This is a genomic window from Collinsella aerofaciens, from assembly GCF_018785245.1.
GTDB classification, from domain to species: Bacteria; Actinomycetota; Coriobacteriia; order Coriobacteriales; family Coriobacteriaceae; genus Collinsella; species Collinsella aerofaciens_AD.
Genome location: NZ_WQPL01000019.1, coordinates 113,902 through 171,572, shown reverse-complemented (window position 1 = coordinate 171,572; position 57,671 = coordinate 113,902). Strand labels below are relative to the sequence as shown.

The following is a 57,671-nucleotide window of genomic DNA, read 5'->3' as shown; positions in this document are numbered from 1 at the left end:
GGCACCGCAGGTGATGCGCGACCACGGCATGACCAAGCCTATCTGCGCCAACATCGACCTGTACACAGGCTTTATCTACAAGATGCTCGGCGTACCCGAGACGCTTTTTACGCCGCTATTCGCCGTCGCCCGCATGGCCGGCTGGTCGGCACACCGCATGGAAGAGCTCTTCTGCGCGCACCGCATTATTCGCCCCGCGTATCGCCCGGTTATCGAGCCGCTGGAGTACAAGCCGCTCGCCGATCGCTAGGACGCGGACCGTTATAGAACCCGAGCGTGGCCAGGGCATCACCGCCCTCGGCCACGCTTTTTATGCCAGTAGAAAGGGCTGCATCAAATGATTGTGTTTTCCGATATGGATGGAACACTGCTGACGAGTGATAAGCAGATGAGCGATGCCACTTGGGCAATGCTCGACGAGCTCGCACGTCGTGGCATCGAGTTTGTTCCCTGCACGGGGCGTCCGCTGTCGGGCATCTTTGAGCCCATTCTCGCCCATCCCGCCGTGCACTACGCGGTCTGTGCCAACGGCGCCAGCGTCTGGCAGCTCGACGAGGATACGCCCACCGACGCCTCGCGCGCCACGTGCATCTTGAGCCGTCCGCTCGACCGCGCCATCGCCCACCGCGTCCATAGCATTGCAGCCGGCCACGATGTGACCTTCGATATCTTCGCGGACGGGCAGTGCTTCCTCCCCCGCTCGCTCTACACGCGCCTGGACGAATTCTGCGGCGGCGACCCCCACATCGCGGCTTCGCTCAAGCGCACACGAACACCGATCGACATGGATATCGACAGCAAGATCGACGAGGTCGAGACACTTGAACGCATCGCCATGTACTGGCACGACCCGGCCGATCGCGACGCCATCGCGGCGGCGCTCGACACGCTCGGAGGCATTGAGGTCACGCGTTCTTACGCCATGAATATCGAGGTCATGGGTGAGGGCACCACCAAGGGGACGGCTCTCACGTGGCTATGCGACCACCTGGGCGAGCGTCTCGCCGACGCCTGGGCGTTCGGCGACAACATCAACGACATCCCCATGCTGCAGGCAGCGGGCCACGGCATGGCAATGATCAACGCCGAGTCCGAAGACCGCGAGGCCGCCGATGCCATCACCGAATACGACAACGACCACGACGGCGTCGCCCGCACCATCATGGCCGCCCTCGCTTAGTCATTGGTCAGTCACTGGGGACGTTCTTAAACGACTAGTCACTGGGGACACTCTTCGCAAAAAGCTGCAAGGACTGTCCCCCACTGCCGGCAGAAAAAGAACGTCCCCATCTGCCGGATTAGGAGAAACTCTCCAGCACGCGACGGAGTTCACGTTGGACGGCGTGGTCACGGTTACAACCCACCACGCGATCGGCCACCGCCTTGAGCGCGGGGCGCGCATTTTCCATCGCGCAGCCCGTGCCGACAAAGCGAATGATCTCGTAGTCGTTCATCGAGTCGCCAAACGCCATGACCTCGTCGCGACCAATGCCGTAATGCTCCGCGAGCTGTGCGATGCCCGAGGCCTTCGACACGCCGGGCTGCATGGCGTCGATCCACGCATTGCCCGAAGGCGCAAAAGTAAAGAGCTGCCCAAGTTCGCGCTGTAGTACGTAAGCGCTGTCCATAACGGCACCGTCATCGCAAAAGATACTCGCCTTGATGATATTTACGCTGGGATCGGGCAGCTCCCAAATGCGCTCGGCATTGGGAAGGTCCTTATCGACCTCACGCACGAACTTGCACTCGTCATCGAGCAAGAAGGACTTGGTTCGGTCAAAAAGTGCAAGATGCAGATTGGGAAACGTCGCGACGGCCTGGGCGAGCCTTCGAATCGCCAGGTGCGAATACACCTCGCGGTCTACCATCTTACCGTCGGCGTAGACCTGGGCGCCGTTAGCGGCGACAAAGTCCATCTTGTCGCGAACAGGTGCAAAGAACTCGCACAGGCGGTCGTAACGACGGCCTGACGATGCGGCGAAATGCACGCCATGCTCGTGTAGCGCCAGAATCAGTTCGTAGGTCTCGGGAGGCACCTGGCCGTTTTCGTCAAGCAACGTGCCGTCCATATCGGATGCAATCAGTTTAAACATAGAAAAGCTCCCTTCGGGCTTGATGGAATCGGACGTATATCCAATTCCAACGTACCCAAAGGGAGCTCAAATAAGACTCTGCGGGCGTAAACGTTACAAGGACCTAGCAAATAGCTCACACATGCCAGAGGTCTCACGGTCGCGGCGTCAGGCGACACGCCACCCCGACGACTAGTCGTTTAAGAACGTCCCCGATGACTAGTCGGCGTAGGTGAAGGTCGTGACGTCGAACATGCCCTCGGGGCGGATGCGGAGCGTCGGGATCACCGGCAGGGGCAGGAAAATGATGCCCATGATGGGGTCGAGCGGCGGCTCGATGCCCATGGCACGCGCCTTGACCATAAAGTCGTCGTGCTGCGCGGCGACATCCTCGGCCGTGCCCTCGCTCATCAGGCCACCGAGCGCCAGCGGAATGCGCGCCACGACCTCGCCGTTGCGCACCAGCACGTGACCGCCCTGGCCCACGGCATCAACGGCGGCCATCATATCGGCGGCGTTGTCGCCCACGACGCACACGTTGTGCGAGTCGTGTCCGATCGTCGAGGCGATGGCACCACCCGTGATGGTAAAGCCGCGCACCCAGCCGCGGCCGATATGCTTGCCAACGAGTCCCAGGCCAGCGGGGCCGTCACCGTCGGCGCCCTCGGCCTGCAGCGACACGCCGCGGCCGTGGCGCTCGATCAGCATAATACGGCGCAGGCCCTCGGCGCTCTCGGGACGAACCATGCCCGTGATGGCCTTGCCCGGCACCACGTCAATCACGGCCTCGCCCGGCTTAAAGGCATAGTCGAATACGTCGAGCGAAAGCTTCGGCAGCTTAACGGAGGCGCGCAGCTCATCGGCAAGGGCCGCAACCTCGGCCATCTCGGGTGCGATCTCGCCCACAAAGGTGCCGTCCTGCGCCACCAGGGCACCGGCGGCATATACACGATGCGGAGCCGTGGCAAACGTCAGGTCATTGAGCACCAGCAGGTCGGCACGCTTGCCCGGGGCAATCGCACCGCGGAGCTCGTGCGGGTCGCGGCAGCCGTGATCCAGGCCAAACGCCTCGGCCGTGGAGAGGGACGCCATAGAGATAGCGACCACGGGGTCGATACCGGCCTCAATCGCCACGCGGCAGGCATTGTCGATCATGCCGGTTGCAAGCGCATCGGAAGGAGCGCGGTCGTCAGTCGCAAAGCAGCAGCGGCGGGCGCGCGCGGGATTCTCCAGCAGCATCGGCGACAGGTTGGCCAGATCATGGCTGCACGTACCCTCGCGCAGCATCACGTACATGCCGCGAGACAGCTTGTCGAGCGCCTCCTCGGGAATCGTCGACTCGTGGTCGGCAATAATACCCGCCGCGGCATAGGCATTGAGGTCCTTGCCGGCAACGAGCGGCGCATGGCCGTCGACCTGCTTGGACGGCGTCTGGTTGGCAGCATCGATGCGAGCGCAGGTCTCGGGATCGGCCATAAAGACGCCCGGCAGGTTCATCATCTCGCCCAGGCCAAAAACGTCGCCCGGATGCTCGGAAAAAAACGCCTGCATGTCAGCAGCGGTAATCACAGCGCCCGCTTGCTCATCGGGCAGCGCGGGCACGCATGAGGGCATCATGTACTTGATGGAAATGGGCGCGCGGCGACCGTCCTCGATCATAAAGCGCAGGCCGTCGAGCCCCGCCACGTTGGCGATCTCGTGGCTGTCGGCAATGGCGGTGGTGGTACCGCGCGTCGCCGCCATGCGCGCATACTCGGCGGGACGGATGTTCGAGGACTCAATGTGCAGATGTCCGTCGATAAAGCCGGGGGCGAGATAGCGGCCCTGGCAGTCAATGACCTCGGCAGCCTCGTAGGTGCCGGCGGCATCGTCGCGACCATCGTAGAGCACGCCGACGATCACACCGTCCTTGACGGCAACGCTGCCGGGCGCCACACGCTGGCCATACACGTCGACAATCTGCGCATTGATAAACAGCGTGTCGACGGGCACGCGGCCCTCGGCGGCCTCGATCACAGACCTCATGACCTCAACGGACATACATACTCCTTTAACCGTAGAAAAAAGCTGCGGAGCGGACAGACCTTCACCGCAGCAGACCAATAGCCATTGTATGCCCAAACGATGGGTCAACAATACGCCTCTCCGCTTAACGGCACACGCCACTTGGTGCAATGAGGAGAGGTTGCTTTGCACCAATGACAAGGAGTGTCCCAAAGTGCCGGCACAAAAGGAACGTCCCCAAGTGCCAAAAAAGGCCGCAGTCGGGATTCCCGGCTGCGGCCTTATTGCACTTGTGAGGTCAACTCGCTCGTTAGACCAACTTAAAGCCCTTGCGCTTGCCTACGGAGAGGGTGTCGCCCAGCTTGAGGGCGCTCGGGTCGATGTTGTAGCTCTTGGGAGCCACGGCCTTGCCGTTGATCTTGACGCCGCCGCCGTCGATGTCGCGACGGGCCTGGCCGGCGCTGGCCGAAAGGCCCAGGTCCTTGAGCAGGCCTGCGAGGTAGATCTGGCCCTCGTCGTTGACGGTCAGCTCGACATGCTTCTCGGGGAAGTCGGCAAGCTGGCCCTCCTTGAACACGCGGTCGAACTCGGCCTGAGCCTCGTCGCCGGCACCGGCGCCGTGGTAGGTGTCGCACAGGTCGCGGCCCAGAGCGCGCTTGAGCTCATAGGGATCGGCGGAACCGTCGGCCAGGGCAGCGTCGATCATGTCGACCTCGGCCGGGGTGAGCGAGCTGGCAAGACGATAGTACTTGCCGATCATCTCGTCGGGGATGGACATGGTCTTGCCGAACATATCCTTGGGAGCATCGGTCAGGCCGATGTAGTTGCCATAGGACTTGGACATCTTGCGTACGCCATCGGTGCCCTCGAGCAGCGGCATGGTAAGCGCGATCTGCGGCTCCATGCCCATCTTCTCCATGAGTTCGCGACCAGCGAGCAGGTTGAAGAGCTGGTCGGTGCCGCCCATCTCCACGTCGGCCTTGATCTGCACGGAGTCGAAAGCCTGCATCACGGGATACAGGAACTCATGCAGGGCGATCGGCGTCTGAGACTGGTAGCGCTTGGTAAAGTCGTCGCGCTCGAGAATACGGGCGACGGTGAACTTGGAGCACACCTGCAGCAGACCGGCGAGATCCATCGAAAGAATCCAATCGCCGTTGTGCACGATGGTGGTCTTCTCGGGATCCAGGATTTTCATGGCCTGGCTCACGTAGGTCTCAGCATTGGCCTCGATCTGCTCCTGCGAAAGCTGCGGACGGGTGGAGTTCTTGCCCGAGGGATCGCCAATCAGCGCGGTACCGTTGCCGATGATGAGGGTGACGTTGTGGCCCAGGTCCTGGAACTGACGCATCTTGCGCAGCGGCACGGCATGGCCCAGGTGCAGGTCGGGGCTGGTGGGATCGACGCCGAGCTTGATGTTGAGGGGCTCGCCCTTCTCAAGCTTCTTGCGAAGGTCGGCCTCGGGGACGATCTGCGCGGCGCCCGAGGTGATAATACGCATTTGCTCGTCAACAGACAGCATTGGGTATCCTCCTTTTGCTATAGCACCCTCGCCGAAAACGGCGGTGCTGGAAGTCCATAAACTCTCATATGATAACAAACTGACGCGACGCGGCACCTACGACAGGAAAATCCTCGTCCTGCCGCATGCGTCGATGGCAACTGGCAGACGTGTACCGTCACGCTCGACCAGATAGCGTACCTGCCGACGACGCAAGCAGTCGCGGCAACGGACCTGTCCCGTCGCATCGGTGGCGCAGACGCCCTCGGCGGTCAGCAGGCAGTGCTCGCACACCATAAGCTCGGGACGGTCGGCGTCGACCGGACCCAAGACGCCGGGTTCAGCAGCCAGTTCGGCAATACGCTCCGCATCATTGCCGAGCAACTCGGCCGGCAAGTACACCCGCCCCGCACCGAGTCCGCGCAGCCAGGTAAGCGTGGCCCGATTCGCGCAGAACACCGGCGCCGCCACGTCAAACGTCACGCCCAGCTCGCGAGCGATCACCACCTGTCCCAGGTTGCGGCAGACGGCGCGCCCGGCACGCTGCATCAGTGAGCGGGTCCAGTCAGCGTCACTCGCGCGGCACACCTCGTCAAGCACCACAACGACGTCGGACAAATCGAGTTCTCCGCGCGGGTCGGCATCCATCAGCTGCCAAGCAAAAACCATGCGAGTGGGAACCGCGCACTCCACCAACTCCGTCGATGCACCGCCATCCACCGCAACGCCCTCAAAGGGCAGCACTTCAACGGCACGCTCAACGGGCGCAATCGCATCCGCCTCGGCCCGCATGCGCTCCAACACCGCCGCCGTCTGATCCAACACGCCGGCGCTGCGAATCAGGTACACCTCGCAGCCCGCGTCCACCTTACGCTTGCAATGCACGACGATGCGCTTCCCCGCTGCTGCATCCACCGGGCAGGGCACCTGCGGCCAGCGCTTGGGCACATCGGGACGCGCGTCGACACCCGGATAGAACCGAATCTCGAGCGTGTCACCCGCCGCCACGGCGGCGTCGAGCTCAACGGTCACTTCCTCGTGGCCAACGGCCACCAGGCGTCCCACGCGCACACCTTGGTTGATCGCACGCTCAAAGCTCATAAGCTCGGCGCCCGAACGCCCCCGCAGATACGCGTCGGTAAACCCACGGTTGAACGACCGGCCCAGCTCGCGTTCAAGCTCTTCCACGGCACCGGGGTCCCACGCGCCGTCGCACAGCATATCGAGCGCCCGGCGCCACACCCGCACCACGTTGAATACGTAATCGGGGTTCTTCATGCGCCCCTCGATCTTGAGCGACGCCACGCCGGCATCTACAAGCTCGGGCAGATGCGCAATACCCAGATAGTCGCGCGGGCACAGCAGGCGATCTCCCTCGACGGCGACAACACTCTGTCCCGCCTCGTCCACCAGGTCGTACGCCAGACGGCACGGCTGCGTGCAGTCGCCGCGCATCGCCGAGCGCCCACGCCGCAGGGCCGAGAACTCGCACGCCCCCGAATATCCGATGCAAATCGCACCGTGGCAGAATACCTCGATGGGCACGCCCGTGGCACATAGAGCCGCAATCTCGTCGACCGTCAGCTCGCGCGCCGTCGTCACGCGCTCGACCCCAAGCTCATCGGCGGCAAGCCGCACGGCGCTCTCGCTATGAGCGCCCGCCTGCGTGGACAGGTGAATCTCGACCCCGGGAATCGCCGCGCGCAGCGCACAGGCCAGCCCGGCATCGGCGACAATCAGAGCATCGGCGCCCAGCTCCAGTGCATGAGCTCCCAACGCCACCGCGTCGGACAACTCATCGTCAAACACGAACACGTTGAGCGTTACGTACACACGCACGCCATGGACATGCGCCACGGCGCAGCCGCGCGCAAACTCGTCATCGGTAAAACCGTGCGCGCTCACGCGGGCGTTAAAGCCGCCCAACCCCGCATAGATGGCATCGGCACCCGCGGCGATGGCCGCAAGCATCTGGTCGAGTCCGCCCGCCGGCGCCAGCAGCTCGGGCAGCGCCGCACCGGCAGCATCCAATCCAGCCTTGTGTTGTTCGCTCGGCCCCATCGTCCGAATCGCCATCGACAAACTCCTTACCAAGGTATGCATTCACTCTGAAAAATGCCGTCTTCCAGCATACACGAGGCCTCGCGCGCCCCGTTTGGTTTATCGTGTAATAACTTATGTCCATCCTGCCCCGACGGCACATCCACCGTCCGGCACGACATACCTGGAGGTCAATATATGGGTCCTCGCCAACGACAGGGACGCAGCCGTTCAAAGACGCATGCCCTGCCCATAATCCTGCTCTCGTTTTTGGGCTTTCTGCTGATTGCGGGCGTGGCATTTGGCATCGGCATGGTCGGCAACGTCAACCGCTGGCTGTCCGATCTGCCCGACTACACCGACGCCAACGCGTATCTGGTGAGCGAGCCCACCGAGATCGTCGACTGCAACGGCAACAAGATCGCGAGCTTCTACACGCAAAACCGCAAGTCCATCACCAAGGACGAGGTCTCCCCCTACGTGCTGCAGGGCACCGTTGACGTCGAGGACGAGCGCTTCTACGAGCACGGCGGTATCGACCTGTGGGGTATCGCGCGTGCTGCGGTGGCAACCCTCGGCGGCGGACACGAAGGCGCCTCGACTATCACCCAGCAGCTGGTGCGCAACACCATCCTGCAGGAGGAGCAGTTCGACTCGACCATCGAGCGTAAAGTGCGCGAGGCCTACATCGCCGTCAAGATGGAGGATATGTACTCCAAAGACGAGATCCTCATGATGTACCTCAACACCATCTATTACGGTCACGGCGCCTACGGTATTGAGGCCGCCGCCGAGACCTACCTGTCCAAGAGCGCCGCAGACCTCACCCTGAGCGAGGCCGCGCTGTTGATCGGCCTTCCCAACTCGCCCTCGCAGTACGACCCCACGGTCAACCCCGACCTGGCGCTGTCCCGTCGCAACAAGGTCCTCGACAACATGCTGCGCCTGGGCCACATTACGCAGGAGGAGCACGATGCCGCACAGGCCGAGCCCATCACCCTCAACGTGACCGAAATCTCGGGCAGCGGCGTCGACGTATACTCGCAGCCCTACTTTGTCGCCTATGTTAAGCAGCTGCTGGAGCAGGAGTTCTCGACCGACGTGCTCTTTAAGGGCGGCTTGACCGTCAAGACCACCATCGACCCCACGATGCAGCAGGTGGCAGAGAATGCCGTCCGCGAGCAGCTCGACACGCTCTCGCTCGACGGCCTGGACATGGGCATGGTCGTCGTCGACCCCAAGACCGGCTACATCAAGTGCATGGTGGGCGGCTATGACTACAACGCCGACGAGAACCACGTAAACCATGCCACGGCCAAGCGTCCCGTCGGCTCCACCTTTAAGGCCTTTACGCTGGCAACTGCCATCCAAAACGGCATGAACCCCAACGTCACCCTCAACTGCAACTCGCCGCTCAAGGCCAAGGGCACCACGACCGAGGTCCAAAACTACGCCAACCATAGCTATGGCAACATCACGCTTAAGCAGGCGACGGCATACTCCTCCAACACCGGCTACATCCAGGTGGCGGAAGCCGTCGGCAACAGCAAGATCATCTCGCTCGTCAAAAAGCTCGGCATCGATCCCGCCAAGGACAACATCGAGGACGTTCCCGTCATGACGCTCGGCACCGGCTCGATCTCGCCGCTCGAGATGGCCGCCGCCTACGCGACGTTTGCCAACGGCGGCTACTATCGCCAGCCGATCGCCATCACCGAGATTGACTCTCGTACCGGTTCGGTGCTGTACCAGCACACGGACAATCCCTCACAGGTGCTTACCGAGGGCGAGGCCGCCGCGGTCACCGATGTTCTGTCCGGCGTCATGCAGGGCAGCGGTACGGGTGCTGCCGGCGCCTTGAGCGTCAACCAGCCCTATGCCGGCAAAACGGGCACCACTGACAACACCACCAACCTGTGGTTCTGCGGCTATACCCCGCAGCTGGCGTGCGCCCTGTGGACCGGCTATTCCGCAGGTGAGATCCCCATCCAAAAATACGGCACGGACCTGCTGGGCGACAGCACCAACCTGCCTGTCTTTAAGCGGTTTATGAACACCGTTCTGACCGGTACCGAGCGCGAGGAGTTTGCGACCGGAACGGCGCCCACCTACAAGAACAACAGCGTCTGGAAGTTCTACGGCACCAACAACGCCAAGAAGACGGAGAACGACGACAAGGACGAGAACGAGGACGAAGAGGAAACTACCACAACGACTACCACGACGACCACGACCACCGAGACCACGGGTGGCGACACCACCGGCGGCACCGGTACGACCGGTGGCTCGACGGGCGGCTCAACTGGTGGTTCGACCGGCGGCGATGGCGGCACGCCTACGCCTACGCCTACGCCTACGCCTACGCCCACTCCCGACCCCTCGCCCACGCCTGACGATACGGTCGGCTAGAAATCATCCGGCCATAAGCAACAAGGCCCCCGAGCAGCTTATTAAACTGCTCGGGGGCCTTTTAGTTTAAAGCGACCTGGTGGGCGGTCTTTATACCGGCAAACAAAAAAGGGGGTACCGACCAACGTCGATACCCCTTACAAGCCACTATGTCACGCACACAGTGCCGAGCGCACGACCCGCACGCCTACTTGCGAGAATTGCTCAGCTTATTGATCAGCGCCTCAAGACGCTCGCCGTCCTCGGCCGTCTGGGCAATAACCAAAATCGTATCGTTGCCGGCAAGCGAGCCAAGCACATCGGGCAGCTCTGCCGCATCAACGGCGGCGGCGATGCCGGAAGCCGTGCCAGGCTGAGCCTTGATCATAACCAGATTATCGGTGCGCAGAACGCCCGTTACGAGCTCGGAAACCATACGCTGCAGGTGCAGGTCCTCTGCCAGAACATAGATGCCCTCAGGGAGCTTACGCAGCCCCATATCGGCAATATCGCGAGAGACAGTCGCCTGCGTGCAATCAAAGCCCATAGCGCGGAGCTCATCGACCAGCACGCGCTGCGTGCGGACGTCCTTATTGCGCACGATATCTCTAATGGCATCCTGGCGCCCATTGCGTTTTTTAGCCATACAAACCCTCTCTCCAAAAGATGGCGGAGACAATCAATCAGTGATTGAATAGTTTAACGCTATTTGAAGGCTTTTGTGTATAAGAACGCATCTCGAAACAATTCTATGCAAATTTGTTTCGAGATGAGCCGTTTAGGCGGTTTTTGCGCCCGTCCGGTTAAGAAAAGCTGCCAGATGCGTACACATCACGCAGCGCGCGGGCTTGGCGCTGGCGATCGGCCCAAACAACAGACCGAGCCCCCGATGGTTATCCTTGAGCGCGGCGACCATCTGACGGGTTCGAGGCGCCTCGAGCATATCACGCATACGGGCGGAACGCTCGATTGACGACACCCCATGCGGGCTCAGACACAAATTCTCGATGCAGGCGACCAGTCCGGCAAAGTAGAACTTTTGGGTTGCCAGCTTGAGCCGACCACCGCTATCTGCTTCCGAGAGTGAGTCCGTAAGCTCGTCGAGCGCCCGGGTGTCATCGGATACCTTGGCATACATGGTGGGATCAAAGGCATCTGTAAGCTTAGGTGCCGCCGCGTGGAAACAAGCGTCGCCGCATCCGGAGACGCGCTGCGCCCGCGAGAGCGAGCACGCCATAAACCCAACTGTGCGAAACGCCTTGTCGTACAAAAGGCATGCCTCAAACAGCGGACGGCTATACATCACGCCAGAGGTCTGAACGACTAGGCCGCCTAAAATCAACTGGGACAGCCCGGTCACCATCGAAGATTTGCTATCAATGGAAATATGAGCAGCATCCAAGACGCGCGAATGGCGCTCTCGATGTGCATCATAGCGGTCGAGCGACACCGTGGGGAGCACTATGTCTGCCGCAGTATCGCACGCGATATCGACCATCTTGGAAAGAGACTGCGGAGCAAACCACTCATCGGCGTTCATGGCGATGATTTGAGAGCCGCGCGAGGCAGCAAAACCGGCACGAAGACAAGCGCCGCGCTTCGCGTCCTCGACGTCAATCAAATCAATATGGATGTCCCTGTCGGCGGCAACTTGAAGCGAATGGCGCACACCAGGCGCAGCATCGCGGCAGACAACGACAATCTGCAAATCGTAGAGGTCTTGGTTCTGGATACTCTCGAGCGCACGCATCGCATAGCTGGGCGAACCTTCTACCACAAGGATCACCGAAAGTCGCGGATGCGAGCCACGTCGAACCAAGTTATCCGTCCTCTCGACAGCAATAAATCAAACCGTGGTTCATGGTACACCCCGGCAATAAAAGCAATGAGACACCAGTTGTATTGCACGTCAAGAACAGATGTTGCACACGCGCAGCCCACAGATGACAGGTGTCGACGCACGACGCGTCGAGCCCTCCCCTAGTCGAGCACGACAAGCTCGGCGGGATCGTAATCCACGCCCATAAACGTAAGGCCGCAGGCAGGAGCCGTGGGGCCCGCAGCGGTACGGTCGCAAGCATCGATGACCTCGCGCATCCACTCGGGTTCACGGCGATGCATGCCAATCTCGACAAGCGTGCCCACGATCGTGCGGACCATCGAATGCAGAAACGCATTGCCCTCGATGGTAAACGTCAGGATGTCCTCGCCAAACGCAACCTCATGGCCAAACTCGGCACGCATCACGCAGCGATGCGTGGGCTTGCCAACGGCCGAGGCAACCTTGCAAAAGCTCTTAAAGTCCTGCTCACCCAAAAGCGCGGGACAGGCCGCAGACATGGCCTCGACGTCCAAGGGATAGCGATGCCACCACACGGCACCCCGTGAGAGCACAGGACGCGCGTCGCGATCGGCAATACGGTACGTATATGTACGTGAACGCGCATCAAAGCGTGCAGAAAAGCCTTTACGGGCCTTGTAGACCTCGTTTATGGCGATATCTTTGGGTAGCAGGGCATCCATAGCCCGCAGCCACCTACGGCGCGTACAAGCGAGCTCAGCGTCCGTTACGGGCACGCTGATGTGCTGAGCCACGGCATGTACGCCGGCATCGGTACGCCCCGCGCACGTCAGGACAATCGGACGGCGCAGGAGCGTCTCGATAGCGCGGCGCAGCTCGCCCGCAACCGTCGTCTGACCGGGCTGCTCGGCAAAGCCGCTGTAGGACGAGCCATCGTAGGCCACGCGGAAAACGAGCGTGGCATCGAGCTCGGGAATCGAATTGAAATCAGACGGCGCGGTCATGGACGCTCCCAACAAACAGGCAATGGCATTTCGACAAAAAAAGAGGGGTACGCGAACGTACCCCTCGAATATAGCCTATGCAGACGGATTGTCTACTCAGCGGTCTCCTCAGCAGGAGCCTCCTCGGCAGCCTCGACCTTCTTGGGAGCAGCGGCCTTCTTGGGGGCCGGAGCAGCCTTCTTGGCCTTAGGCGTGCAAGGCTCGGTGACGAGCTCCATGATAACGATGGGAGCGTTGTCGCCCTTGCGGTTACCGAGCTTCATGATGCGGGTGTAACCGCCGTTGCGGTCCTGCCACATGCCCTGAGCAGCCTTGTCGAAGATCTCGGCAACGAGCTGCTTATCGCCGAGCTTGGCGATAGCCAGACGACGAGAGTGCAGGTCGCCCTTCTTGGCCCAGGTGATGATCGGATCGACGACCGAACGCAGCGCCTTAGCGCGGGTCTCGGTGGTCTTGATGCGGTCGTTCTCGAAGAGGGCCTTAGCAAGGCTCTTCTTCATGGCCTTGGTGTGGCTCGCATCGGTGCCGAGCTTCAGGCCCTTCTTAACGTTATGACGCATGGTCTAGTTTCTCCTCAAATATGCGAAGCATTAAGCCTTCAGGCTCAGGCCCATGGACTCAAGCTTGTCCTTCACTTCCTCGATCGACTTAACACCGAAGTTACGGATGTTGAGCAGATCGTTCTCCGAGAACTCAACGAGCTGACGGACCGAGTGAATGCTGGCGCGCTTAAGGCAGTTGTAGGAACGGACGGAAAGGTCCAGATCCTCGATCTGCTTGTCCAGCTCGGCGTTGTCGTTGGTGACCTCGGGAGCGAAGATCGAAGCCTCCTCCTCGACCTCGGGGGTCTCGGCAAGGTTCATAAAGGCGGCCATATGCTGGTTGATGATATTGGCAGCCTGGACCACGGCGTCGCGCGGGGCGATGGAGCCGTTGGTCTCGATCTCGAGGACAAGGCGGTCGTAGTCGGTGTGCTGACCGACACGGCAAGCCTCAACGAGCTTGGCGCAACGGGAAACCGGCGAGTACAGCGAGTCGACGTGGATCACACCGATGGGATCGTTGTCGCGCTTGTTGGCCTCGCCAGAAACATAGCCGCGGCCATAGCCGATGCGCATGCTCATGGTGAGATGGCCACCCTCGGTGAGCGTAGCGATGTGCTGCTCGGGGTTGACCAGCTCAAACTCGGACGGAATAAAGAAGTCCGCACCGGTGACCTCGCAGGGGCCGTCAACCGAAATGGTGGCGGTCGCCTCGTCGGTCGTGCCGAGAGCCCTGAAGACAAGACCCTTGACATTCAGGACGATGTCGGTGACATCCTCGACCATGTTAGGGATGGTCATGAACTCGTGCTGCGCACCATCGATCTGAATAGCCTCGACGGCGGCACCCTCGAGCGAGGACAGAAGAACGCGACGAAGGGAGTTACCCAGAGTATCGCCGTAGCCACGCTCGAGCGGCTCGACGGAGACACGAGCAGACGTCTCGTTGATCTCTTCGACCTGAACCTGAGGCCTAATGAATTCTGACATGTATTACCTCCAGCCTCAGCAGCCCGGATGGACTACTTAGAGTAGAGCTCGACGATGAGCTGCTCGTTGATATCACCGCTGATCTGCTCACGCGTCGGCAGAGCGAGCACGTTACCAGACAGCTTCTCGATATCGACCTCGAGCCAGCCAGGGACCTCAAAGCGCTCGGAGGAAATCAGGGCCTCCTTGATGGGGAGGAGGTCACGGAACTTCTCGCCGACAGCGACGACGTCGCCGGCCTTGACGCGGTAGGACGGGATGTCCACGCGCTTGCCGTTCACGGTGAAGTGACCGTGACGGACGGACTGACGAGCCTCTTTGCGGGTGCGGGCGAAGCCAAGACGGAAGACGACGTTGTCGAGGCGAGACTCAAGGATGATCATGAGGTTCTCACCGGTGACGCCGTTCATCTTGCGGGCCTTGTTGAAGTAGCCGTGGAACTGCTTCTCCAGAACGCCATAGATGAACTTGACCTTCTGCTTCTCGCGCAGCTGCATGCCGTACTCAGATTCCTTGCGACGGCGCTTGGGCTGACGGATAGATTCCTTCTTGCTGCTGTAACCGAGCTCAGCGGGATCGATCCCGAGCTGACGGCAGCGCTTAAGAACAGGAGTCCTGTCGATTGCCATATTGATACGATCCTTTCAGTTACACGCGGCGACGCTTCTTGGGGCGGCAGCCGTTGTGCGGAATGGGGGTCTTGTCCTGGATGCTCGAGACCTCGAGGCCAGCAGCCTGGAGGGAGCGGATGGCGGTCTCACGACCGGAGCCGGGGCCCTTGACGAAGACGGAAACCTTCTTCATACCGTGCTCCATGGCCTGCTTGGCAGCAGCCTCGGCAGCCATCTGGGCAGCGAACGGCGTGGACTTACGGGAGCCCTTGAAGCCCACCTGGCCAGCCGACTTCCAGGAAATGACGTTGCCCTGGGGATCGGTGATCGAAACGATCGTGTTGTTGAACGTAGAACGAATGTGAGCCTGGCCCACGGAAATGTTCTTACGGTCCGCGCGCTTCAGACGGGCAGCGCGAACGTTCTTCTTAGCAGTAGCCATCTATCTAGCGCTCCTTATTTCTTCTTCTTAGCACCGATCTGACGCTTCGGGCCCTTGCGGGTACGAGCGTTAGTGTGGGTGCGCTGGCCGCGGACCGGGAGGCCCTTGCGGTGACGAAGGCCGCGGTTGCAGCCGATGTCCATAAGGCGCTTGACGTTCTGGTTGCGCTCACGGCGGAGGTCGCCCTCAACCATGATCTGGTTCTTATCGATATAATCGCGGATGGCGTTAACCTCATCCTCGGTGAGGTCCTTAACGCGCGTATCCACGTTAACGTTGCACTCGACGCAAATCTTCGTCGCAGTGGTGCGGCCGATGCCGTAAATGTAGGTCAGACCGATCTCAACGCGCTTCTCACGCGGGAGGTCGACACCATTAATACGGGCCAACGTAGTCTCCTCTCTTAACCCTGACGCTGCTTATGACGGGGGTTCTCGCAAATGACGAGGACCTTGCCATGGCGCCTAATGATTTTGCACTTATCGCACATCTTCTTGACCGAAGGACGTACCTTCATCGTTCTTCCTTTCGGTAGCGCTCAAACTACTTCCCTACTATCTACTCGCCCAGCCGCAGGCGTTTAAAACTATGGCTGGTCTTTACACGCAAACCGACCGTAGGTTGAGCTAAGCCTGCAGTCGGAAAAGAGCGTGTATGCGTGCCGCTATTTATAGCGATAGGTGATGCGGCCGCGGGTCAGGTCGTACGGGGAAAGCTCCACGACAACCCTGTCACCGGGGAGAATGCGGATGTAATTCATTCGGATCTTGCCAGAAATGTTGCACAGAACCGAATGACCGTTCTCGAGCTCGACCTTAAACATGGCGTTGGGCAGCGGCTCTTTTACCGTACCCTCGAGCTCAATTGCGTCTTCCTTCTTCACAAGCAATCATCTTTCTCTAGAAAACGACAGCGATTGAGTATTCTACAACACGTATGTACGCATCGTAATAACTTCGTAATGGCTCCACAACTAAGTGGAACTTGTTACATTTCTCCGCCTTGGAGCGAACACCAAGCACCTTGCGCATCCGTGGTGAGAATCACCGGGCCGTCATTGGTAATGGCGACGGTGTTCTCGTAGTGCGCGGCGGGCAGGTGGTCGTTGGTCGTGACGATCCAACCGTCGGAGCCCGTGCTCACATGGTTGGAACCCATCGTAACCATCGGCTCGATGGCAATGACCATGCCGGCCTGGAGGCGAACGCCCCTCCCCTTCTTTCCATAGTTAGGAACGTTGGGGTCCTCGTGCATCACGCGGCCAATGCCATGGCCCACATAATCGCGAAGCACGCCGTAACCGTGAGACTCGGCGAGGGACTGAACGGCATAACCGACGTCCCCGATATGGTTACCGGGAACAGCCTGCTCGATGGCAGCCTTAAGGCAATCGCGCGTGATCTCGCACAAAGCCTTGGCTTCGGGCGTGGGGGTGCCGACGAAAAACGTCCAAGCGTTATCGCCGACCCAACCGTCGACAACGGCTCCCGTATCGATGGAGATGATATCGCCATCGCGCAGGATCATGTCGGGGTTGGGAATACCGTGTACCACGGCATCGTTAATCGATGCGCAAATGGTTCCGGGAAACCCGCCGTAACCCTTAAAGGCTGGGATGCCACCATGCATGCGGATAATCTGCTCCGCGAGCTGATCGAGCTCAAAAGTCGAAACGCCGGGGCGCACCATGGCTCCAACGTGGCGGAGCGCCATCTTAGATAGCGCTCCTGCCTTCTTCATCTGCTCGATTTGCGTTGCAGACTTAATCTTGATCATAGACCGAGAGCCTCTTTGACATCCCCGTACACGGTCTCGCGAGCCTGGTCACCGTTGACCGACTTGAGCAGACCCTGGCCACGATAGTAGTCGACGAGCGGACTCGTGGACTTCTCGTAGACGTCGAGACGGTTCTTGATGGTCTCGGGCTTGTCGTCGTCGCGCTGATACATCTCGCCGCCACACTTGGGGCAGGTAGCATCGGCAGCGGTGCCGGTGTAACCGCAGGCGCGGCAGGTGCGACGCGAAGACAGACGATCGATAATGACCTCGGGGGCCACATCGACCAGAAGGGCGCAGTCGATCTCGCGACCCATGGCGGAGAGCTCGGAATCGAGCGTCACGGCCTGGGCGGTGTTGCGCGGGAAGCCGTCGAGGATGAAGCCCTGCTGGGCGTCATCGGCGGCAAGGCGCTCCTTGACAAGGTCGATCACGAGCTGATCGGGAACGAGCTCGCCAGCGTCCATGTACTTCTTAGCCTGAATACCAAGCTCGGTGCCACCCTTGACGGCAGCACGCAGCAGGTCGCCCGTGGAAATGTGAGCGACGCCAAACTCGGCGACGAGCTCCTGTGCGACGGTGCCCTTACCGGCACCCGGAGCTCCGAGCAATACGAGGTTCATGAGCAATCCTCCTCTAGCCTATTTAAAGAATCCATCGTAATCATACATCTTGATCTGGCCTTCGAGCTTATCGACCGTGTCGAGCACGACGCCGACCATGATGAGGATGGACGTGCCGCCAAATGCCTGGATCAGCTGGTTACCCGTAAAGGAGAAGATGATCGAAGGCACGATGGCGATGAGCGCCAAAAAGACAGCGCTGGGAAGCGTAATCTTGTTGAGCGCGTTCTTGATGTAGGCCGCGGTAGCCCTACCCGGACGCACGCCCGGAATAAAGCCGCCCTGCTTCTTAAGGTTGTCGGCCGTGTCATCGGGGTTGAACACCATGGAGGTGTAGAAGTACGCGAAAAACACGATGAGGACAACGTTAAGCACCCAGTTGAGCCAGCCGCGCGAAAGCGCAGAGGCAACTGCCTGGATCCAGCCGATGCCGGGGAAGAACACGGCAATCTGAGCCGGGAAGTACAGCAGCGCCGAAGCGAAGATGATTGGCACGACACCCGCGGTGTTGACCTTGATGGGCAGGTAGGTGGTCTGACCACCCATCATGCGACGGCCCACGACGCGCTTAGCGTAGGAGACCGGGATGCGGCGCTGGCCGCGCTCAAGGAAAACAATCAGCGGGATAACCAGCAGGATGATGGCGCAGATGATCACCATGGTGATGATGCCACCGGCATTGCCCTCGGTGCTGGAGAAGATAGCCTGCGGCAGACCGGCCATGATGTTCGCGAAGATGATCAGCGACATGCCATTGCCGATACCGCGCTGGGTGATGAGCTCACCAATCCACATGATCAGCATGGCGCCCGCGGTGAGCGTGCCGACGATCATGAGGTCGAAGATAATCTCGGGAGCACCGGCGCCATTAAAGCTGATGCCGAAGCTCTTAAAGAGGAAGAGGTAACCCACGGAGTTGAGGATTGCCAGAGCCAGGGTGAGGTAACGCGAATACTGCGTAATCTTGGTCTGACCGACCTCGCCCTCGCGGGCAAGCTCATGCAGGGAGGGCACAACGGCCTGGAGCATCTGGAGGATGATCGAGCTGGTGATGTAAGGCATGATGCCCAGCGAAAACACCGACACATAGCTCAACGCGCCGCCAGAGAAAAGATTCAGGAGGGCCATAGCACCTGCGGCGACCGAATTGTTATCGGTCGAGAAAAGGCCCAGCATCCCCTGGAAGGGAATGCCGGGCACAGGAACGTGCGCACCAATGCGGTACACGACGAGCATAGCTATGGTAAAAAGAATCTTTTCACGCAATTCTTTGATGCGGAAAGCATTCTTAAGACCATTTAGCACGGCAGCTCGACCTTTCCGCCGGCGGCCTCGATCTTGGCCTGCGCAGAAGCGCTTACCTTGTCGACCTTGACCGTGAACTTCTTGGTGAGCTCACCATTGCCGAGCACCTTGACGGGCTCGAACTCGCTCTTGGTGATGCGAGCGGCCTTAAGAGCGGCACCGTCGATCACAGCGCCATCCTCGAACTTACGCTCGAGACGCTCAACGTTAACAGCGGTGTACTCGATACGACGGGGGTTGCGGAAGCCCGGAAGCTTGGGCAGGCGCATAGCCAGCGGAGTCTGGCCACCCTCGAAGCCGGCACCCTTGGTGCCGCCAGAGCGGGAACCCTGGCCCTTCTGGCCGCGGCCAGAAGTGGTGCCGTGACCCGAAGAATTGCCACGGCCGACGCGCTTGCGGTTCTTGGTGGAACCGGGCGCGGGAGTAAGATCGTGAAGCTGCATTTGCTACTCCTCTACAATCTCGACAAGGTGCTTGACCTTGAAGATCATGCCGCGGACGGACTCGTTGTCAGCAATCTCGCGAACCTCGCGGATCCTGTGGAGACCGAGGGCACGGACAGTACGGACCTGGTCCTGCTTGCAACCGTTGGTGCTGCGGACCTGCTTGATCTTGATGGTGTCAGCCATGCTTAGTTCTCCTTACCGACGAACATCTCGGAGACCGTCAGGCCACGGCGAGCCGCGACGTCCTCAGGGCTGGAGAGCTCCTTGAGGCCCTCGACGGCAGCCTTGATGATGTTGAGGCCGTTGTCGGTACCGAGGGACTTGGACAGGACGTTCTTGATGCCAGCAAGCTCAAAGAGGGGACGCACAGCGCCGCCGGCGATAACGCCGGTACCCTCGACAGCGGGCTTGATGATGATGCGGCCGGCACCAAAGTGGCCGAGAACCTCGTGCGGGATGGTGCCCTGCTCGGTCACCGGCACGTGGAACATGTTCTTCTTGGCATCGAGAGACGCCTTGGAGATGGCCAGGGGCACCTCAGCGGACTTGCCCATGCCAACGCCGACGTTGCCCTTGCCGTCGCCAACGACGACGAGAGCGACGAGGCTCATGCGACGACCACCCTTGACGGTCTTCGACACGCGGTTGATGTAAACGACGCGCTCCTCGAACTCGGAGGCCTCGCGCTGCTGCTTCTGATTACGAGCCATGTGCTACATACCTCCTAGAACTCGAGACCGGCGGCACGAGCACCGTCGGCGAGGGCCTTGACGCGGCCATGGTAGATACGGCCACCGCGATCGAAGGCGACCTTGGTGATGCCGGCCTCGATGGCGCGCTTGCCAACGAGCTGACCGACCTTCTCCGCAGCCTCCTTGTTCGAGGTGTGGGTGCCCTTGAACTCGGCCTCGAGGGTCGAGGCAGAGACGAGCGTCAGGCTGGAGCCCTTGCTGTCGTCGATGATCTGGGCATAGATGTTGGCGTTAGTACGGGTCACGCGAAGACGCGGACGCTCGGAGGTACCCGAGACCTTGCCGCGAACACGACGCTGACGACGCTTGAGGCCTTCCAGCTTCGCCTTATGCTTGTTCATACGTAAACTCCTAAAAAGGTTGATCTTGCCAGCACCTGACGGGGTGCTGGTCTTATGCGAGTGAGTCGGTTACGACTACTTGGCGGCCTTACCCAGCTTGCGGCGGATGTGCTCGCCAACGTAGTGGATACCCTTGCCCTTGTAAGGCTCGGGAGGACGATGGCCGCGGATCTCAGCGGCGATCTGACCGACCTGCTGCTTGTTGATACCCTTGACGTTCACGTGGGTGTTGTCGGGAACCTCGAAGGTGATGCCCTCGGGAGCCTCGACGATCACGGGGTGCGAGAAGCCCAGGGAGAACTCGAGGTTCTTGCCCTTCTGCTGCACGCGGTAACCGACGCCGGCGAGCTCGAGCTTCTTCTCGAAGCCCTCGGAAACGCCAACAACCATGTTGTGGATGAGGGCGCGGGTGAGACCGTGGCGGGCACGGGTCTCACGCTCGTCGTCGGGACGGGAAACGGTGAGGACGTTGTCCTCGACGTTGATAGCGAGCTTCTCAAAGACATCGAGCTCGAGCTGGCCCTTGGGGCCCTTGACGACAACGTTGTTGCCGTTGACTGCCACTTCGACTCCGGCGGGAATCTGGACAGGCTTATTACCGATACGAGACACGGTGATCTCCTTTCCTTCTACCTACCGAGCGAATTACCAGACGTAAGCGATGATCTCGCCGCCGACGTTGTGCTTGCGAGCATCGCGGTCGGTCATGACGCCATGGCTGGTGGAAATAATGGCGGTACCAAGGCCACCGCGGACGCGGGGCATGTCGGCAACGCCGGTGTACTTACGCAGGCCCGGCTTGGAAATGCGGCGGATGCCGTTGATGACCTTAGCCTTCTTGGGACCATACTTAAGCGTGATGTGCAGAGTCTTCTGGGGAACGGTGTCCTCGACATCGTAGCCCTCGATGTAGCCCTCCTCGTGCAGAACACGAGCGATCTCGACGAGCTTCTTGCTGCTCGGCATGGAGACCGTGGCCTTGTTCACAGAGTTAGCGTTACGGATGCGCGTAAGCATATCTGCGATCGGGTCTGTAAGGTTCATACAGATTCTCCTTCGTTCTTGATGAACACGTGCTCTTGGTTCTTCGCCGCCCTTAACGGCAAAGCCTTTTTAGCGCGTTTTCCCTGTTCCAAACTGATGCTTGAAACGCTGGTAGTGACTTACCAGCTGGCCTTCTTAACGCCGGGAAGCTCGCCCTTGAGTGCAAGCTCGCGGAAGCAGACACGGCACAGGCCGAACTTGCGGTACACAGAGTGCGGACGGCCGCAGCGCTGGCAGCGCGTGTACTCACGAGTAGAGAACTTCTGCTTGCGATTGCACTTGACGATCATCGATGTCTTAGCCACTTATATCCTCCTCACATAGAGTATTGTTCGCCCCAAGCGCCGCCCCCTTGTGGGAACGGCGCTTATAGGGCAGGTGAACCTATTTCTTGAACGGGAAACCGAAGGCGTCCAGAAGGGCCTTGGCCTCCTCATCGGTATTGGCGGTGGTCACGAAAGTGATGTCCATACCGCGCTGGTGATCGACGGAGTCGAAGTCGATCTCGGGGAAGATGAGCTGCTCGGTGACGCCCATGGAGAAGTTACCACGGCCGTCGAAGCTCTTGGCGGAGATGCCGCGGAAGTCGCGGATACGGGGGATCGCGACGGAGGTCAGACGATCGAAGAACTCCCACATACGGTCGCCACGCAGGGTAACCTTGCAGCCGATCGGCATACCAGCGCGCAGGCGGAAGGTAGCGATGGACTTGCGGGCACGGGTGATCATCGGCTGCTGGCCGGTGATGGCGCGCAGGTCGCGCACGGCACCGTCGATGGCCTTGGAATCGGTAGCGGCCTCGCCGACACCCATGTTCACGACAATCTTCTCAAACTTGGGGATCATCATGACGTTCTCGTACTGGAACTTGTCCTGAAGCTGCTGCTTGACCTCGTTGTTGTACTTGGTCTTCAGACGCGGCACATACTTCTCTTCTGCCATTGTTCACTCCTTCTTGGGGTTTTAAGCACGGGGCGTGGCCACGATGGGTTGTCCTCGTGCCTCCTGGCTGCATCCGCGCCGCTCATGGCATTTCGCGGTTTGGACTCGACGCAGCAGGAGCCGACAAAACAATCGGTACTATACGCGCATCGGGAGCGTATTTCCAGAAAAACCTCGTCTGCCTGCACAACTCCACAACTCCCCCGCACAAATGGGTCCCAAAATGCAGTTGCGGTGAAATAGGGACTGTTGGGCGGCCTAACAGGCTTAAACAATCCGTATTTCACCGCAACTTAATTGGTGGGGATGCGATTAGCGCTTGCGGGGAACGAGTTGGGTGCGGCGCAGGTGGATCATCTCGGCGGCGATGGAGATGGCGATCTCCTCGGGGTCCTCGGCCTCGATGGCAACGCCGATCGGAAGGTGCAGCTCGTCGATCTGGTCCTGCGTAAAGCCCTCCTGCTCCAGACGGGCACGCACAAAGGCCGTCTTGCGGCGCGAACCCAGACAGCCCAGGTAGGCAGGCTTGGCGCGCATGGCCTGAATCACCACGTCGATATCGGACTTGTGGCCTGCTGTGGCCACGACCACCAGGTCGCGCGGACCGATGGGGCACAGCTCGCTCAGGTTCTTGTAATCGACCAGGCGACGATCGTAGACACCGGGCACCCATTCGGGCGTCAACGTGCCGGGGCGGTCATCGCAGGCCACGACGGCAAAGCCCACCGCCGTGAGCACGCGCGCCGTCGCGGCGCCCACGTGTCCGCAGCCAAAGATGTAGGTCAGGCCCTCGGGGCAGAGCGTCTCGATGTGCGCCGCGGGAATCTCAGAGGCCGCGTTGGTGTAGGTGACCTTACTCCCCTCCTCCACCAGCGAAAGCCCGGGGCAGCCTGCAATGGTGCGGCGCGATTCCTCGCCATGGTACTCGGCCACATCGCCCTCGAGCGCGCTCGCGATAAACGGCTCAAAGTCGATGACGAAGTCGCCGATGCGCCGATAGACCAAGACGTCGGCAATTTCCTGGAACAATGGTGCCTGGGTCGCGTCCAGGTGCAGATAGCACAGGCAGATGGCTCCGCCGCAAATCATGCCGGTATCGGAGTTCTCGCCGCCCATGGTGTAGCGGACCAGACGCGACTGCCCCGCGGCCAGCAGCTCGCGCGCCTCATCGAGCGCAAAGAGCTCGATCTTGCCGCCACCGATGGTGCCCGCTTGGCTGCCATCGGCAAAGGCAGTCATCCATGCGCCCACACCGCGCGGTGACGACCCCGCCGTACCGGTCACGACCACGAGCTCGCACGTCTCGCCAGCACGCAGGGCGGCAAGCGCCGCATTTACAACATCGAGCTTTTCCATTGCCGCCTTCTATCTTCTAAAGACATCGGTGAGCATAGCGAGTGCCTCAAGCACGCCGCCGCCGACCGACGTCGCCTTGTCCGAAATATAGTTGATATAGTTGGCATCACCGCGCGGATCGACATCGGCGCATTTAAAGCCCTCAGTCACTTGCACGCCGTTCGCCAAAAGCCCGCGCAGACAGCCATCGATCTGCGTGCACATGGGCGTATCGCCCGCGTAGCCAATCACGTCTCCGGCGCTCACGATGTCGCCGATTGCGCGGTCGGACCGAAACACCCCGGCGGCGGGGCTGTGGATAACGCGCTCCCTGCCATAGCCAGCGATAATGCCCGGCACGCCCGTGTTGGGCTGGGGCGAACCTTGGGTAATGACACGGCCCAGGAAATGCCCGCGCATGGTTTCGACCACGGCGTCGCAGTCAACCGGCGCGGTAAAGCCCGGTCCCACGGCGATAACGGCAGGTGCCATGTCGCGCGTGGTGCCCAAGTTATGCTTGGCCAGAATCGCGTCGACCACAGCAGCGGGTTTCAGCTCGCCGAGCATCTTGGCCTGGGGGTCCACCACAACGGCGACGTCTCCGGCCTCGGTAATCGCAAGTGCCTCTGCCGGCGTCTGTGCCAAGCGAGCGCGAATACCCTCGACCTCGACCTCGCCCAGACGAATGGCCTCGCAAAAACTGATTGTGCGACGGATGCACGTGGGAACCGCGATATCGGCCATGACGACCGACACGCCGGCGCGCACCAAACGGGCAGCGACACCCGTGGCGATATCGCCGGCGCCGCGAACATAAACGAGCATTCCCGGGGCACCTCCCTGTGCTACGGTTTGAGCAGAGCAAAAGCGGTTCGACCGCTACTCTGATGATTATTTATTATCACAGTATTATACGGCGGTGAACAGATGGAGACGGTTAGCGGCAATCTTGCCTCGGCGCTCAGGATCGAGCCGGACATTACCGCGATTATCGGCAGCGGTGGCAAGTCGACCTTGCTAAAGACACTCGGCCTTGAGCTTATGCGCGCTGGCGGCCGCGTGCTCCTCTGCACCACCACGCGCATGTTCCCCGTCGCCGGTGTGCCGTGGGACGGGTCGGGCCGTCGCCTGGACGCCGCGCCTTGGAAGCCGGGTGCCCCACACGCCCTAGGCTGCACCTGCGAGGCCTGCGCGGGGCTTGTGCGGGGAAGCATCTGCCAGGCAGGCGTCTTGGACCCCCAGACGGGCAAGCTCTCCTCCCCTGCCGAGCCGCTCGACCAGCTGGCGCAGCGCTTTGACTACGTCCTGGCCGAGGCGGATGGCAGCAAGCGGCTCCCGCTCAAGGCGCACGCCCCGTGGGAGCCGGTCGTTCCCGCCGGCACGGTCAACGTCATCTGGCTCGTCGGCGCCTCGGGGCTGGGCAAGCCCGTCGCCGAGGTTGTCCACCGCCCCAAGCTCTTCTGCGAGCGCTGCGGCTGCGAGCCCACCGACGCTGCCACCCCAGAGCGCGTCGCCATGGTGCTCAATGCCGAGCTGCGAATGCTGAACCTCAACAATGCCCGCATCATGCTCAACCAAGTCGACACGCTTGCCGACCCAACGATGGCAGATCGCTTCGAGGCAGTCCTCGACCGTTCCATCATCACCACCAGCCTCAAAGGGTAGCTAATTTGGGACGGGGCTCTTTTAGCTACCCCATGTTGAGAGAAAAATCATCAGGCAGGCAAGGGTAGCTAAAAGAGCCCCGTCACAAATTAGCTACCCTGGCGGCCTTCCTGCTAGCGGGGCACGTAGCGACCGGGCTGGACTCCGGTGGGCTCGCCATCGCGCGCCGCCAGCACACCGTTCACAAACACGGCCTTGGCGCGACCATGCGCCTCAAAGCCCTCGAGCGGCGTGTAGTCCACGGCCTGATGCTGTGTCGCCGCGCGAATGGTCCAGCGCGCCTGGGGATCCCACACGCACACGTCGGCATCGGCGCCCTCGGCAAGACAGCCCTTGCGCGGATACATGCCAAAGACGCGCGCCGGGTTCTCGCTCATCAAGCGGCACAGATCCTCGGGGCCCAGTTGCCCTTCAAAGCTCGTGGCAATCGCGACGGGACGATGCTCCACACCGGGCCCGCCGTTGGGAATCGCACGGAAATCGTCGCGCCCACGGTCCTTTTGCCCGTGCAGGTTAAAGCTGCAGTGGTCGGTCGCAATCGTATCGATCTCGCCGGCCACAAGCGCCTCGCGCAGGGCCGCACGATCGCCGGCATGGCGCAACGGCGGACTCATCACGTACTTGGCGCCCGCAAAGCCGTCCTCGCCCTGCTCCAAGTAGCAAGTATCGTCGAATATCAGATACTGAGGGCAGGTCTCGACATAGATATTCTTCTGCCCGCGCGCCTTGGCGGCACGGATGGCCTCGAGACCCAGCTTGGTCGAAAGGTGCACCACGTTGACCGGAGCGTCCCCGGCCAAGTGCGCCAGATACAGCAGACGACTCACGGCCTCACCCTCACACACGTCCGGACGGCTGAGCGCATGCCCCTCGGGCCCATGAATCCCCTGCTCGTACACGCGCCTCTGCAGTTCATTCACCAACGTGCCGTTCTCACAATGCACGCACAGGATACCGCCCAGGTGCTTGAGCTCCTCCAGCACCTCGAGCGTCTCGGCATCGTCCAAGCGCAGGTGGTCATAGGCAAAGTAGGTCTTAAACGACGACACGCCCGCCTCGCGCATAGCCGAAAGATCGGCGCGGTTGCGCTCATTCCACTCGGCGAGTGCCATATGAAACGCGTAGTTGGCCGTGCAGGTTCCGTCGGCGCGGCGATGCCACTCGGCCAAGGCATCGGGCATGGTCACGCCGCGATCGGCCGTCGCGTAGTCCACAATGGTCGTCGTGCCGCCGCAGGCAGCCGCGCGCGTGCCGGTCTCAAAGCTATCGGCTGTCCAATCCATGCCGGTCCAGCACTGCATGTGCGTGTGGCCGTCGATAAAGCCGGGGAACACCCAACAGCCCACGGCATCCTCAACGGTATCGCCCTCGGCCGGCTCAATCGCCGCGGCGATCCGCACGATCTTGTCGCCCTCCATGGCAAGATCGGCGCGACGAAGTCCCTGTAGCGTCACGAGCCCGCCGTTTTTGATGATGATCATAATTGCTCCTTATTGATTGATGCAGTTGGCCACGCGATCAAAATACGAGCAGGCGGCGATATGCTCCGTTATGCGTTGCTGTCCCTTGGCGGTATCGACGTCCCACAGCTCGTAGGCACGCGCCTCGACCAGCACCACGTCGGTACGGTCCTTGAGGATCGAACCGCCGCCGTCCTTGCCCTCAAGACACATGAGTGCATCGAACAGTTCCGCCGGAAAGAGCACCGGGCTCGAAGGCTCACCGTTGCACGCAAGACGCACCGGATGCTTGCGGCCACGCTCATCAAACGTGCGAACCATGGCCTCAAAAGAATCCGAACTCACGAGCGGCTGGTCGCCCGGCAAAAAGAGGCAACCTTTCCAGTTGCGTTCGACTCCCCACGAAAGGCCCGCACGGACGCTTTCGCTGCGCAGCTCGCCATCGTGCAGCACGCACGGGCAATGCTTGTCCTCGCAAATCTGGGCGACCTCGGGCCAACGCGTCGAAACCACAACGTCAAAACCCCGGGGAACCGAATCGATGGTCCGGGCAATCAGCGGCTCGCCATAGATATCGGCAAGCATCTTGTTAGAGCCAAACCGTTTGCCCTCGCCCGAAGCCATAATGACGCATCCAAGTTTCATGGTGATACCTCCCCTGAAACCATCGTACCCATAACTCGCGCCGCGGGCATCTACATCGAAAGCGCTTATCCCGCACGCCCGCGATGCAAAAAAGGGCACCCCGCCGGTTGGCAGAGTGCCCCCTTTACATGGCTTACCTCAACCCGGCTTTAGGCCTGGAGCCAACGGGCGGTGTTGCGCTCGTCGAGGGCCTTGAGGGTAGCGGCGGGATCGGCAACCTTCTGCAGGAACATCATGGCTGCGATGGCGTACGGCTTGTAGCTGGCCTCCTTGTACATGCCCACGCGGTGCATGTCGAAGACGTCGGCGTTGACCTCGCCGTGCTCGCAGGAGACACCGGAGATGTCGGCGGGCAGCGGGTGCATAAAGATGGTGTCCTGGCCGTTGGCAGTCTTCTCCATGAGCTCGGTCGTGGAGCACCAATCCTGATGGGTGGCGTTCTGGGCGAGCAGCTCCTTCTCGAGCGCAGCGATGCCGGCGTCGTCGCCCTCGGCGTACAGATTGGTACGCTTCTCCATGGCGGCAAACGGAGCCCAACTCTTGGGGATCACGATGTCGGCGCCCTCGAAGGCCTCGGCCATGGTGTTGACCTGCTTAAAGGTGGTGCCGGACTCGGCGGCATAGCCCTTGGCGCGCTCGACGACCTCGGGCATGAGGTCGTAGCCCTCGGGGTGGGCCAGGGTGACGTCCATGCCAAAGCGGGGCAGCAGGCTGATCAGCGACTGCGGGCAGGACAGCGGCTTGCCGTAAGAGGGCGAATAGGCCCAGGTGACGGCAACCTTCTTGCCCTTGAGGTTCTCGAGGCCGCCAAACTCGTTGATGAGGTAGAGCATGTCGGCAGAGGACTGCGTGGGGTGATCGGAATCGGACTGCAAGGAGATGAGCGTGGGACGGTGATCCAGAACGCCGTCCTCGTAGGCCTGCTGGACAGACTCGGAGACCTCGGCCATATAGGCGTCGCCCTTGCCGATGTACATGTCGTCGCGGATGCCGATGACGTCGGCCATAAAGGAGATCATGGTAGCGGTCTCGCGGACGGTCTCGCCGTGGGCGATCTGGGACTTCTTCTCGTCCAGGTCCTGCAGCTCAAGGCCGAGCAGGTTGGCGGCCTTAGAGAAGGAGAAGCGCGTACGGGTGGAGTTGTCGCGGAACAGGGAGACGGCAAGACCGGAGTCGAAAATCTTGGACGAAACGTTGTTCTCACGCAGCTCGCGCAGGGCGTCGGCGACGATGTAGAGAGCCTTGAGCTCATCGGTGGTCTTGTCCCAAGTGTGCAGGAAATCGCTGCCGTACATACCCTTAAAATCGAGGCCGTTCAGCTGCTCGACGAGCTCGGTAAACTTAGCGTCCATGGAAATGTCCTTTCTAAAGATGAAACGATCGCAATGAGTAGATGTGCTCCGGCATGCGCGTGTGGCAGAACATGCAGAGCACCATGACGAGGACCCGCCACCGTTGAGAAAGCATGGGAGATAACGACCGCGGGCCCCAAGTCAACAGGGGGTGCCGGGGACACGAACGGCCCCCGGCTCAACAGGATCGAAGAATGGGACTAATCGATCTTGTTGTTGGTCAGACCGGCGCGGAACACGGTGGCATCGCCATCGGCCTGACTCGGATCGTAGAGGTTCAGGGCAGCCACATACATGGCGGCAGCGGTGACCAGGTCGTCCTTGTAGGTGACCTCGTTGGGAGCGTGAGCCTGAGACTCGGCACCCGGGCCAAAGCCCACGCAGGGGATGCCGTAGCGGCCCTGGATGGAAACGCAGTTCGTGGAGAAGGTCCACTTGTCGCACAGCGGGCGACCGGTGCGCTTGTCCATGCTGGGCTCGCAGCCGATGCGCTCGTCACCGAACATGGCCTTGTGGGCGTCGACGAGGGCCTTGACGTGCGGAGCGGTCTCCTTGTTGATCCACGTGGGGAAGTAAGCCTCGGTCTCGTAGACCTCGCCGGTCCAGGACGGACGGTCGTACATGTACATGGAGACCTTCACGTCGTCGCCGTACTTCTTGGCTGCCGGCAGGTTGCGGATCTCGTCCAGGCAGGACTCCCAGGTCTCGCCGGCGGTCATGCGACGGTCGATGGAGATGGCGCAGGAGTCGGCCACAGCGCAGCGGCTGGGGCTGGTGTAGAAGATCTGGCTGACGGTGCAGGTGCCGCGGCCCAGGAAGCGGGCATCCTCGAAGTGCTCGGGATTGTACTTGGGGTCGAGCATCTTGACGAGACCCTTGATGTCGGTCGACTCGTCGCAGCCGTTGTTGTTGAGGGCGCGGACGTCGGCGATGATGTCGGCCATCTTGTAGATGGCGTTGTCGCCGCGGTCGGGAGCGGAGCCGTGGCAGGAGGTACCGTGAACGTCGACGCGGATCTCCATGCGGCCGCGGTGACCGCGATAGATGCCGCCGTCGGTGGGCTCGGTGGAAATGACGAACTCGGGCTTAATGCCATCCTTGTTGTAGATGTACTGCCAGCACATGCCGTCGCAGTCCTCTTCCTGGACGGTGCCGACGACCATGATCTTGTAGCCCTCGGGGATGAGGCCCATGTCCTTCATCATCTTGGCAGCGTAGGTAGCAGAAGCCATGCCACCCTCCTGGTCGGAGCCGCCGCGGCCGTAGATGATCTCGTCGGTCTCGTAGCCCTCATAGGGATCGGCATCCCAGTTATCGATGTTGCCGATGCCGACGGTGTCGATGTGGGAGTCGATGGCGATGATCTTGTCGCCCTCGCCCATAAAGCCCATAACGTTGCCCAGGCCGTCGACCTTGACCTCGTCATAGCCAAGGCTCTCCATCTCGGCCTTGATGCAGGCGACAACCTCGCCCTCCTCGCAAGACTCAGAGGGATGCGAGATCATAGCGCGCAGGAAGCGAGTCATATCAGCACGATGAGACTCAGCAGCAGCCTTGATAGCGTCGAAATCGAGTTCTTTAGCCATTGTTCATAACCTTTCAAACGAAGGAATCTACCTGTGAGGTGGCGGAGCGATACCTATTTACTCCGCCCCAACGATTAGCAAGTGGGGTATTCGCCTTCCCAGACGATGCGACGGTACTGATCCGGATCCGTGTCGCCCTCGGTGGAGAAGCAGAGCACGGAGCTCGTCTTGTCCAGGCCGATGAGCTCCTTGAGCTCGGCGTACTCGGGATCGAGCATGAGGGTCTCGACCAGGCCGGTGGTCACAGCGCCGGACTCGCCGGAGATGACGCGCGGGTCGCCCTTCTCGGGGGCGCCTAGGGTGCGCATGCCGCGAGCGGTGACCCAGTCGGGGCAGGACACGAAGGCGGTAGCGTGGTTGCGCAGGATATCCCAGCCCAGGATATTGGGCTCGCCACAGCACAGGCCGGCCATGATGGAGGGCATGTCGCCGTCCACGATGCGCGGGTCGCCGTCGCCGGCGGCAGCGCCCTTGTACAGGCAGGCGGCCGGAGCGCACTCGACCACGACGAAGGTGGGCGGGTTATCGGGATACAGGTTGGTGAAGTAGCCCACCACGGCGCCGGCGAGCGAACCCACGCCAGCCTGGACAAACACGTGCGTCGGGCGGTTGATGGCCATCTCGCGCAGCTGCTCGGCAGCCTCGGAAGCCATGGTGCCGTAACCCTCCATGATCCAGGACGGGATCTTCTCGTAGCCCTCCCAGGCGGTGTCCTGAACGATGACGCCGCGCTCGCAGGCGTCGGCCTCGGCGGCGGCCATGCGCACGCACTCGTCGTAGTTGACCTCTTCGATGGTCACCGTGGCGCCCTCGGCGGCGATGTTATCGAAGCGGGGCTTGGTGGAACCCTTGGGCATGTGCACGACGGCCTTCTGGCCGAGCTTGTTGGCAGCCCATGCCACGCCGCGGCCATGGTTGCCGTCGGTGGCGGTAAAGAAGGTGGCCTGGCCAAAGTCCTTGGCAAGCTGATCGGAGGTCAGGCAATCGAAGGTGCACTCGGCAACGTCCTTGCCGGTCTCGTCGGCAATGTAGTTGGCCATGGCAAACGAGCCGCCCAGGACCTTAAAGGCGTTGAGGCCAAAGCGATAGCTCTCGTCCTTAACGCACAGGTTGGACAGGCCCAGGCGCGCGGCCTGGCCGTCCAGGCGGGCAAGCGGAGTGACGGTGTACTGGGGGAACGACTGGTGGAAGGCACGGGCCTTCTTCACGTGGTCGAGGCTCATGATTCCCAAGTGCTTGTCATCGCTCTTGGGCATCGTGTTGCCCGCCCACTGGATCTTATCGGCCATACGGTGAACTCCTTAAGTCCTCTCTTGCCGGCCCCCGCATACGCGTTTCAGCCCATTCCCATTCATGCGACTGAACTTTTATGTGGATGCCAAACAAAAAGTTTGTTAGCACTGTTCTATCACACTTTTTGATTGGCAAACCTAACAAATTGTTTGTTGCCGTAATCGGTACCTTTTCGCCGACGAACGGTTACATAACGCAGCAACGCTTTCGTTATTTGCGAACAGGTGTGGTTTATGGCAAAGTATGCCCAAACTAATTTTTAGGAAGGCACCCATGACCCCGTCACAGATTGAGTTTTACAAGCGCCTCGCACACGGTCTGGCGCTCCAGTTTGGCCCCAACTGCGAAGTCGTCGTCCACGATCTGGAGACCGAGGACGTGGACCACTCCATCGTAGTGATCGAAAACGGCCACGTCAGCGGGCGCAAACTGGGTGACGGTCCCAGCCATATTGTGCTTGAGTCCATGCACGATGGCACCACCGACGTGCACGACCGCGAGCCATACCTCACCAAAACCGCCGATGGCAAGCTGCTCAAGTCCTCGACCATCTTTATCCGCAACGACGAAGGCAAGCCCGTCGGCATTTTGGGCATCAACTTTGACATTACGCTTATGAAGGCTTTTGAGCGCTCGCTCGACGCTTTAACCGGCACCGGCGGCACAGGCTATACCGAGCCCGAGCCCATCACCAAAAACATCGGCGACCTGCTCGAAGACCTACTGCGCGAGTGCGAACAGTTTGTGGGCAAGCCCGCGGCGCTCATGACCAAAGACGAGCGCATTCGTGCCATTGGCTACCTCGACCGTCGCGGTGCCTTCCTCATTTCCAAGTCGAGCGAGCGCGCCTGCGAGTTCTTTGGCATCTCCAAGTACAGCTTCTATAGCTACCTCAATGAGGCCAAGGCGGCGACCGGCGACAAGTAGGCACTCGCTTGGATTGCCCCTCCCCTTTTGGGCGCGAGTTCTGGAAAGCACGAATCCAAGACCGAGCCGCTTGGGAAGTTCCATATAATCGATGTCATTGGTATTTCGAAAGGATGGAATAGAATGGCGTTGAGCAAGGCATCATGCACCGATCGCGGATTGATTCCGGCAATTGGTGGACATGTGCACCGCATGTTCGATGAGGGTGAAGACGACCTGTTTTCGCTGAGCCTTGACGACGTGATGGATGATCGCCCGTGGACCGCCGACGAACTCATGAGCGGCGGGGCTCACCCGTCAAGTCCCAATCCCGCACTTGTGCCCAGGCCCGCATCTGCGCCGACTCCTGCGCAGCCGCCTGTTTCGACGCCCGCACCCACTTCGGCGCCCACGCTCGCTCCCCGCCCCGCAAGCGACCCGTCCGAGACGGCGGCATTTCTCGCTGCAGCGACGCAGGGCAAATCGGCCGACAGCACCGTTATGTACAGCGCCCAGCAGTTGCCTGTTCCTGCGGCACGCAAGCCTCCGGTCACAAGGCTCGATGAGCCCGTTGCCCATCAGGTTGTCCACGATTCCTGGGCCGCAGCCGATCTGGATGAGACCTCTACCGGCATGCCGGCGCTCGATGTTCCAGTTAACCCGCTTTTTGCCGCCAACACGAGCGCCGCGGACTATGAGGGCAGTGCGGCATATTCCGATTATTCCGATGGCCATGCTGGCACCGGTCGCATCGAGACCGAGGATTATGGCACCGCATCGAGCGATTATCTCAACGATCCGTACGCTGCCACGCCTGCACCGGAATATGACCCGGAGGCCGCGTCCGCGCCGGCGTATACCAAAAGCACGGGCGAAGAGCGCTTCGCCGATTATTACGCCGAGGAAAAGGCACTGCGTTTCTCGGAATTTCCGCAGGCAGTCAAGGTTGCCTTTATCGCCATTATCATTGCCCTGCTCGGTGTCATTGCGTTTGAAGGATTCCAGCTGTTCCGCGGCCCCACCCAAGCGGAGTCGGAAACCCAGCAAAAAGAGGACGATAACCAGTACCTGGACATCAACACCCTCAAGGGCGACCCCAACGACGGAGACGACGAGTAGCGAGGGCTGAAGGCAGCCGCAGGATCCCGCATCCAGCATCGGCTTCTAAGTGCTGTTTTGTCATCCAACTACACTTTTCCGAAGTTTTAAGGTGCCTATTTCGACACTTTTCCGGATTTTATACTCTGTCCCTCCAGATGCGCTTTACGGTGCAGGTGCTCGAGGAAGAGCTCTGCGACGCCGACGACCCGCACGTACTGCAGATCAAGCTGCTCGGAGACGATTCGCGTGAGCCGTCGAGTTGGATGCTGTTTGCCGACGGCGCGTGCATCGTGGACGGATCCGGTGCCTTTGCCCGTGAGTGCTTCTGCGAGGGAGCCGAGGTGTTTTTGGACCTGTGCCGAGATGCCGTCGGGGCTGCCGAGCTGCGCCAGTGGAGCCAGAGGGAGTACGAACTGCTGAGCGCCGCGCGTGGGGTTGCGGGGATGTAGGCAGACGCAGGCGGCGTGCAGCCGTTGCACGCCGCCGCTCAGGCCACGCGATGTCAAAAGACTGACACTTGTGTATGCCTTTTGCCAGTCCGAAAGCGCTAGCGAAGTTCATTGATGCCGCGGCTAGATGCGCAGCAGTAAAGAGATGCTGAATACAAATCGCACCCATCTCCAATGGATCCAACACGTCAAAATAAGCACAGATACCCGAGCGCTTATGCTACATGGAAGCACAGAGAGGCCCGCGTTCCGAACCACCACAGCTCGGAACGCGGGCCCCAGCAACTAATTCTTTTCGGATAATCCCAATCCAGTAATCTCCTGATAGCGCCGCTTCAACGTATACGCATCGGGAAGCCTAGAGATCCTCTGATGAATCAACTCATTAAAATCCGCCAGATTTCCGATTACGACATCGATGCCGCCAGCAGCGTTGAGCAAATCGACGTACGTCATAAAGCGAAACTCGAACGGAATGCCCTCGATTTCCTTTGTGCATCCATCATGAAAGTCAATCAGTCTCGAAACGTCATGGGCAACGTACGTGACTCTAACGGTCATGTCGTAGGGTTCGTTGCGCAACTTCGCCTCGTGCTCGTGGTAGCGCACAGTTTCATGCAGGGAGTTAATGTGCGCCTGAATGTACTCATCCCGCAGACCGCCACCGTGTGCCTCATAGGCCTCGATATGTGCACGATTTGAAAGGTCCAAGTATTCAACATCGCCATATTTGCGCCCCGAAGCGTTCGTCTCGTTCACGGAAGAGCCGAGACCCCTTGCGAACCAGCCCTCTTCCGGATGAATGCAGCGGGTAAGGAAATCTACCAGCCTCTGATCGAGAACGCCCTTGGTTAAACTGTTTGAGATCCCCACGCGTTTGACAAAAGCCTTGATGGAATCGACGCCGATCGGCTCCAAAGGCGTCTTCGTTTGACGAGAATCGGCAATGAGAATCAAATAACAACGAATAATGTGAGCAACGCGTCTTCTCGTCGTGTAGGGCAACTCTGCCAGAATGCTAAAGACATCGGCAAGCAGAATCGAGCCGTTCCCAGTCTGCCGGGAGAGTTTCGTTTCGGCCCATGCTTCGTCAAGTGAATAGACGGACTTGGCGTTGTTGAGGTATGGATTCTCCTGAGTGGGATGATACATGGAGTTCCAAAGCGCCTTTACATTGCTCGAACGGGGCGTGCATTCGTAAATCGCCCTGCCGGGGAATCTGTCAACCATCTCAAGCGTAAGCAACTCAAAGTAGAGCATAAACTGGTACGGCTCAAAAGGAATGAGGCCCAAGTCGATAACATCGTCGGCAAGCGTATCGCATCTCGAGAACGATCCGAGAAGGCCTCGGAAAGTTTCTCCAGCGACGTCAGGTTCGATATCACCAAACAGGGCGGCGACGTCTGAAACGTCAGTTTCATGTATTCCGGCTATCCTCTCAGAGCCGAAGGGCGGGTCAATACCGATAGAACTGATTACAGCATTGATGGCGTCGAAAGTGGCGGCAGGAACGTTAAGAATGCCTCTAATCCTATCGAGACCGAGGTGCTGCTCCACGACAAGGGTACGAATGAGCGGAGCACAGCCAATCAAAGCGATTGCATGACTCCTTGCCATGAACTGCTTCTCCTCGAGTTTTTCTTCGAGCTTGAAGTAGCCGTTCGCGAGCTCTTCCATTTCATGGTCGACGCCAACCGCGGCGCTAATGACGTCCTTCAATTCCTTTGAGGGACTATCGTAGTTCTCAAGCCAAAAGCTCCACATCTCGCTGAAGCGATCGGAGATCTCTTCAGCGGGAATCCTGGATTCCTCAGGGCCGTTCTCGTAATAGTCCGCAACCTGAATCGCGGCGCTTTCCATCGAGTTCGGATCTATAGGCAGGGACGCCGCCAGAAGCGCTTCGCATATTTCAGAAATGTTTGCACTGCTACTCATTTACACGCTCCCATAAAGGTTGAGGCTCATAAGCGATAAGGCCATCAAGATCGTCGCTTACCGCACTGAAGGTTAATCCGCAGGCACAAAGCACTTGAGAAAGCTCAGAGACAGTTATGCGCTTGGAGCCGCTTTCCAGTTTCGAAATCGACGCTTGCTGGCATCCCGTTGCCTCAGCGAGCGCCGCCTGTGACATCCCGGAGCGTCTCCGCCATTTAGCGATAAGTCTCCCGAGAGAAAGATTGAAGTCTTCCATAAACGCCCCCTTCCGGCAGCAACCCATGCTTGTATATGATATCATCTCATGAGCTCATTCCATATTGGAATGAGCTCTACTATTCAGGAGGATTGCTTTAATGAAGCGTTTCGTCAGCCTTTATTCGGGAGCGGGCGGTCTCGACCTCGGCTTCATCGCCGCCGGGTTCACCCCCGTATTTGCGAACGATATCAACCCGGACGCCATGAAAACCTACGCTGCCGCGATGGACGCGATCTCGAAGAAGACCGGCAAAACACTGAGCCACAGGATAGTCACGGGAGATATTAGGGAGGTTGAGGAACTGCCCGGAAGGGGTTCGGCGGAGCTAGTCATTGGAGGACCGCCCTGTCAGGGCTTCTCGGTCGCGGGGAAGATGGACCCGAACGACCCCCGCTCGCGTCACGTCTTCGACTTCCTCGGCATGGTCGAGAGGGTCCAGCCCCAAGCGTTCGTGATGGAGAACGTCAAGGCACTCGCCAAGAACAAACGCTGGGCTGGAACTATTGCCGACATCCGCAAGAAGGCGGAAGAGATTGGCTACAAAACCAACCTTGAGGTACTGAACAGTGCCAATTACGGCGTCCCGCAGACCAGAGAGCGCATGTTCCTTGTCGGGATCAAGGACCCCTGCATCGAGTACAACTACCCACAGCCGACAGTCAAGGAATGGGTGGGTGTGGCCGACGCCCTGCGCGGGCTGCCTCCTCTCGGCGAGCCGGGCAATGATCAGACTTGCAAGGCGAAGGTAACTACGGCAAAAAGCCCCGTGCTCCGCCCGTCGCCGTTTGCAGGCATGCTGTTCAACGGCCAAGGCCGCCCGATGGACATGGACAAGCCCGCGCCGACGCTTCCCGCCTCAATGGGCGGGAACAGAACGCCGATTGTCGATCAAGAGACGCTCGAAACCGGAGCGACCCAATGGGTCGAAAAATACCACGAAGAGCTTCAGAAAGGCGGGAAAGTAGCCGATAGCGTTCCTCCTCGCCTTCGCCGCATCTCGGTCCAGGAAGCCGCCACCATACAGACCTTCCCGAGGGATATGCCTTGGTATGGTTCGCAATGCTCCCGCTATCGGCAAATTGGAAACGCCGTTCCTCCCAAGATGGCCTTTGCGGTTGCGCAATCTGTCGCAGAAGCCCTTGGCATGGATATAGACGCAAACCCCTCTCTGCTTGACGAGCTAGGTTAGACAATAAGGGCCCGCAATGTGGCTACCGCCCCAAAACTTTGCCGAGGGTTTCATCCAAGCTCTCCCGCTCGAGGTCTGCAAGGTCCAGTCGATAACTCAAATCGCGAATGCGATCCGGAACGTCCTTGAGAAAGTTGTTAGTCCTGGCAGAATAGCATCGTATATCACGAACAAGATAAGCAGTTTTTAGCCCCTTTTCATCTGCCCTGAGAAGCTGCTACAGGTTTATGAAGCCGGTCGTTCAACAACATGTCCCGCAAAAGAGCATACGGCCTTTAATTTGCATCAGATTCTAAACGTCACGCATGAGAAATCAGCGAGGCCCCAAGTTAAAGCGAGAGCCGAACTCACTCACGGCACGCTACAGCCGTGAACCCTCCAAGCCCGCCAGCCGTTCAGATGTTCCAAATGATATACAGCTTGAAACCTGGCGACTTGAATCGAAGGTCATTCCTGGGACTATCGGTAGGCAGCCTATCTGCATGCGTTGATCTATCAAATTGGCCTTGATGCCAAGGTATATCCAACACTCGCCCACCGTTCTCAGCACATCTCCTTACCTCCCCTCCGCCTTCAGCTTCAGCAGCAGATCGCTCAGCTCGGGGCACCTGCTGGAGAGGCGCGTCTGGGCTCGCTCGCCCATCCCCCATCGCTGGCGGATCTCCTGGGCACGCGGGCTCACGCGGTAGTCCCCGTCCATCATCTGCTTGAGCAGCTTGGCGGTCACGCGCGCATCGGCCAGGGCACTATGGGCGTAGCCCGTCGACTCGTCGAACTCGATGCCAAACCACGTTGCCGCGTCACTCAAAGAGACGCACCCGTGGCTGCCCACGTCCATGATCGAGGTGTAAAACGCCTGCAGGTCGGGCCCAGTCCGTAGGAAATGCGGCAAGGTCGATATGCTTTGCCTGGCACTCGGCCATAAGCTGTTGATGATCCGCTCCGCTCCAGCAAACTATCTGGGCGGAGTAGCGGCCGATCCAATCGCTGAGCCTTTTGATCACCACGTAGAGCGGATCGGCCATCGCGATGTCCACAGCCGATATCCCCGTGAGCTCGCGGACGGGAAACGCAACGCCTTCGGTAAATTCCGTCTGCACAAACTGCGAGAACTCGCCCATAACGTTGCCGTGGTAATCGAGCTTGACGGCGCCGACCTCGATAATCTCATTGCTCAGTCCACGTCGTTGGCGCTGCTTTGGCACCGGCGCAAACTCAAAGTCCAACACGATCTGGCGCGCAAAGTTCGTCGTATCGATAGCCGAGATACACGGCGTCTTTTCAGCTGACACGGTTAGGGCCTTTCTCCGTTGCCTGCCGCTTGCCACATAGGCGGCTACATTGCCGTAAGGATAGGAACCCGTGCGGACATGAAATCGCACAGCACGGCTTTCCGGCATCCTTGCGTAAAGCCACACTTTAAGAGAATCACGTTGCTGTTATTATCGAACATATATTCGTATTTATGACCACGCTTTGATAGAATGGCAGTTGTTGACGGCAGTTCCATGTGCCGGGCAGCGCCCTCCATGCGACGGGAGGTGATGCCCATGACCGATCTGATTGATTTCGTGAAGCTCCTGACCGCTTTGGTCTCGCTCCTCACGGCGCTTATCGGACTTTCCGAGGCACTTAAGCAGCGTACGAAGCAAAAGAAGAGGGGTCGACGCCGTTAAGGCATTGACCCCTTGAACTAAGTAACGGCGCTGCCCAGCTATCACCCTTGGGCTGCCATCGACTTTATTCTACCTACGGTTGCCAGGTTTAACAAATGAATTTTCAGTAATGGAGCCCCGGAGCCCGCTCGCTCAACCACCTGGCCATCGGATTAGCCGGATTCTGGGACACGCCTTCCGTCCCAGGCCTCTACCGGAAAATGCGTCCCACCCTGAGGCTCGATTCCGGGACACGGTTTCCGTTTGAAGCCCCGATGGGAAAGCGTGTCCCATTCCGAGAGCTCATTCCGGGATGCAGTTTCCGCTAGAGATGCCACCGGGAAAGCGTATCCCGTTTTGGAGCCAAATTCCGGGTCGTAGTTTCCGCCTGAGGGCCGATCCGGAAACGGCATCCCATTCTGAAGCCGAAATCTGGAACGCACTTTCCGCCAAAGGTCGCAAAAGGAAAGCACATCCCATTCCCAGCATCAAATCAGGACGCGCTTCATTATCCCCGCTCACACATCTCGGCAAACGAAATCAGCTTGGCATCTCCCCTGCTCGCCGCAGCTTCCTGACATCCTTGCGTAAAGCCACGCTTCGAGAAGATCACGTAGCTTTTATGCTGCCGCCTAAAGAGCTCGCTTCGGTACACGAGTTTTTCCAGAACATCCTCGCCCACCGGCTCATTGCGCCATTTGCACTCCGCAAACAGCGCAGTGCCCTCGCCATCGTCAACAATCAAGTCGATTTCTTCCTGCGTATGCGTGCGATTGTCCGTCCCCCACCAGCGTCCGACGCTCGCCGGAACCACATCGAGCTGGCCCGCGCGCGCGAGTTCGTACACGTATTGTCTGCATATAAGCTCAAAGACCGTACCCATGTAATCCGATACGTGCGGCTCAATGCGCTTATACGCCATCTCGGCCATATCGTTTTGAATCAGCCCAATGTTCTGCGGCACAAACTTGTACCAGAACCTAAACATCTGGTCGCTCAGCAGATACACGGCTCGCTTATTGCTCGTCTCGTTTAGGGGCAGCTCGCGCTCGACAATCCCAAGCGACGCCAGCTTATCCACATAGCTCTTTACGTTGCTCGCAGGGATTCCCGTAGAGCTCGCAATCTCCGAGATCTTCGAGCGCCCCTGAGCAATTGCTTGCACGATCGCATCATATTGCTCGGGATTGCGGCACTCTTGCAATAGCAGGTTACTCGGCTCCTCAAAGAGATAGCCCGTAGGAGTAAGAAAAAGACGTTTGATGTTGTCCTTGAGCGGTGCGACAGGATCGACTTTCTCGATATATGCAGGAATGCCGCCCGTCATGCCATAGCAAACCGCAGCGTCTTCGCGACTCATGCCCTGCCACAGGCCGAGGGTCGTCGTAAAATCGAGCGGCATGATCTTAAACTGGGCCGTACGCCTACCGTATAGTGGGCTCTCGTAGCCCAGCACCCGCTCTTCCATGAACGAAAGCGACGACCCGCACAGGATAAGCATGAGCTTGGTCTCTTTGTACAAGTGATCGATCTTGTCTTGCAGCAACGAGCTGATCTCGGGATTCGATTGGGCGAGATAGGGATACTCGTCAATCACGACAATCAAACGCTCCGTGCGAGCCATGGTAGCCAATGCATCGAACGCCTCGTCAAGACTACGAAACGACACGCCTGCAGCACCAACCGAGCCTGCAAGTATCGCCTGGCTAAAGCCGTGCAGGTTTGCCTCCGCATTGGTACGACGAGCTTGAAAGTAAATAGCCTTCTTGCCTTGGATGAACTCTGTGATAAGGCGCGTTTTACCCACGCGACGGCGGCCGTAAATCACAGGCATCTCAAAGGAGCCCGTGCCATACAGTCGATTGAGCTCGGACATTTCCGCTGTTCTTCCGATAAACATAGGGCCATCCTTCCTTCACGTTATAGCTAGCCATATTATACCTTCCTATAATATAGCTAGCTATAACGTAATTCGACAAGCGGCGCACGAAAAGAGGCGGTACACCCCCGCACGTGGACCGTTCCGGAAAATGTATCCCGTTCTGGAGCCAAAAACTGGGCCGTAGTTTCCGCCAAACATGTCATCCGGAAAGCGCTTCCCGCTCTGAGCCTGAATTCTGGGATGCACTTTCCGCTGAAGCTTCTACCGGAAAATGCATCCCATTCCGAGCGCTCATTCCGGGTCACAGTTTCCGCAGATACAAGGCGACAGTCCGCTGCCCTTATCACATGCCTTCAAATATGCGATCCAGAAACACAAAACAGCAGATAGAATGCTCTTTTTCAAAAAGTACACGTCCCGAAACTTACCAAGACTTCATATCCAGCTACCGTTCACGGTCGCCGATTACCGCTCACCGATTCAAACAAGAAATATGTCGCCAAAAGCAGGTCATCTACCTTCATGGTTAGATTTTGGTCAGCTTTTGGTCAGCTGAGCGGCAAGTTCCAGCTGATACGTTTTTGCTACCCAAAAGGAGGCGGTAGCTCATGACCCATTGCAACGACCAGCTCATCGACCAACTGCTCACTCAAGCCGAACAAGAGGGGCGCTGTCTGATTCCCCCGAGCACGGCGATCCGAAAAGCGCTCCTTCGGCGCACCGGCGGCACGGTTGTCTCGCCCATGCCGGGGTTGTTTGCGCGAAAAACGCACTGGGATGAACTCAACCGAGCGCAACGCCATTGCGAGATCCTCCGCGCCCTTGCGATCATCCATCCCGATTGGACGTTCTGCTCGTTTTCGGCAGCTTGCCTGCTGGGGCTCGAGGTCTCGTGGCGACACCTGAACGTCGTGCATGTTTGCAGCTCGACAAAGCCGTCGGCTCGTCCGGGCGCACATATTCAGCGACACCAGATTGAGCCAGCCGGAGCAATACGCAGAGCCGGCATATCGGTAACGCCGCCCATCCAAACGGCCACAGATTGCCTGCTGCAAACTGGTTTTGCCGACGGCATGTCCATTGCCGATTCGGCGATCTCAAAGCTCGGCCTTGCGTCGGAACAGCTGATGGAGGCCGTTGAGCAACGAGCGACTGCCCGCAATGGTCGCGCGATTCGCACCGCCCTCACAACGCTTCGATATGCCGACGCCCGCGCCGAGAGCGGCGGGGAATCGGTCGCCCGAGCCATCATGATCGAGACGGGCTTTGCGCCCGACTGGCTTCAATACGAGCTGACGGACCCCTTCGATTCGGCCAAGCCCATACGAACGGACTTTGCCTGGGAGCGCCAGGCGCGGGAACTCACGCTGGGCGAGCTCGACGGGCTCATCAAATATACCGACCAGACCATGCTGGCCGGACGCACCACCGCCGAGGCGCTCGTTGCCGAACGACAGCGCGAGGCGCACCTATCGCTCTACGGTCACCCTCTGCTGCGCTTTACTATGAACGAGGTCCGCTCGGCAGGAGTGCTCGCCAAAAAGCTGCAGACGGCAGGCATCCGGCAGACCGCGCTGCCGACATGGCTCAACGAGGTGGACCTGTAGGAGCTGCTAGGCCACGCATCGCCGGATCGCCCCCCCCTATTTGGGCCGCGTTTTCCCAACGACCACGCCAACGGAAAGCGCGTCCTAGCCTGGACGCTCAAAACGGGATGCACTTTCCGGATGGCGGGCCTAGCGGAAAGCGTGTCCCGGAATCAGGTCTCGGAACGGGTCGTGCTTTCCGGTTGAGTCCTTCAGCGGAAACCGCATCCCGGAATAAACGCTCAAACTGGGATGCACTTTCCAAACGGCCGGCCAGCGGAAAACGAATCCCATTCTGAGCGTCGAATCCGGGATACAGCTTCCGTTTGAAGCCCCGTCTGGAAAGTACGTCCCATTCTGGAGCCGAAATCTGGGACGCAGCTTCCGTATGCGGAGGCGTTCCAAACAAAAGGCCCCGGCTCGCGATGGAGCCGGGACCAAAGGCGCAGCGTATGTAGTTGATGTTGAGCGCGAACAGCTCGTCAGCAATGGCTATCCGCGCCCTACCCTACCCGCGGTTGCGGACGCGGCTGTAGGGCGTATTCACCATGGGCAGATCGGGACGCAGCTTGCCGTCAAACGCGCGGTAAGCGTTCTGTACGGCGGGCGCCGTGGGGATCGTCGCGATCTCGCCGATGCCCTTGCCGCCATATGCCACGGGCAACAGCTCGTCCTTCTCCACGTAAATGGCGTGGATATCCGGAATCTCGGGCGCACGGAACAGCCCGAGCGTACCGTACCTTGCCTGGGGTACGCAGTCCTTGAGCGGCCAGTCCTCGGTAAGCGCATAGCCCATACCCATAAGCACACCGCCTTCGATCTGACCCTGGATGGAGATGGGGTTGACCACCTTGCCGGAATCGTGCGCGGCATAGACCTCGCTCACGCGACCGTCATCGTCCAGAATGACCACATGCGTGGCAAAGCCGTAGCAGATGTGGCTCTTGGGATTGGGAACGTCGGCGCCCAGCTTGTCGGTCGGCTCCAGGTACACGTAGCCAAACTCGCATCCCTCGAGCGCCTTGATGGCGGCCGCGGGATCCTGAGGATGCATACCCTGGCCGGCGACGAGTTCCTGCGTGTGCAGCTGATAGGCGCGGCCGTCGTCATACTCGATCTTGACGCCGTCGCCATGCGCACTCACGGGAGCGGCGGGCGCAGACTTGCCGGCCTCGATATCAAGCATGGCATCGCGCAGCAGGAAGGCGGCACCGCGCACGGCCTCGCCGGTCACGACCGTCTGACGCGAGCCAGACGTGGTGCCGGAGTCGGGAGCGTTCTCGGTGGAGCACTCGCCGTTGGCGATGCAGCGAAGCGGCAGGCCGCATGCCTCGGCAACGTCTTGCAAAAAGACGGTGTTACAGCCCTGGCCAATGTCGGACGTGGCGGCATAGACCACGGCCGCGCCGTTCTCGATGCGAATCTTGCAGCGGCCGGCATCGGGCAGGCCCACGCCCACGCCGGCGTTCTTCATGGCGCAGGCAATGCCGGCGTGTCCGGGATGCGCATAGTAGGCATCCTTGACCTCGAGCAGTGTCTCCTTCAGCGCCGTGGAGCAGTCGGCAATCTGACCGTTGGGCAAAACCTCGCCCGGCTCGATGGCGTTGCGGTAGCGAATCTCCCACGGATCCAGGCCGACCTTCTCGGCCAGCAGGTCGATTAGGCTCTCGAGCGCAAACTCGGACTGGCAGACGCCAAAGCCACGGTACGCGCCGGCGGGCGGGTTGTTGGTGTAGTAGCCATAACCGCGAATGTCGGTGTTCTGGTACTTGTAGGGGCCGACAGCATGCGTGCAAGCGCGCTCGAGCACCGGGCCGCACAGCGACGCGTAGGCGCCGGTGTCAAAGTTAATCTCGCAGTCCAGGCCGGTAAAGTTGCCCTCGGCGTCGCAGCCCAGCGTAAAGGTGCCGTCCATGGCATGGCGCTTGGGATGGAACGCAAGCGACTCGGCACGTGTGAGTTTGCACTTCACAGGACGCTGGAACTTATATGCGGCGAGCGCGGCCAGGTGCTGGATGGACACGTCCTCCTTGCCGCCAAAGCCGCCACCCACGAGCATGGTCTCGACGACCACGCGCTCGGGTTCGCTATCCCAGCCAAACATGTGGGCACACTCTTTGCGCGTGTCGTAGGCACCCTGGTCGGTCGACTGCACCTTGACGCCGTTCTTGTACGGGAAGGCAACGGCGCACTCGGGCTCCAAGAAGGCATGCTCGGTAAAGGGCGTGGTAAAGCGCTGCGTCACGGTAAACGCGCTCTCTGCCAGCGCCTTGGCGGCGTCGCCGCGCGTCACGTGACGGCTCTGGCACACGTTGTCCTTGAGCTCCACCGTGTTGCCGAAGGCAAAGAAACTGTCATGCAGGCGCGGCGCGTCGGCGGCCTTGGCCTCGGCGATGTTGCGCACGGGCTCCAGAGGCTCGTAATCGATCTTTACGAGCTTCTTGGCCTTCTCGAGCGTCGCCTCGTCCTCGGCAACCACCAGCACGATGGCGTCACCCACGCAGCGGGTGATATCGCCCTGGGCGATCATGACGTCCCAGTCCTGGATAAGGTGGCCGACCTGGTTGACCGGCACGTCCTCGGCGCGCAGGATGCCCACCACGCCGGGCAGGGCCTCGGCCTTGGAGGTGTCGATGGAGAGCACACGGGCGCGCGGGTACTTGGAGCGCACGGCGCTGGCATAGGTCAGACCCGGCTGATCGAGCTCGTCGATGTCGTCGGGATACTTGCCCTCGCCGAGCACCTTCTTGCGCACGTCGATGCGGAAGGCGCGCTTGCCCACGCCGTAGTCGTCGCCGCGCTCCAAATCCTCGTCGATCTGCTTTTCGCCACGGAGCACCGCAGCTGCCAGCGAAATGCCCTCGATAATCTTTTTGTAGCCGGTGCAGCGGCAGACATTGCCACGGATGGCGTACTTGATCTGCTCCTCGGTGGGCTCGGGGTCCTCGGCGATCAGCGCTGCACCCGCCATGACCATGCCGGGGATGCAAAAACCGCACTGCACGGCGCCCACGGCGCCAAAGGCGTACACAAAGGCCTCGCGCACGTCCTCGGGCAGGCCCTCGACGGTCACGATGTTGCGGCCGGCGGCAAGAGCAGTGGTCAGTACGCACGCCTTGACGGCCGCACCGTCCACATGGATGGTGCAGGTGCCGCAGGCGCCCTCGGAGCAGCCGTCCTTGGCGGAGTGAATGTGCAGGTCGTCGCGCAGATAGCGCAGCAGTGGTTTATTCTCCGTCGTCGTGTGCTCGACACCGTTAACGGTAAAAGTGAATTCCTGTGCCATGGTGATTCCCTTCTACACGCCGGCGGCGATGCCGGTGCGGTCGTGGATGGCGCCATGAGGGCAGACGACGGCGCACATGCCGCACGACAGGCAGTCCACGCCGTCGATATGGGCGCAGTTGTCCTCGATGCGGATAGCGCCGGCAGGGCACTTTTTGGCGCACATACCGCAACCGATGCAGCTCGTGTCGCAGATCTTGCGCGCAATGGCGCCCTTATCGGTGTTGTTGCAGCGCACCAGAATGTTCTGGTAGCCGGGAACGAAGGCAATCACGCGCTGCGGGCACGCCATGCCGCACAGGCCACAGCCCGTGCACTTGGAGCGATCCACGCGGGCGATGCCATCGACCAGCGCAATGGCGCCGTGGGGGCAGGCCGCGACGCAAGCGCCACAGCCAATGCAGCCTTCGCTGCAGCGGGCGTCGCCGCCTGCGGAGGCGCAACCGCTTCCGCAGGCAACGTAGGCCACGTTATGTTGAATGGATTTGGCCATAAGAGACTCGCCTATTTCTTAAGAAGGTACGAATAGTTGTCGCGCACAGCCCTGATGGTCAGGCGGACGGCCTCGGGAAGACCGGTGTTGACGGCATCGACCGAGACGGTGCGGACCGTGCCGGCCACGCGGACCTTAAAGTGGTCCTCGTCCACCGCCAGGAAGCCCTCGTTCTCGGAGTTCTCCATGTCCTGCTCGCTCCAGAACAGGGTGAGCTTGTCCTTGTAGGGACGACCCTCCTGGTAGGGACAGAACACGGCGCAGTTGCCGCACTCGTTGCACATGCCGTCGACATGGACGACCTGATGCTTGGCCAGGCCCGGCACCTTAATGGCAACGTTGGCGCGGTTGGGGCACACGTCGCAGCAGACCTCGCACACCGAGCCGCAGCCCAGGCAGCGGGTCTTGGTGCAGTTGCGCTTGTCGCGGCACAGCGACCCCTTGCGCTCGTAGCAGGTGTCCTCGCGGCCGGCCTGCTCGTTACAGTCGGCGTACTTGTTAAAGTCCACGCCGGCGATGGCACGAGCGACCTCGGCGGCATCGGCGATGGCCTCGACCACGGTGGCAGGACCGCGGCGGCAGTCGCCCGCAGCCCAGACGCCCTCGACGCCGGTGGAGGTGGCGGCAAGGCGGCCGCGACGGTCGTGCTCGACGCCCGCGGCATCGTACAGGCTGGCATCGATGCCCTCGCCCACGGCGCAGATCACCGTGGTGGCGGGAAGCTCGATGGTCTCGCCCGTGGCGGCGGGGCTGCGACGGCCGCTTGCATCCGGCTCGCCAAGCTCCATAACGTCGCAGGTCAGCACGGCGCCGTTGAGCGCCTTAGGTGCCAGCAGCTCGCAGAACTCAACGCCGTCGGCAAGAGCAAGATCGAGCTCTTCCTCGTCGGCGGGCATCTGCTTCTTGGTGCGGCGATACACCAGGCGCACGTTCTTCACGCCGGCCAGGCGCTTGGCCACGCGGGCCGCGTCCATGGCGGTGTTGCCGGCGCCAATGACCACGACGTCCTCGCCCAGCTCGAGCTTCTCGCCCTTCTTGGCGGCCTCGAGGAACTCCAGCACATCGAGCTCGGCGCCCTCGCCCAAGCCCGCAGAGCCGGGCATCCAGGCACCGGTGGCCACGACCACGTCGGTAAAGCCTTGAGCCTTGAGTTCGTCGATGGAATCCACGCGAGCGTTGAGCTGCACCTTGGCGCCAAAGGCTAGGCAGAGCTCGGCATCGTGGGAGATATCGTCGCTCGCGATGCGGAACTCGGGAATCACGTGACGGACCACGCCACCGAGCGAATCGCGGGCCTCAAAGATGGTGACGGGCACGCCGGCACGCGTCAGGAAGAACGCCGTCGCCAGGCCGGCCGGGCCGCCGCCGATAACGGCAACGTTGCGCTCGCCGTCGTTTGCGATGGCCTGGGCACGCAGCTTGGGCAGCACGGCGGTCATGGCCTCGCGGGCGGCCTTGAGCTTACTGGCGCGAATCTGGGCGCCCTCGGGCTCGTAGAACGCACGCTCGCAGGCACAGCCGCAGGGATGCGGGCAGATGGTGCCGGTAATGAACGGCAGAGCGTTGCGCTCGATGATGATGTTGAGCGCGTCCTCGTAGCGGCCCTCGTCAACAGCCGCCAGATAGGCGGGAATATCCTGCTGGATGGGGCAGCTCGTGCGGCACGGCGTGGTAAAGCAATCGGAAAGCGGGCTCTTGCCGGCGACCTTGCGGTCGGGCAGCGGGCGCAGCGGCTTCTTGTAGAGCGGATTGGCGAGCGAGTCGGTCTGGATCGCAGTCACGGCCTCGAGAGAGACGCCCGCGAACGGCTTGCCGTCCAGGTCGGTAAACTCGCCGGCCATCTGGCTAAAGCGCTCGTAGCCACCAGGCTTGAGCACGTCGGTCGCCAGGGTGACGGGCCAAATGCCGGCATCGTACAGGGCGCGGATGTTGTAGACCGTGGCACCGCCGGAGTAGCTGATGCGCAGTTTGCCATCAAACTGCTCGGTAATGCGGCGGGCAGCCTCGATGGTCAGCGAGAACAGCGAACGGCCGGACATGTACATCTCGGTGGAGGGTAGCTCGTTCCTCGTCACGTCGACGGGGAACGTGTTGGTCAGCTTGACGCCAAACTCCAGGCCGCGCTCGGCGCACAGGGCAATCAGGCGCTCGAACATAGGCACGGCATCGGCCCACTGCAGGTCCTCGCGGAAGTGCGTGTCATCGAAGACGATGTAGTCAAAGCCCAGCTCGTTGAGGCGCTGGCGAGCAAACTCATAGCCCAGCAGCGTGGGGTTGCACTTGATGTAGGTGTTGAGACCCTTCTCGGTAATCAGATAGGTCGCGATGCGCTCGATCTCCGCCGGCGGGCAGCCATGCAGGGTAGACTCGGTAATGGAGTTGGAGACGCGCGCCGGGATGGACTCGACAAACGCGGCATCGACATGCTCAAACTTGTCCAGGTTAGCGAGCGCCCACGTGCGGCACTCGTTCCAAACCTCGGAGCCGCTGGCGTCCTTCATGCCCTCAATGTACGCATCGACCTTGGGGCTCTTGATGCCCTCGAGGTCATAACCCACGGACATGTTGAAGACAAAGCCGTCCGGACTGCCCAGGCCGTACTCGCGAGCGATCAGGTGGCAGGCAAACCATGCCTTCACGTACTCGGCAAAGGCCTGCGGAACCTCGAGCTCGGTCGACCACTCGCAGTTGTAGCACTCGTCCTGCGCCACGATGCAGGGCTTGTTCACACACTTGGAGAGCTCCTCGCCGTCCATAACCTGAACGGTCTTAAGCTCAAAGAAGCGGGAACCGGCCACATAAGAGGCCACGATGTTCTGGGCAAGCTGCGTGTTGGGACCGGCGGCCGGGCCAAACGGAGTCTCGATGCGCTCGTCAAAAATGGGAAGCGCGCCCTCCTGGTTGGTCGTGACCATCTTGCGCACGCCAAAGACGGCGCCCTGAGTCTTGTGCTCCTCGATGATCCAGTTCATCAGCTGCGAAAACGGGATCGGCCTCATGATGTCGCTCATAGTGAGCTCCTCTCTGTAACGCCCGGCGAGACCGCGCGGCGGGCGCAAATACGGTGTAGCGCTAGCACAGCGCCGGCGACCCCGCGGAGGCCGCCTATGCGCGCGCCGGATGTGGCGAAACATCCGACGCGCGCGAATCTACTTGTGAATTAGTAGGTGCGATCGTTGAGCGTGCTCCAGAGCTTCTTGGACTCGGCCGTGGTCCACGCGTTGATCTTGTCCTCATCAATGCCAACGAACTCGCGATCCTTGTACAGGACGCGGCCGTTGATGATGGTGGTGCGGCAGTTTTTGCCCATCATGCCAAAGAGCATGTGGCCGTCGATATTCTCCTCGCTCAGCGGCGTAAAGGGCTTGTAGTCCATAACGATAACGTCGGCGGCAGCGCCGGCCTCTAGCACACCGAGCTTGCGATCGAAGTACTTGCTCGCCATCTTGGCGTTGTTCTCGAACAGCATCGTCATGGCCTCGCACCAGCCCACGTTGGGCATGGCGGCGTTGTGGCGCTGAATAATCAGGAAGACCTTAAGGCTCTCGAGCATATCGTGGGTGTAGGCGTCGGTGCCCATGCACACGGGGATGCCGCGGCGGAAGAACTCGAGCACGGGGGCGCAGCCCACGGCGTTGCCCATATTGGATTCGGGGTTGTTGACCAGCCAAGTGCCGGACTCCTTGACGATGTCCATCTCGGCAGGCGTCACGTGGATGCAGTGGCCCAGCATGGTGTCGGGACCCAGCAGGTTGTGCTGCAGCAGGCGCTCGACGGGGCTGATGCCACCGCGGTTGAGGCGGGAGTCCCACACGTCGTTCATGCCCTCGCACACATGGATGTGGAAGCCGGTCAGGCCGTTGTTGGCCTCGGCCATCTTATCCATGGTCTCGTCCGAAAGCGTAAAGGTAGCATGTCCGCCAAACATGGCGGCGATCATGTGGTTGTCGTTATCGCGACGCTCCTTGGCGGCCCACTGGGCAAATTCGGCGTTCTCGGCAATGGCCTGGTCGCACTTTTCCTGGCCGCGGCGATCGGAGACCTCGTAGCACAGGCACGAACGCATGCCCAGCTCCTGAGCTGCATCCTTAATGGTAAAGAGGCTTCCCGGAATCTCGCAGAAGCTCGCATGGTGATCGAAGATCGTGGTGACGCCATCGCGGATGGAGTCCAAAATCGTAGCATAGGCGCTGGCCTTGGTGCCGTCGAGCGTCAGGTTGTCGTCGATCTTCCACCACTGCTGCTCGAGATTCTCCAAGAAGTTGGTGGGGTTGCAGCCCTTAATGGCAAGGCCGCGGGCCAGACCCGAGTAGATGTGGGTGTGGCAGTTGATGAGTCCGGGCATGATGAGGTTGCCCTGGGCATCGACGTACTCGGCATCCGGGTACTTGGCCTTGAGCTCGCGCTCGGGGCCCACTTCGACGATCGTATCTCCGTCAATGGCGACCGCACCGTTTGGAATAAACGGGGTCTGAGCGTTGCGGGTAAAGACGGAACCGTTAGCGACCAGAAGCATGGATGCTCCCTTCAACATCAGAGGCGGGGTTTGACACCTCTGACATGGCGGAGTGCGAAGCGCCGGCCTACACCGGAAACGGGCCCTCTCCCGTCAACGCTTCACCAAAGGGACAAACCCTTTGAAGTGCGGCTTGGTGCCGCATGGCGTCGGCGGACGAGGCGATGCGTCCGCCGACGAATAGCACCGAATTGGTTACTTCTTGCTCTCGGGCAAGACCAGATCCACGGCAGCGTCCTTGGCAGCATCGATGTGCTGAGCCACGACCGGCGTCTGCGGAAGGATCAGGTTAAGGACAATGGCCATGATGGCGGTGGGGGTTACGGCATTGGAGCCGATGACGGTGGACACCCAGGCGGGCATACCCTCGCCGGCAAGGCAACCGCTGGCCATCCAGATACCCAGGCCAAAGACGACGGAGGTGCCGACGATGGTGGTAGTGCGCTGCGTGAGGCCCTCGCGGGTGAACATGCGCACGCCGTTCATGGTGATGGTGCCAAAGACGCCGACGGTCGCGCCGCCGATGACGGGCTGCGGGATAGCGGAAAGGACGGCAGAGAGCTGCGGGAACAGACCGGCGATGGCAAAGACGGCCGCAATGATCACAAAGACCCACTTGTTGACGACCTTGTTGGAGCAGATGATGCCCACGTTCTGGCCAAGGGCGCTGGTGGGAAGACCGCCCAGCAGACCGCCGACCATAGAGGTGAGGCCCTGGGACACGATAGCGCCGGAGAGCTCGCGCTCGGTGGGCATACGGTCGATGGAGCCCAGGCAGGCGGCGGAGACGTCACCGATAACCTGGATGGCAACCATGGGGAACACGACGGCGAGGGTAATGCAGACCTCGGGATCAAACTCGAGCGCGTAGGGCATGAGCTTGGGAAGAGCGAAGACCTGAGCGGTGGCGACGCTGGAGAAGTCGATCATGCCAAAGGGGATGGAGACGATCATGCCAACGATCATGCCAAAGAACACGGATCCCAGCTTGAGCGTGCCCTTGCCAAAGTTGGCGAGCGCAAAGACCACGGCGAAGGTGATAAGAGCGACGCACCAGGCCTGCGGGGTGCCCCACAGCGGCGTACCCATACCGCCGGCCATATACTTGACGGCCGTGGGATACAGCGAAACGCCGATGGAGAAGATGACCGTACCGGTCACGACGGGCGGGAACAGCCACTTGATCTTGCTGTAGGCCAGACCAAAGAGGACCGCGACGGCGCCGCCGACGATCTCGCCACCCAGCAGCGCACCAAAGCTAAAGCCCGAGGCACCCATGGCCTGCAGGGCCGGCAGGAACGCGAACGAAACGCCCATGACGATGGGCAGGCCGCCGCCGATGCGACGGAAGGGAGCGAAGGCCTGAAGGGCCGTGTCGATCGCCGAAAGAATGAGCGCGACCTGGATGATGTCGGTACTCTGCTGGCTATTAAAGCCGTAGACGCCGGCCATGATGACCGCCGGGGTAATGATGCCGGCAAACGATGCCAGTACGTGCTGAAGGGCACACGGGATCATTTCCTTAACGGGAGGCATGCCTTCGCGAGTGAACAGGGCTTCAGTGCCGTTCGTAACCGTCTCCTGGGTCATTTGACCACCAATCCTCGAAGTAGTTGTTTTCGCATCTGACGCTCTATTGTGACGCAGTGCGGGGTTGAGGTTGTGCCTTCATTGCATATCGTATTAAAGATGATTCTCATTCTCAATAATAATTTTTTGTTATCAGACTATTCTTCAGCTGAAATTACGCATTTCCGCAGGTCAGGAAAGTGTCTGGTCAAAATAACATCTAACATTTCTTTTGGTCAACCGTTTACCGCTAAATTCCTACCGTTCGTCTGCATTACGCAATGTACCTGCGGATATACGAGATGATGGGCAGCGTGTTACCATGAGAAAAAATTGTTATGAACATTTCCGATTTCACCCAAAGGAGTTGCCCGTGAACGAGACCGTACGTCGCTTTTTGCCGATGGTCGATTTTCTGGAGCAGATACTCGGCAAAAACAGCGAAATCGTGCTGCACGATTTCTCGGATCCCGACCACGCCATCGTCGATATTCGCAACGGCATCGTGAGCGGCCGCAAGGTCGGCGGTCCCGCCACCGATCTGGCACTCAAGATCATGCACGACGCCAAGTATCGCGACCTGCCGTTTATTACGGGCTACGAGGGGCGCGGTGCCGGCGGCAAGACGTTGGAGTCAGCGACGTACTTTATCCGCGAGAATGATGAGATCGTCGGTATGCTCTGCGTCAACACCGACCTCTCGACCGTGCGCTCCATCAACGCCATGGCGCAGCAGCTCATGGCGTGCTTCGACGCGGCGCCGACGCGCACGGAGCCCGCCCCTATCGAGGTCGAAAGCCTTTCGGAGTCTACACAGGAGCTCATCGACCGCAGCATTGCCGAGTTGCTGAGCGCGCGCGGGCTGGATGTAGCGTCGCTTGGTCAGAGCGACCGCGTGGACGTCATTCGCCACCTCAACGGTAACGGGGTGTTCATGCTCAAGGGCGCCGTGGCCTGCGCCGCCGCCGCGCTGGGCATCTCTGAGCCCAGCGTCTACCGCTACCTGCAAAAAGTCCGCAAGGAAGGCTAACGAGCAAAATGGAGTGCGGCTCCACAAGCGATCCGTCACTTGATAAAAGACCCTGCAGCTCGCACGCGCTGCAGGGTCTTTTTGCATGTCATGTTTAGTTGTGGCCAACGCCTTAGAGAGCGGCAACGACCTCGATCTCGACCAGACCGCCAGCCGGAAGGGCGGCAACCTGGAAGGCGCTGCGCGCGGGGAACGGGGCCTCAAACTTGGAGGCGTAGATCTCGTTCACGGCGGCGAAGTCGGCGATGTCGGCCAGGTAGACCGTGGTCTTGACGACATCGGCAAAGGTAGCGCCGGCAGCGGTCAGCAGGGCCTCGACGTTGGCGAGGGACTGCTTGGCCTGGGCCTCGACGCCCTCGGGCATCTTGCCGGTCGCGAGATCGATGCCCAGCTGGCCGGACAGGAACACCATGTTGCCGGCCTGGATACCGGGGGAATACGGGCCGATGGCTGCGGGTGCGTTATCGGAAGACACGACGGTCTTGCTCATGTTTTTCTCCTTACGATCAATTGAGAGAGCGTGAGCGCGGTGTTCACACCGGGAGGCACAGTTCGGTCTGAACACCGCGCTTGATTGGGATAGTACTCAAGGTTTCTGTTTGATGCAAGAATATTATCAGCTTGCGAGAATATTTTATCGCCCAACGGTTTCCCCGAACCGCTGAACGGTTCTCATGTGGAGCAGCCAGTCCAAGCTGCTGAAGACTTTGTCCTGCTTAGGCTGCGGGCGTCGCCCACCGCAGCGACGCCACTATACTTTTGAATATCTGAGCATTTTGAAAGGCAGGATATGACCGCAACCGCCAGCCGAACCACTAACCGCAGGCCCGAGCTTTTGGCCCCCGCCGGAGGCCCGGAGCCCTTTGCCGCCGCGCTCGCCGCCGGGGCAGACGCCATCTACTGCGGCATGGGCAGCTTCAACGCCCGCCGCAAGGCAACCAACTTTACCGACGAGGCCTTTGAGCAAGCCTGCCGCGCCGCGCATCTAGCCGGGTCGCGCGTCTACGTCACGGTCAACATCGTCATCAAGCAGTCCGAGATGGGCGATGCACTGCAGCTCATTCATCGCTGCTCCACGCTGGGCGCCGATGCCTTCATTATCCAGGACTGGGGTCTGTTCTTTGAGGCCAAGCGCACCATGCCCGGCATCGAGACACATATCTCGACCCAGGCGAACATCCACGACGACCGCGGAACCCTTTGGTGCCGTGAGCAGGGCGCCGACCGCGTGACTCTCTCGCGCGAGCTCTCCATCGACGAGATCGCCGCCATTCACAACGCCGCGCCCGATGTGGACCTTGAGGTCTTTAGCCACGGTGCCATCTGCTTTTGCTACTCGGGTCTGTGCCTGCTGTCGAGCTTTGCCATGGCTGGCCGCTCGGCCAACCGCGGCATGTGCGCCCAGCCCTGCCGCCTACCCTACGAGCTAATTGACGAGAACGGCCGCTCGCTCTCCCCTGCCGGTCGCGAGCGCGCGCTGTGCCCGCGCGACACCAACACTTCGCAGCTTGTTCGCCGTCTGTATGACGCCGGCGCCGCATCGCTCAAGCTCGAGGGCCGCATGAAGGCCCCCGATTACGTGTATTCCATCGTCGACGTGTATCGTCATCAGATTGATGACATGCTGGCCGATGTTTCGACCTCTAAGGATGAGGATGCGGCCCGCCAGCGACAGCTCAAGCGCTGCTTTAACCGCGACTTTACGCACGCCTATCAGGACGGCACCTCGGGCGATGAGATGATGAGCTATGAGCGTTCCAACAACCGCGGCCAGATCGTGGGCACGGTGCTGGGCAGCCGCCCGGCCAACCGCGATGTGCGCGGCCTTAAGCCCGACGACCGCCGTCGCCGCGCCGCCATCGCCCGCATTGAGCTGTTTGAGCCCGTGGGCAAGGGCGACCTGCTGGAGCTTCGCCACGACGATGAGTTCGACCAATTCCTGACCACCATCGCCGCCGATGATGCCGCCGCGGGCGACATCATCGAATGTCGCGTTCCCCGCAGCATGCCTGAGGGCTGCCGCGTCCGCGTGATTCGCAGTCAGCGTGCCATTGACGCCGCCGGCGCCGCGCTCAAGCGCGATGTGCTGCGCCGTCGCGCCGTGGATGTAACCGTCGTGGCACGTTTGGGTGAACCGTTTGCCGTCACGCTTACTTGCTGCGATGACCCATCGCTTACGGCCACGGGCACAGGCTTCACCGTCGAGGCCGCCAAGACCCGTGCCGTCGAGGCGGCAGACCTGGTTGAGCATGTGGGCCGCATGGGCTCCTCGCCCTTCGAGGCAGCGAGCTTTGATGTGGCGCTCGATAAGGGCTGCGGCATGGGCTTCTCCGCTGTGCACAAGGTGCGCGCCGCCGCCTGCAAGGCGCTGGAGGAGGCCATTCTGGCACCGTATGACGAGCGTGCCCGCACGCTCGAGCTGCCGGTGCTCGACAAATGTACGCGGCCCATGCCCGAGCACTACCGCGACGAGCCGCAGATCTGCGCCACCGTCACCTCGCTCGAGGCCGCCGAGGCCGCTCGCGCCGAGGGTGTAACGCGCATCTACATGACCACCGACGCACTCGATGCGGCCGAGCTCTCCCCCGCCGATGCATTTGAGCAGGGCATCGTACCCGTACTCGACGAGGTCTGCCGCGCCGTCGACCACGAGCGCGTCGATCCCTGGATCAATGCCGGAGCTACCGTCGCCGTCGGTAATATCTCCGAGCTCGCCGTAGCCGCGCGGGCCGGCGCCACGGCCGAAATTCGCTCTTGCCTGCCGGTGCACAACACGCCCTGCATGGAGGCGCTTGCCGAGCGCGGAGCCGGTGCGTTTTGGCTCTCGCCCGAAATCACGCTCGACGAGATTGTCTCGCTCGGTGCCGCCGCGCCCGCGGCTTTGGGCATCACCGTCTTTGGCCGCCCGCGCGTCATGACAAGCGAGCATTGCATTCTGCAGGTTGCCAACGGCTGCATCCACGATTGTGTCAACTGCCGTCTGCGTGCCCGCAAGCTCTCGCTCAAGAATATCGACGGAAAGGTCATGCCCGTCCGCACCGACATCCACGGCCGCTCTCGCCTGTACGATGCCTACCCCATCGACCTCACGCCGCAGGTTCCTCAGCTGCTCGATGCCGGCGTGCGTCGTCTCATGGTGGACGGAACGCTGCTCGAGGCAGATGAGGTGGGCCGTGCCGTCGCCCGCGTCCGTCGTGCCGTCGAAGCCGCGCAGGCCGGCCGCAAGCCCGCCGCCCGCCTACGCGGGGCGACCTCGGGCTGCATGTTTGTGGGAATCAGCTAACCGAAAGGCTTACACGTGAACGAAGAACCTCAAGTCCTCTACTGCGACGCCTGGCTCATGGCCATCGACAAGCCCGCCGGCATGATCGTCCACGGCGACGGCACCGGCGAGCGCACACTCACCGACTACGCCAGCGACCTGCTGCTGGCGATGGGCGACGGCTTTGCCGCGACCGATATGCAGCCGCTCAACCGCCTAGACCGCGACACCACCGGCGTGGTGCTGTTCTCGCTCGACAAGCAGACGCAGCCCACCTTTGACCAGATGGTCATCGACCACGCTTTCGAAAAGCACTACCTGGCGCTCGCCGAGGGCAAGATCGACTGGAACGAAAAGCTCATCGACAAGCCCATCGCCCGCGACCGTCACGACAGCCGCAAGATGCGCGTCGGCGCCAGCGGCAAGCCGTCTCAGACGCGCGTGAAGGTGCTCAAGCGTCTTAAGAGCCGTCGTGGCCTGCCCACGCGCTCGTATATCGATGTCGAGCTGCTCACCGGCCGCAAGCACCAAATCCGTGTGCATCTGGCGAGCGAGCGTCATCCCCTGGTAGGCGACGACCTGTACGGAACGCCG

General features: G+C 60.6%; 56 protein-coding genes (2 of these 56 only partly in view). 13 read left to right on the top strand and 43 right to left on the bottom strand.

The window, feature by feature from the left end:
• Both GPK39_RS04855 and GPK39_RS04850 read left to right on the top strand, forming a co-directional pair.
• Positions 1-250 carry the 3' portion of a citrate synthase gene (locus tag GPK39_RS04855; RefSeq protein WP_215674092.1) on the top strand. 1,169 nt of this gene lie to the left of the window's left edge, so the window shows 250 of its 1,419 coding nt (coding positions 1,170-1,419); its start codon lies off the left edge, out of view; it ends in the stop codon at positions 248-250.
• A gap of 87 nt (positions 251-337) precedes the next feature.
• On the top strand, positions 338-1,180 hold the full coding sequence (locus GPK39_RS04850; RefSeq protein ID WP_215674090.1) for a Cof-type HAD-IIB family hydrolase: 843 nt from the start codon (positions 338-340) through the stop codon (positions 1,178-1,180).
• A 118-nt stretch (positions 1,181-1,298) separates the two neighbouring features.
• Here the strand turns inward: GPK39_RS04850 and GPK39_RS04845 are convergent, their stop codons facing one another.
• From GPK39_RS04845 to GPK39_RS04830, 4 genes are all read right to left on the bottom strand, one after another.
• Complete coding sequence (locus GPK39_RS04845) at positions 1,299-2,093, bottom strand: Cof-type HAD-IIB family hydrolase (protein WP_215674087.1); 795 nt, start codon at positions 2,091-2,093, stop codon at positions 1,299-1,301.
• A 198-nt stretch (positions 2,094-2,291) separates the two neighbouring features.
• Entirely contained in the window at positions 2,292-4,112 is a 1,821-nt protein-coding gene (locus GPK39_RS04840; protein ID WP_215674085.1) for an adenine deaminase, read from the bottom strand.
• Between the two features lie 274 nt (positions 4,113-4,386).
• Positions 4,387-5,598, bottom strand: coding sequence for a tyrosine--tRNA ligase (gene tyrS, locus GPK39_RS04835; protein ID WP_215674082.1), 1,212 nt, complete (start codon positions 5,596-5,598; stop codon positions 4,387-4,389).
• A gap of 96 nt (positions 5,599-5,694) precedes the next feature.
• The gene (locus tag GPK39_RS04830; RefSeq protein ID WP_215674080.1) at positions 5,695-7,653 is read right to left on the bottom strand and encodes a U32 family peptidase; all 1,959 of its coding nucleotides are present in this window, start codon (positions 7,651-7,653) and stop codon (positions 5,695-5,697) included.
• A 162-nt stretch (positions 7,654-7,815) separates the two neighbouring features.
• Here GPK39_RS04830 and GPK39_RS04825 point away from each other — a divergent pair, with 162 nt between their 5' ends.
• Positions 7,816-10,026, top strand: coding sequence for a transglycosylase domain-containing protein (locus tag GPK39_RS04825; protein WP_195503619.1), 2,211 nt, complete (start codon positions 7,816-7,818; stop codon positions 10,024-10,026).
• A 187-nt stretch (positions 10,027-10,213) separates the two neighbouring features.
• Here GPK39_RS04825 and GPK39_RS04820 read toward each other — a convergent pair whose 3' ends face one another.
• The 23 genes from GPK39_RS04820 to yqeB form a co-directional block, all read right to left on the bottom strand.
• Entirely contained in the window at positions 10,214-10,651 is a 438-nt protein-coding gene (locus tag GPK39_RS04820) for an arginine repressor (protein WP_006235280.1), read from the bottom strand.
• A 132-nt stretch (positions 10,652-10,783) separates the two neighbouring features.
• Positions 10,784-11,782, bottom strand: a complete 999-nt coding sequence (locus tag GPK39_RS04815; RefSeq protein WP_195503618.1) for a glycosyltransferase family 2 protein — start codon at positions 11,780-11,782, stop codon at positions 10,784-10,786.
• Positions 11,783-11,985: 203 nt separating this feature from the next.
• Positions 11,986-12,810: a tRNA pseudouridine(38-40) synthase TruA gene (gene truA, locus GPK39_RS04810; protein ID WP_215674077.1), complete on the bottom strand. Its 825-nt coding sequence runs from the start codon at positions 12,808-12,810 to the stop codon at positions 11,986-11,988.
• 92 nt (positions 12,811-12,902) lie between these two features.
• Positions 12,903-13,370 (bottom strand): 50S ribosomal protein L17, encoded by a 468-nt coding sequence (rplQ, locus tag GPK39_RS04805; RefSeq protein ID WP_055287451.1) that lies wholly within the window; start codon positions 13,368-13,370, stop codon positions 12,903-12,905.
• Positions 13,371-13,400: 30 nt separating this feature from the next.
• Positions 13,401-14,342, bottom strand: a complete 942-nt coding sequence (locus GPK39_RS04800; RefSeq protein ID WP_006235276.1) for a DNA-directed RNA polymerase subunit alpha — start codon at positions 14,340-14,342, stop codon at positions 13,401-13,403.
• Positions 14,343-14,374: 32 nt separating this feature from the next.
• The gene (gene rpsD / locus GPK39_RS04795; protein ID WP_006235275.1) at positions 14,375-14,971 is read right to left on the bottom strand and encodes a 30S ribosomal protein S4; all 597 of its coding nucleotides are present in this window, start codon (positions 14,969-14,971) and stop codon (positions 14,375-14,377) included.
• 19 nt (positions 14,972-14,990) lie between these two features.
• Complete coding sequence (gene rpsK / locus GPK39_RS04790) at positions 14,991-15,395, bottom strand: 30S ribosomal protein S11 (protein ID WP_006235274.1); 405 nt, start codon at positions 15,393-15,395, stop codon at positions 14,991-14,993.
• A 14-nt stretch (positions 15,396-15,409) separates the two neighbouring features.
• Positions 15,410-15,784 carry a 30S ribosomal protein S13 gene (gene rpsM, locus GPK39_RS04785; RefSeq protein WP_022094275.1) on the bottom strand — a complete coding sequence of 125 codons (375 nt, stop codon included), beginning with the start codon at positions 15,782-15,784 and terminating at the stop codon, positions 15,410-15,412.
• 14 nt (positions 15,785-15,798) lie between these two features.
• Positions 15,799-15,912, bottom strand: coding sequence for a 50S ribosomal protein L36 (gene rpmJ, locus GPK39_RS04780; protein WP_006363204.1), 114 nt, complete (start codon positions 15,910-15,912; stop codon positions 15,799-15,801).
• A gap of 147 nt (positions 15,913-16,059) precedes the next feature.
• A complete protein-coding gene (gene infA / locus GPK39_RS04775; RefSeq protein ID WP_035137443.1) occupies positions 16,060-16,278 on the bottom strand; it encodes a translation initiation factor IF-1 in 219 nt (72 codons plus the stop codon).
• Between the two features lie 104 nt (positions 16,279-16,382).
• On the bottom strand, positions 16,383-17,171 hold the full coding sequence (map, locus tag GPK39_RS04770) for a type I methionyl aminopeptidase (RefSeq protein WP_195503615.1): 789 nt from the start codon (positions 17,169-17,171) through the stop codon (positions 16,383-16,385).
• Entirely contained in the window at positions 17,168-17,794 is a 627-nt protein-coding gene (locus tag GPK39_RS04765; protein ID WP_006235269.1) for an adenylate kinase, read from the bottom strand. The genes map and GPK39_RS04765 overlap by 4 nt, the downstream gene beginning before the upstream one ends.
• A gap of 18 nt (positions 17,795-17,812) precedes the next feature.
• Positions 17,813-19,099 carry a preprotein translocase subunit SecY gene (gene secY, locus GPK39_RS04760; protein WP_022094278.1) on the bottom strand — a complete coding sequence of 429 codons (1,287 nt, stop codon included), beginning with the start codon at positions 19,097-19,099 and terminating at the stop codon, positions 17,813-17,815.
• Positions 19,093-19,542: a 50S ribosomal protein L15 gene (gene rplO, locus GPK39_RS04755; protein ID WP_006235267.1), complete on the bottom strand. Its 450-nt coding sequence runs from the start codon at positions 19,540-19,542 to the stop codon at positions 19,093-19,095. The genes secY and rplO overlap by 7 nt, the downstream gene beginning before the upstream one ends.
• Positions 19,543-19,545: 3 nt before the next feature.
• On the bottom strand, positions 19,546-19,728 hold the full coding sequence (gene rpmD, locus GPK39_RS04750) for a 50S ribosomal protein L30 (RefSeq protein ID WP_006235266.1): 183 nt from the start codon (positions 19,726-19,728) through the stop codon (positions 19,546-19,548).
• A 2-nt stretch (positions 19,729-19,730) separates the two neighbouring features.
• Entirely contained in the window at positions 19,731-20,255 is a 525-nt protein-coding gene (rpsE, locus tag GPK39_RS04745) for a 30S ribosomal protein S5 (protein WP_055252236.1), read from the bottom strand.
• A 14-nt stretch (positions 20,256-20,269) separates the two neighbouring features.
• Positions 20,270-20,638: a 50S ribosomal protein L18 gene (gene rplR / locus GPK39_RS04740; RefSeq protein ID WP_006235264.1), complete on the bottom strand. Its 369-nt coding sequence runs from the start codon at positions 20,636-20,638 to the stop codon at positions 20,270-20,272.
• A 75-nt stretch (positions 20,639-20,713) separates the two neighbouring features.
• Positions 20,714-21,250 carry a 50S ribosomal protein L6 gene (rplF, locus tag GPK39_RS04735; protein WP_006235263.1) on the bottom strand — a complete coding sequence of 179 codons (537 nt, stop codon included), beginning with the start codon at positions 21,248-21,250 and terminating at the stop codon, positions 20,714-20,716.
• 33 nt (positions 21,251-21,283) lie between these two features.
• Positions 21,284-21,682, bottom strand: coding sequence for a 30S ribosomal protein S8 (rpsH, locus tag GPK39_RS04730; RefSeq protein ID WP_006235262.1), 399 nt, complete (start codon positions 21,680-21,682; stop codon positions 21,284-21,286).
• Positions 21,683-21,801: 119 nt separating this feature from the next.
• Positions 21,802-21,987: a type Z 30S ribosomal protein S14 gene (locus tag GPK39_RS04725; protein WP_022094280.1), complete on the bottom strand. Its 186-nt coding sequence runs from the start codon at positions 21,985-21,987 to the stop codon at positions 21,802-21,804.
• Positions 21,988-22,066: 79 nt separating this feature from the next.
• Complete coding sequence (gene rplE / locus GPK39_RS04720) at positions 22,067-22,624, bottom strand: 50S ribosomal protein L5 (protein WP_006235260.1); 558 nt, start codon at positions 22,622-22,624, stop codon at positions 22,067-22,069.
• 312 nt (positions 22,625-22,936) lie between these two features.
• A complete protein-coding gene (locus GPK39_RS04715) occupies positions 22,937-23,980 on the bottom strand; it encodes an XdhC family protein (protein WP_215674075.1) in 1,044 nt (347 codons plus the stop codon).
• Positions 23,981-23,989: 9 nt separating this feature from the next.
• The gene (gene yqeB, locus GPK39_RS04710) at positions 23,990-24,784 is read right to left on the bottom strand and encodes a selenium-dependent molybdenum cofactor biosynthesis protein YqeB (RefSeq protein ID WP_215674073.1); all 795 of its coding nucleotides are present in this window, start codon (positions 24,782-24,784) and stop codon (positions 23,990-23,992) included.
• A gap of 102 nt (positions 24,785-24,886) precedes the next feature.
• Between yqeB and yqeC the strand changes: the two genes are divergently transcribed.
• Complete coding sequence (yqeC, locus tag GPK39_RS04705) at positions 24,887-25,624, top strand: selenium cofactor biosynthesis protein YqeC (protein WP_215674071.1); 738 nt, start codon at positions 24,887-24,889, stop codon at positions 25,622-25,624.
• 113 nt (positions 25,625-25,737) lie between these two features.
• On the opposite strand, the gene hydA is transcribed toward yqeC, so the two are convergent.
• The 5 genes from hydA to dpaL all read right to left on the bottom strand — a co-directional run bounded on the left by hydA (position 25,738) and on the right by dpaL (position 31,956).
• Positions 25,738-27,105 carry a dihydropyrimidinase gene (gene hydA / locus GPK39_RS04700; RefSeq protein WP_215674069.1) on the bottom strand — a complete coding sequence of 456 codons (1,368 nt, stop codon included), beginning with the start codon at positions 27,103-27,105 and terminating at the stop codon, positions 25,738-25,740.
• Positions 27,106-27,114: 9 nt separating this feature from the next.
• Complete coding sequence (locus GPK39_RS04695; protein WP_215674067.1) at positions 27,115-27,729, bottom strand: nucleotidyltransferase family protein; 615 nt, start codon at positions 27,727-27,729, stop codon at positions 27,115-27,117.
• Between the two features lie 149 nt (positions 27,730-27,878).
• The gene (gene ygeW, locus GPK39_RS04690) at positions 27,879-29,081 is read right to left on the bottom strand and encodes a knotted carbamoyltransferase YgeW (protein ID WP_055287465.1); all 1,203 of its coding nucleotides are present in this window, start codon (positions 29,079-29,081) and stop codon (positions 27,879-27,881) included.
• 200 nt (positions 29,082-29,281) lie between these two features.
• Complete coding sequence (locus GPK39_RS04685) at positions 29,282-30,667, bottom strand: YgeY family selenium metabolism-linked hydrolase (RefSeq protein ID WP_195232234.1); 1,386 nt, start codon at positions 30,665-30,667, stop codon at positions 29,282-29,284.
• A gap of 74 nt (positions 30,668-30,741) precedes the next feature.
• The gene (gene dpaL / locus GPK39_RS04680) at positions 30,742-31,956 is read right to left on the bottom strand and encodes a diaminopropionate ammonia-lyase (protein WP_215674065.1); all 1,215 of its coding nucleotides are present in this window, start codon (positions 31,954-31,956) and stop codon (positions 30,742-30,744) included.
• A 277-nt stretch (positions 31,957-32,233) separates the two neighbouring features.
• Between dpaL and GPK39_RS04675 the strand changes: the two genes are divergently transcribed.
• The 3 genes from GPK39_RS04675 to GPK39_RS04665 all read left to right on the top strand — a co-directional run bounded on the left by GPK39_RS04675 (position 32,234) and on the right by GPK39_RS04665 (position 34,416).
• Positions 32,234-32,887, top strand: a complete 654-nt coding sequence (locus GPK39_RS04675) for a helix-turn-helix transcriptional regulator (RefSeq protein WP_252204676.1) — start codon at positions 32,234-32,236, stop codon at positions 32,885-32,887.
• Positions 32,888-33,010: 123 nt separating this feature from the next.
• Positions 33,011-33,985: a hypothetical protein gene (locus GPK39_RS04670; protein WP_215674061.1), complete on the top strand. Its 975-nt coding sequence runs from the start codon at positions 33,011-33,013 to the stop codon at positions 33,983-33,985.
• A 155-nt stretch (positions 33,986-34,140) separates the two neighbouring features.
• Positions 34,141-34,416 (top strand): hypothetical protein, encoded by a 276-nt coding sequence (locus tag GPK39_RS04665; protein ID WP_215674059.1) that lies wholly within the window; start codon positions 34,141-34,143, stop codon positions 34,414-34,416.
• 285 nt (positions 34,417-34,701) lie between these two features.
• Here the strand turns inward: GPK39_RS04665 and GPK39_RS04660 are convergent, their stop codons facing one another.
• A complete protein-coding gene (locus tag GPK39_RS04660; protein WP_215674058.1) occupies positions 34,702-36,351 on the bottom strand; it encodes a hypothetical protein in 1,650 nt (549 codons plus the stop codon).
• Positions 36,344-36,607: a helix-turn-helix domain-containing protein gene (locus tag GPK39_RS04655; protein WP_195520882.1), complete on the bottom strand. Its 264-nt coding sequence runs from the start codon at positions 36,605-36,607 to the stop codon at positions 36,344-36,346. Before GPK39_RS04655 ends, GPK39_RS04660 begins: the two co-directional genes overlap by 8 nt.
• A gap of 100 nt (positions 36,608-36,707) precedes the next feature.
• Here GPK39_RS04655 and GPK39_RS04650 point away from each other — a divergent pair, with 100 nt between their 5' ends.
• On the top strand, positions 36,708-37,799 hold the full coding sequence (locus GPK39_RS04650; protein WP_195520883.1) for a DNA cytosine methyltransferase: 1,092 nt from the start codon (positions 36,708-36,710) through the stop codon (positions 37,797-37,799).
• 556 nt (positions 37,800-38,355) lie between these two features.
• Here the strand turns inward: GPK39_RS04650 and GPK39_RS04645 are convergent.
• Positions 38,356-38,607 carry a hypothetical protein gene (locus tag GPK39_RS04645; protein WP_195920169.1) on the bottom strand — a complete coding sequence of 84 codons (252 nt, stop codon included), beginning with the start codon at positions 38,605-38,607 and terminating at the stop codon, positions 38,356-38,358.
• A complete protein-coding gene (locus tag GPK39_RS04640) occupies positions 38,600-39,091 on the bottom strand; it encodes an exonuclease domain-containing protein (RefSeq protein ID WP_195920168.1) in 492 nt (163 codons plus the stop codon). The genes GPK39_RS04645 and GPK39_RS04640 overlap by 8 nt, the downstream gene beginning before the upstream one ends.
• Positions 39,092-39,349: 258 nt before the next feature.
• Between GPK39_RS04640 and GPK39_RS09645 the strand changes: the two genes are divergently transcribed.
• The gene (locus GPK39_RS09645; protein WP_255412934.1) at positions 39,350-39,475 is read left to right on the top strand and encodes a hypothetical protein; all 126 of its coding nucleotides are present in this window, start codon (positions 39,350-39,352) and stop codon (positions 39,473-39,475) included.
• Positions 39,476-39,962: 487 nt separating this feature from the next.
• On the opposite strand, the gene GPK39_RS04635 is transcribed toward GPK39_RS09645, so the two are convergent.
• Complete coding sequence (locus tag GPK39_RS04635) at positions 39,963-41,354, bottom strand: ATP-binding protein (protein ID WP_215674056.1); 1,392 nt, start codon at positions 41,352-41,354, stop codon at positions 39,963-39,965.
• Positions 41,355-41,944: 590 nt separating this feature from the next.
• Between GPK39_RS04635 and GPK39_RS04630 the strand changes: the two genes are divergently transcribed.
• On the top strand, positions 41,945-42,943 hold the full coding sequence (locus GPK39_RS04630) for a hypothetical protein (protein WP_215674054.1): 999 nt from the start codon (positions 41,945-41,947) through the stop codon (positions 42,941-42,943).
• A gap of 487 nt (positions 42,944-43,430) precedes the next feature.
• Here the strand turns inward: GPK39_RS04630 and xdh are convergent, their stop codons facing one another.
• From xdh to GPK39_RS04605, 5 genes are all read right to left on the bottom strand, one after another.
• On the bottom strand, positions 43,431-46,208 hold the full coding sequence (xdh, locus tag GPK39_RS04625) for a selenium-dependent xanthine dehydrogenase (RefSeq protein WP_215674052.1): 2,778 nt from the start codon (positions 46,206-46,208) through the stop codon (positions 43,431-43,433).
• A gap of 12 nt (positions 46,209-46,220) precedes the next feature.
• Complete coding sequence (locus tag GPK39_RS04620) at positions 46,221-46,700, bottom strand: 4Fe-4S binding protein (protein WP_195364342.1); 480 nt, start codon at positions 46,698-46,700, stop codon at positions 46,221-46,223.
• 11 nt (positions 46,701-46,711) lie between these two features.
• A complete protein-coding gene (gene ygfK / locus GPK39_RS04615; RefSeq protein ID WP_215674051.1) occupies positions 46,712-49,711 on the bottom strand; it encodes a putative selenate reductase subunit YgfK in 3,000 nt (999 codons plus the stop codon).
• A 149-nt stretch (positions 49,712-49,860) separates the two neighbouring features.
• Complete coding sequence (gene ssnA / locus GPK39_RS04610) at positions 49,861-51,216, bottom strand: putative aminohydrolase SsnA (RefSeq protein ID WP_196025284.1); 1,356 nt, start codon at positions 51,214-51,216, stop codon at positions 49,861-49,863.
• A 195-nt stretch (positions 51,217-51,411) separates the two neighbouring features.
• Positions 51,412-52,806: a uracil-xanthine permease family protein gene (locus GPK39_RS04605; protein ID WP_055285183.1), complete on the bottom strand. Its 1,395-nt coding sequence runs from the start codon at positions 52,804-52,806 to the stop codon at positions 51,412-51,414.
• Positions 52,807-53,158: 352 nt separating this feature from the next.
• Between GPK39_RS04605 and GPK39_RS04600 the strand changes: the two genes are divergently transcribed.
• Entirely contained in the window at positions 53,159-53,815 is a 657-nt protein-coding gene (locus tag GPK39_RS04600) for a helix-turn-helix transcriptional regulator (RefSeq protein WP_233506175.1), read from the top strand.
• A 112-nt stretch (positions 53,816-53,927) separates the two neighbouring features.
• Here GPK39_RS04600 and GPK39_RS04595 read toward each other — a convergent pair whose 3' ends face one another.
• Positions 53,928-54,305: a Rid family detoxifying hydrolase gene (locus GPK39_RS04595; RefSeq protein WP_196025285.1), complete on the bottom strand. Its 378-nt coding sequence runs from the start codon at positions 54,303-54,305 to the stop codon at positions 53,928-53,930.
• A 300-nt stretch (positions 54,306-54,605) separates the two neighbouring features.
• Between GPK39_RS04595 and GPK39_RS04590 the strand changes: the two genes are divergently transcribed.
• On the top strand, positions 54,606-57,098 hold the full coding sequence (locus tag GPK39_RS04590) for a U32 family peptidase (RefSeq protein WP_196025286.1): 2,493 nt from the start codon (positions 54,606-54,608) through the stop codon (positions 57,096-57,098).
• Positions 57,099-57,113: 15 nt separating this feature from the next.
• Positions 57,114-57,671: the 5' portion of an RluA family pseudouridine synthase gene (locus GPK39_RS04585; RefSeq protein WP_271739719.1), read on the top strand. The gene runs 102 nt beyond the window's last position; only the first 558 of its 660 coding nucleotides appear in the window; it begins with the start codon at positions 57,114-57,116; its stop codon lies beyond the right edge, outside the window.

Coding starts and splice junctions, on each gene's coding strand:
- GPK39_RS04850 (WP_215674090.1), top strand. CDS start 338: ATGATTGTGTTTTCCGATATGGATGGAACACTGCTGACGAGTGATAAG.
- GPK39_RS04845 (WP_215674087.1), bottom strand. CDS start 2,093: ATGTTTAAACTGATTGCATCCGATATGGACGGCACGTTGCTTGACGAA.
- GPK39_RS04840 (WP_215674085.1), bottom strand. CDS start 4,112: ATGTCCGTTGAGGTCATGAGGTCTGTGATCGAGGCCGCCGAGGGCCGC.
- tyrS (WP_215674082.1), bottom strand. CDS start 5,598: ATGCTGTCTGTTGACGAGCAAATGCGTATTATCACCTCGGGCGCCGCG.
- GPK39_RS04830 (WP_215674080.1), bottom strand. CDS start 7,653: ATGGCGATTCGGACGATGGGGCCGAGCGAACAACACAAGGCTGGATTG.
- GPK39_RS04825 (WP_195503619.1), top strand. CDS start 7,816: ATGGGTCCTCGCCAACGACAGGGACGCAGCCGTTCAAAGACGCATGCC.
- GPK39_RS04820 (WP_006235280.1), bottom strand. CDS start 10,651: ATGGCTAAAAAACGCAATGGGCGCCAGGATGCCATTAGAGATATCGTG.
- truA (WP_215674077.1), bottom strand. CDS start 12,810: ATGACCGCGCCGTCTGATTTCAATTCGATTCCCGAGCTCGATGCCACG.
- rplQ (WP_055287451.1), bottom strand. CDS start 13,370: ATGCGTCATAACGTTAAGAAGGGCCTGAAGCTCGGCACCGATGCGAGC.
- GPK39_RS04800 (WP_006235276.1), bottom strand. CDS start 14,342: ATGTCAGAATTCATTAGGCCTCAGGTTCAGGTCGAAGAGATCAACGAG.
- rpsD (WP_006235275.1), bottom strand. CDS start 14,971: ATGGCAATCGACAGGACTCCTGTTCTTAAGCGCTGCCGTCAGCTCGGG.
- rpsK (WP_006235274.1), bottom strand. CDS start 15,395: ATGGCTACTGCTAAGAAGAACGTTCGCGCTGCCCGTCTGAAGCGCGCG.
- rpmJ (WP_006363204.1), bottom strand. CDS start 15,912: ATGAAGGTACGTCCTTCGGTCAAGAAGATGTGCGATAAGTGCAAAATC.
- map (WP_195503615.1), bottom strand. CDS start 17,171: ATGATCAAGATTAAGTCTGCAACGCAAATCGAGCAGATGAAGAAGGCA.
- GPK39_RS04765 (WP_006235269.1), bottom strand. CDS start 17,794: ATGAACCTCGTATTGCTCGGAGCTCCGGGTGCCGGTAAGGGCACCGTC.
- rplO (WP_006235267.1), bottom strand. CDS start 19,542: ATGCAGCTTCACGATCTTACTCCCGCGCCCGGTTCCACCAAGAACCGC.
- rpmD (WP_006235266.1), bottom strand. CDS start 19,728: ATGGCTGACACCATCAAGATCAAGCAGGTCCGCAGCACCAACGGTTGC.
- rpsE (WP_055252236.1), bottom strand. CDS start 20,255: ATGGCTCGTAATCAGAAGCAGCAGCGCGAGGCCTCCGAGTTCGAGGAG.
- rplR (WP_006235264.1), bottom strand. CDS start 20,638: ATGAACAAGCATAAGGCGAAGCTGGAAGGCCTCAAGCGTCGTCAGCGT.
- rpsH (WP_006235262.1), bottom strand. CDS start 21,682: ATGAACCTTACAGACCCGATCGCAGATATGCTTACGCGCATCCGTAAC.
- rplE (WP_006235260.1), bottom strand. CDS start 22,624: ATGGCAGAAGAGAAGTATGTGCCGCGTCTGAAGACCAAGTACAACAAC.
- GPK39_RS04715 (WP_215674075.1), bottom strand. CDS start 23,980: ATGGAAAAGCTCGATGTTGTAAATGCGGCGCTTGCCGCCCTGCGTGCT.
- yqeB (WP_215674073.1), bottom strand. CDS start 24,784: ATGCTCGTTTATGTTCGCGGCGCCGGCGATATCGCCACGGGTGTCGCT.
- yqeC (WP_215674071.1), top strand. CDS start 24,887: ATGGAGACGGTTAGCGGCAATCTTGCCTCGGCGCTCAGGATCGAGCCG.
- hydA (WP_215674069.1), bottom strand. CDS start 27,105: ATGATCATCATCAAAAACGGCGGGCTCGTGACGCTACAGGGACTTCGT.
- GPK39_RS04695 (WP_215674067.1), bottom strand. CDS start 27,729: ATGAAACTTGGATGCGTCATTATGGCTTCGGGCGAGGGCAAACGGTTT.
- ygeW (WP_055287465.1), bottom strand. CDS start 29,081: ATGGACGCTAAGTTTACCGAGCTCGTCGAGCAGCTGAACGGCCTCGAT.
- GPK39_RS04685 (WP_195232234.1), bottom strand. CDS start 30,667: ATGGCTAAAGAACTCGATTTCGACGCTATCAAGGCTGCTGCTGAGTCT.
- dpaL (WP_215674065.1), bottom strand. CDS start 31,956: ATGGCCGATAAGATCCAGTGGGCGGGCAACACGATGCCCAAGAGCGAT.
- GPK39_RS04675 (WP_252204676.1), top strand. CDS start 32,234: ATGACCCCGTCACAGATTGAGTTTTACAAGCGCCTCGCACACGGTCTG.
- GPK39_RS04670 (WP_215674061.1), top strand. CDS start 33,011: ATGGCGTTGAGCAAGGCATCATGCACCGATCGCGGATTGATTCCGGCA.
- GPK39_RS04660 (WP_215674058.1), bottom strand. CDS start 36,351: ATGAGTAGCAGTGCAAACATTTCTGAAATATGCGAAGCGCTTCTGGCG.
- GPK39_RS04655 (WP_195520882.1), bottom strand. CDS start 36,607: ATGGAAGACTTCAATCTTTCTCTCGGGAGACTTATCGCTAAATGGCGG.
- GPK39_RS04650 (WP_195520883.1), top strand. CDS start 36,708: ATGAAGCGTTTCGTCAGCCTTTATTCGGGAGCGGGCGGTCTCGACCTC.
- GPK39_RS09645 (WP_255412934.1), top strand. CDS start 39,350: ATGACCGATCTGATTGATTTCGTGAAGCTCCTGACCGCTTTGGTCTCG.
- GPK39_RS04635 (WP_215674056.1), bottom strand. CDS start 41,354: ATGTTTATCGGAAGAACAGCGGAAATGTCCGAGCTCAATCGACTGTAT.
- GPK39_RS04630 (WP_215674054.1), top strand. CDS start 41,945: ATGACCCATTGCAACGACCAGCTCATCGACCAACTGCTCACTCAAGCC.
- xdh (WP_215674052.1), bottom strand. CDS start 46,208: ATGGCACAGGAATTCACTTTTACCGTTAACGGTGTCGAGCACACGACG.
- GPK39_RS04620 (WP_195364342.1), bottom strand. CDS start 46,700: ATGGCCAAATCCATTCAACATAACGTGGCCTACGTTGCCTGCGGAAGC.
- ygfK (WP_215674051.1), bottom strand. CDS start 49,711: ATGAGCGACATCATGAGGCCGATCCCGTTTTCGCAGCTGATGAACTGG.
- ssnA (WP_196025284.1), bottom strand. CDS start 51,216: ATGCTTCTGGTCGCTAACGGTTCCGTCTTTACCCGCAACGCTCAGACC.
- GPK39_RS04605 (WP_055285183.1), bottom strand. CDS start 52,806: ATGACCCAGGAGACGGTTACGAACGGCACTGAAGCCCTGTTCACTCGC.
- GPK39_RS04595 (WP_196025285.1), bottom strand. CDS start 54,305: ATGAGCAAGACCGTCGTGTCTTCCGATAACGCACCCGCAGCCATCGGC.
- GPK39_RS04590 (WP_196025286.1), top strand. CDS start 54,606: ATGACCGCAACCGCCAGCCGAACCACTAACCGCAGGCCCGAGCTTTTG.